Source organism: Brachybacterium sp. p3-SID957 (assembly GCF_025144775.1).
In the GTDB taxonomy this organism is placed as follows: domain Bacteria; phylum Actinomycetota; class Actinomycetes; order Actinomycetales; family Dermabacteraceae; genus Brachybacterium; species Brachybacterium epidermidis.
The window spans coordinates 1-56,756 of record NZ_JALXKT010000009.1 but is presented as its reverse complement, the minus strand read 5'-3'; the positions used below and the strand labels follow the sequence as shown (position 1 = coordinate 56,756).

Sequence of the window (56,756 nt, the reverse complement as noted above, 5' to 3'; positions counted from 1 at the left end):
ACTCCTGCGGGCCGTCCCCCTCGGCCACCCCGGTGAACAGGGTGGTGTACGGGTTCATGCGCTCACCGGTGGAGGAGCGCGGCAGCAGCTGCAGGAACACCTCGAGGTCCTGGAAGCTGGGCACGATCTTCTCGATCCCCACCACCGAGATCAGGGTGCGGGGCAGGGTCAGGCACATGCGGCCGTTGCCCTCGGACTCCACCACCACCAGGGTGCCGGTGTCGGCCACGGCGAAGTTCGCACCGGAGATCGCCACGGACTGCTCCATGTCCAGGAACCGCTCGCGCAGGAACCGACGGGCGGCACCGGCCAGGGCAGCCGGGTCGTCGGTGATCTCGGGGTCGATGTCCGGCATGGCCTGCAGGAAGATCTCGCGGATCTGGGCGCGGTTGCGGTGGATCGCGGGGACCAGGATATGGCTGGGGGCGTCCCCGGCCAGCTGCACGATCAGCTCGGCCAGGTCCGACTCGATCACGCGCACGCCTGCGTGGGCCAGCGTCTCGTTCAGGCCGATCTCCTGGGTGGCCATGGACTTCACCTTCAGCACGTCCTGGGCGCCGCGCTCGAGGGTGAGCCGGGTGACGATCTCCCCGGCCTCCTCGGCGTCACGGGCCCAGTGCACGGTGCCGCCGGCGGCGGTCACGGAAGCCTCCAGCTGCTCCAGCAGCTCGGGCAGGTGATCGGTGACGTGCCACTTCAGGGCGCTGCCGGCATCACGCAGCTTCTGCCAGTCCCGCATCTCCCGCACCACCGAGGCGCGCTTGGCCTGGATGGTGGCGGTGGCGTAGGTGAGGTTGCCCCGCAGCACCTCGTCCCCCAGGGCGTCCCGTGCGGCGGCGGGGAAGCCCCGGGTGCCGCGCAGGTGCGAGGAGGGGGAGGCGTGCTGGGGTCGCACGGACGGCATCCCGAGGTCGACGGTGTCCATGCGGCCCTCCCGGCTCATGAGGCCCTCCCCAGGATGGTCCCGGAGGGCACGAACGGCTCCTCGCGCGTGGAGGCGAGGATCTGCGCCAGGTGGATCGCGCGGGGAGCGGAGTCACCCGCGTGCTCCCGGTGCAGCTTCCCGCCGATGTTCATCAGGCACGAGGCGTCACCGGCCACCACGTACTCCGCGCCGGTGGCCACCACGTTGGCGGCCTTGTCGGTGACCATCGCATCGGAGGTGGCGTCGTTCTTGACCGAGAAGGTGCCGCCGAAGCCGCAGCAGGTGTCCGACTGCGGCAGGTTCACCACCTCGATGCCCTCCACGGCGCGCAGCAGGCGCAGCGGGCGCGGGCCCACCTTGAGGATCCGCATCGAGTGGCAGGTGGGGTGGTAGGTCACCGTGTGCGGGAAGTACGCGCCCACATCGGTCACCTTGAGCACGTCCACCAGCAGCTCCGAGAGCTCGTAGGTCTTGGCGGCCACGGCCGCGGCGCGCTCCTCCAGCTCCGCATCGCCCTCGTGGCGGGCCACCAGGGGGTGCTGCTCGCGCACGCAGCCGGCGCAGGAGCCCGAGGGCATCACGATCGCGTCCACCTCCTCCAGCTGCGACTCGAAGGTGTCCACGAAGCTGCGCACCACCGGTGCGGCCTCCTTGTAGTACCCGGTGTTGGTGTGCATCTGGCCGCAGCAGGTCTGGCGGCGGTCGAAGACCACCTCGTGCCCCAGCCGCTCCAGCAGCATCACGGTGGACCGGGCCACGTCCGGGGTCATCACGTCCACCAGACAGGTGGGTATCAGGGAGATGCGCATGCGGTTCCTCCTCAAGCTCTGGCCCCGGCGACGGGGCGTGGTCAGTGGCGCAGGCCGAGGGACTCGGCGGTGCGCTCGAGAGATTCGTGTGCGGCGCGGGGGTCATCGCTCAGGCGCGTGCCCCAGCTGGGCACCATCGAGGTGATGGTGCCGCGCCAGGAGTCCACCCGGTCCGGGAACATCCCGGTGAGCATGTCCAGCAGGATGGTGGTGGAGGTGGAGGCGCCGGGGGAGGCGCCCAGCATGCCGCCGATGGAGCCGTCCGCGGAGGTGATCATCTGGGTGCCGAACTGCAGCACGCCGTGCTTGTCCGCGTCGGGGGCGATCACCTGGACGCGCTGTCCGGCGATGACGGGCTCCCAGTCCTCCGGACGGGCCTGTGGCATGTACTCGCGCAGCGCCTCGAAGCGCTGGCGGCCGGTGGCGGCCAGCTGCGAGGCCAGGTAGGTCATCAGGTCCAGGTTCGGCGGGGCCACGGCGAGCATCTGGGTGACGTTGGAGGGCTTGACCGAGGCGAACAGGTCGGTGTAGCGGCCGGTCTTGAGGAATTTCGGGGACCAGCCTGCGTACGGGCCGAACATCAGGGAGCGCTGCCCCTCGATGAAGCGGGTGTCCAGGTGGGGCACGCTCATCGGCGGGGCGCCCACAGCGGCCTTGCCGTACACCTTCGCGTCGTGACGCTCGATCACATCGGGGTTGGTGCAGCGCAGCCACTGCCCGGAGATCGGGAAGCCGCCGAAGCCGCGGATCTCCTCGATCCCGGACTTCTGCAGCAGCGGCAGGGCCGCGCCTCCCGCGCCCACGAACACGAACGGGGCCCGGAACACCTTCACCTCGTTGCCGTCCACCGAGCGGGCCATCACACCCCAGTCCGAGCCCATGCGTCGCAGGTCCACGACCTCCCAGCCGGTGGCCACCGAGGTGCCCCTACCGGAGGCCATGGTCAGCAGCTGGCGGGTGAGGGTCCCGAAGTCCACGTCGGTGCCGTCGGGGGAGCGGGTCACCGCGATGGTCTCGGTGACCGGGCGGCCCTCGGAGACCAGCGGGGCCCACTCCGCCAGGCGGGAGTGCTCGGTGCTGAACTCCATCCGGTCGAACAGCGGGTTCACGGTCAGGGCCTGGTGGCGCCGGCGCAGGTAGTCCACGTTCTCGATGCCTCGCACGAAGCTCATGTGCGGCACCGAGCGGATGAAGGAGGCGGGATCGCCGATCCGGTCGTTCTCCACCAGGTAGGACCAGAACTGGCGAGAGACCTGGAACTGCTCGTTGATGTTGATCGCCTTGGCGGGGCTCACCGAGCCGTCCACGTCCTGCGGCGTGTAGTTCAGCTCGCACAGGGCGCTGTGGCCGGTGCCAGCGTTGTTCCAGCCGTCGGAGGACTCCTTGCCCACGCCGTCGAGCTTCTCGACCACCTGGATGCTCCAGTCCGGCTCGAGCTCGGTCAGCAGCGCGGCCAGGGTGGCGCTGGCGATACCGCCGCCGATCAGCACCGCATCGGTGCGGGTGACGCTCATCGTCAGGTCAGCCATGTCTCCCCTTGTCCTCGGTTCCTCGCCCGCTGTCGGGCGGTCGTCGTTGTCACAAAGCGTAGTCCTCGCGGCCGGGCCGTGCTTCAGCCGCCTGCCGCGGCGGAGGCGCGGTCGAGCTCGTCCAGCAGGCGCTCGCCGCGGCGACCCAGCAGCGACACCGCGATGTCCACGGCCGTTCCCGCCCCCAGCAGCAGGCCCACCGGCCACAGCGCCCAGCACAGCAGCACCCACACCAGCAGCAGCAGGCCCAGACCCACCGACCGCAACGGCAGGGCGCCCGGTATCAGGAGCGAGATCCGCCAGCTCACCAGCAGGTCCTGGCGGCGCACCCGGGGGACCGCGGCGAGTGCGGATGCACTCACGGTGGCCCAGAACAGGCTGATCACGGCCAGGCAGGCGAGGACCACCGTCATCGCCTGCCTGGCGGCACCCCCGCCCATGATGATCCACAGCATCATCAGGGCTCCGCCCTGCACCACCAGCAGCGGCAGCATGCGGGTGTTGGCACGCACGAACTGGGACCGGTAGGAGGCCCACATGGTGCGCCACACCCGTACACGGTCGCCCTCGCGGCCGGAGATATAGGCATCGGCCGCGGCGCAGCTGGCCGGGGCCACTCCCAGCACCACCAGACCCAGCAGCGTCAGCACCAGCCACGCCGCATTGACCCGCAGCACCAGGTAGACGCGCTCGAAGGCCTCGTTGAACCGGATCACCCAGACGGGGACGTGGGCGGGACCGCCCCCGTGGTCGGTGCGGCTCATCGGGCGGCCCCCGGGATCGCGGCCGACGGATGCGTCGCGCTCCGGGGTGACGTCGCGCTGCGCGGTGTCATGGTGCACACCGGGGGCGGGGCGGATCGCTCCTGTTTCCTGGCCATCGGATCACCGTACCTGCCTGCTCCGCGCTGGCCTCCGCATGTCGGCGCAGGAAGTCCACGGCATGGTCGCCCACGGCATCGGTGAAGTACCGCAGCTCGGTGGTCATCGTCCGGTTCTTCCGGGGAGGTGAGGGTCCTGGCCGGTGGTGCGGGTCAGGGACAGGCGGGCCACGCCGTGCTCCGGGGTCGGCAGCGGATGCATGGCCCCGTCGAGCTCCACGACGTAGTCGTCAGCGGAGGGGTCGCCGGAGGGCAGGTGCACTGCCAGCTCGACCCGCTGCGGGGTCCAGCCCAGGTCCACCACCGCGCCCCCGCGGGCTCCCAGCCCGCGGGCACGCCCGGTGGACCAGGCCGCGGGCAGCGCGGGCAGCAGGGACAGCTCGCGGTGGCCGTCCTGCACGCGGTGGGACTGCAGCAGCATCTCGCAGACCCCGGCGAGAGCGCCGAAGTTGCCGTCGATCTGGAACGGGGGGTGGGCGCACAGCAGGGAGGAGTACACGCCGCCGCTGATGCCGCCGGTGACCGGATCGGTGCCGTCGGCATCCACCCGGTGCAGGGCCCGCTGCAGGAAGCGGTGCCCCAGCTCGGCATCCTCCAGCCGGGCGGCAAGGCAGATCCGCCAGGCCAGCGACCAGCCCGTGGACTCGAAGCCGCGCTCCACCAGGCTGGAGCGGGCGGCCTGGCCGAGGGCAGGATCGCGACGCGGGTCCAGGCCCGTCCCCGGGTACACGCCGATCAGGTGGGACTGGTGGCGGTGGTGGGGATCGAGGTCAGTCAGCTCGTCGTCGGACCACTCGGCGATCAGGCCGGAGGGCAGCACGCGCTCGCCGGGCAGGCGGGACAGCGCCGCCTCGGCCAGCTCCAGCAGCTCCTCCTCGACCTCCGTGGTGCGGGAGATCTCCAGCAGGTCCGTCAGCAGCTGGCGGATGATCGCCAGGTCGCTGGTGGTGGACACGTGCACCTCGCCCGCGGTGCCGTCCGGCAGCACGAACTGGTTCTCCGGTGAAGTCGAGGGAGCGGTGCCGAGCGTTCCGTCGGGCAGCTCGATCAGCAGGTCCAGCACGAAGCGTGCGGCGCCCTCGGCCAGCGCTGCCGCGGGCGACGGGCCCTCGGGGGTGAAGCGCAGCAGGTCCACCAGGGTGCTGGTCAGCCAGGCCCCGCCGAGCGGCCAGAACGACCACTGCGGGCGGTCCTGGCCGTCGCCGACCGGGGCGGCGAAGCCCCAGCGGTCCGAGTTGTGGTGGGCGGTCCAACCGCGGGCGCCGTACACCTCGCGCGCCACGCGCTCACCCTGCCGGGACAGCAGCTCGAGCCACGTGCGCAGGACGGGCAGCACCTCGGGCAGCTGCCCGGGCCCGGAGGGCCAGTAGTTCATCTCCGTGTTGATGTTGATCGTGTAGTCGCTGAACCAGGGGGGAGCGGTCGACTCGTTCCAGATGCCCTGCAGGTTCAGCGGGGGACCCTCGCCCACTCCGCCGCTGATCAGCAGGTATCGGCCCATGTGGGCGAGCAGGGCCACCAGGTCCGGCCCGTCGGCGTGCTCGGGATCGGCTCGCAGATCGTCCAGGCGCTGCGCCGTGGTGGGCATGGCCGCCGGGGAGCGATCGCGGTACGGCGAGGGGGTGGGGCCGGACGGGGCGGCCAGGTCCAGGTCGACCCGCTCGTAGAGCTCGCGGTGCGCCTCCTCCGCCCGAGTGGCGAGCTCGGCATGGCCGAGGGGGGCGAGGCGGTGGAGATGATCCAGCACCTCCGCCTCCAGTGCAGCGGCATCGGGAACCCGCAGGGTGCCGTCGGCGGCGAACTGGGTGGCCGAGACCAGCCGCAGCTCGACCCAGGTGGCACCGTGCACCCGAATCGACGGGGCGGGAGCGGCGAGGTCCGCGCTGGCCGTCCCGTCGCTGCGCAGCTCGAGCGCCCAGCTCGCATGGACCGACTCGGTGAACGATCCGGGCGTGCGCACGGCGTCGTCCCCGCCTGCATCGGGATCCACGCTCGCACCCACCCGCAGCGCTTCCACCAGCACCACGGCACCGGGGTGGGAGGCGGTGCGTGCGGCCACGGACTGCTCGTGCGGGGAGGACACGCTGAGAGCCAGATCGGTGGGGGAGCCGAGCGCGCGCCGGTCCAGCAGCACGTCATCGGCCATGCTCACGCCGGTGACGGCACGCAGCTGCTCGGCGATGGTGATGGCCCAGCCGTTGCGCAGATCCAGCATCCGCGCCGAGGGAGCGGGCGGGGAGCCGCCCGTGGAGCGGTGGATCCGCAGGTCCAGGAACGGCTGGTACATCTGCGCGTTCCCGGACTGGGTGCGCCGGGTGGCGGCATCGGCGGCCTGCACGTCACCGCGCAGTGCGGCCTCGCGGGCCTCGAGCACCGCGGCGGCCGCCCCGGCGGGCAGGGAGCGCGGATCGGGCCTGCCCCGCCATACGCCGGCATCGTTGACCTGGAGCCGATCCTGCTGGGGATCGCCGAACACCATGGCCCCCAGGTGCCCGTTGCCGATGGGGTAGGCGTCGGTCCAGTCGCGTGCCGGTGTGCGGTCCAGCAGGTGATGGCGTGGATCAAGTCGCATGCACCCAAGACTACCGATGTCTGCTTCGGAATCGTCTGGCATCAGCCCAGTACGGGCGAATACGGCATGCCTGCGGCTCGCGAATTGACCCGACATCTGTGAGGATGGGGGCATGAGCCGCGACACCCCTGCCTCCACGAACGAGTCCCGCCCCGCCGGGCCCGCCGCCCCCGTCTCGCTGATCGCGCCCACACCCGAGCAGCTGGCCTGGCAGCAGGCCGGACTGGGCGTGTTCTTCCACGTCGGGGTGAACACCTTCGGTGGGGTCGAGTGGAGCGACGGCACCATCCCCGCCGCGGACTTCGCTCCCAGCGAGCTCGATGCCGATCAGTGGGTGCGCACCGCCAAGGATCTCGGGGCGGCCTACGTGGTGCTGACGGCCAAGCACCACGACGGGTTCTGCCTGTGGCCCACCGCCACCACCGACTACTCCGTGGCCTCCTCCCCGTTCCGTGACGGCCAGGGCGATGTGGTGCGCGAGGTGGCCGACGCCTGCCGCCGCCACGGGGTGGGCCTGGGCCTGTACCTGTCCCCCTGGGATCGCAACGCCCCCCAGTACGAGGACCCGCAGGCGTACGACGAGTTCTACCTGGCCCAGCTGCGTGAGCTGTGCACGAACTACGGCGAGCTGGTGGAGCTGTGGTTCGACGGGGCCGGGTCCGCGGGGCGCGAGTACGCCTGGGACCGCATCGGCGCCCTGATCGACGAGCTGCAGCCCGGGGCGATGGTGTTCAACATGGGGCCGGCCACCATCCGCTGGGTGGGCAACGAGGACGGCCTGGCCGCCGATCCCTGCTGGTACGTGACCAGCAGCGCGGACCTGAACAACTACGACGAGGACACCGTGAGCTTCGGGCAGGAACGCTACCTCCCGCCCGAGTGCGACGTGTCCATCCGCACCGGGTGGTTCTGGCACGCCGATCAGGAGCCCAAGTCCCTCGAGCACCTGCTGGCCATCCACGACCGCTCCATCGGCCTGGGGGCCAACCTGCTGCTGAACCTGCCGCCGGACCGGTGGGGACTGATCGACCAGAGGGACGTGGAGCGCTGCCGCGAGCTGCGCGACGCGCTCGATGCCCGCTTCGGCGACCCGCAGCAGGTCCCCCTGCGCGCCCGCTCCGAGGACGGCAGCATCTGGGAGGCGGCCACCGAGACCCCGCTCATGGTCCAGCACCTCGAACTGCGCGAGGACATCACCACTGGGCAGCGCGTGCACACCCATCGCGTGCTGGACGAGTCGGGCGCGGTGATCGCGCAGGGTGGCACGATCGGCGTGCGCCGCCTCCATCGGCTCGAGACACCGGTGGAGGTGAGCCGTCTGCGCATCGAGTGCACCGGCGAGCAGCCCCTCCTGAGTGCCCTGCACCTCCATGCCCCCTCCGAGGCCCCGGCGCCGCGCCTGCCGCTGGACTTCGAGGCCTCGCGGGAACGCCCCGACGCCTGAGCGGAGAGGGCCTCCGCGCGTGAGCCGGGAGGGCCTCCCCGGGTGAGCCGGGGGGCCTCCGCGCGTGAGCCGAAAAGGCCTCCACGCCTGAACCGGGAGGGCCTCGACGTGCGCTCTTCGGGCTTGGTGGAGCACCCGGCGCGGGTGAAGGTGAAGCAGGAGCCCCAGGGGCAGGGCAAAGGGGCCACGTTCTCGCGGCACAGGGACCGGGAGCCCTCGCGGTTGAGAGGCCCTGCCCACCCTGGTCGCCATGCGCGAGGAGGGGCTGGTGCGCGCCATCGGCGTCGGCTCCAAGGACAGTACGGTGCTCACCCGCGCCGTGCGTACCGGCCTGCTGGACCTGGTGATGGTCTCGGGGAGGTACACCCTGCTGGAGCAGCCTGCCGCCAGCGAGCTGCTCCCGGCCTGCCAGCACCATGACGTGGCCGTCGTGGCCGTCAGCGTGTTCAACTCCGGGATCCTGGCCAGGCCCGAACCGCCGGATGATGCCACCTACGAGTACGGCCAGGCACCCGTGGCCATGCTCGAGCGGGCCCGTGAGATCGCCGCGATCGCCGGTGATCACGGGGTCGAGCTGCCCGATCTCGCGATCCAGTTCCCCCTACTGCACCCGGCGATCCGGTCCGTGGTGCTGGGGATGCGAACCGCCGCCCAGGTGCGGTCGAACATCGAACGGATGAGCACCCCCGTCCCGCCCGAGGTGTGGGAGCAGATCGATGTCCGCTGAGGGGCCCGGAACGGGGACGCCGGCGCCCGGGCACCGCCCTGGGCGGGCGATCACCGATGCACACCTGCACCTGTGGGACCTCGAGGCGAGCGCCTACGCATGGACGCACCGGGCACCGGCCCTGCAGCGCACGGGAGCCTGGGAGCAGGTGGGCCCGGCGCTCGCCGCCCTGGGCGCCACCCGGGTGGTGCTGGTGCACGCCGACGACACCCCCGGGGACACCGCCCACATGCAGCGCACCGCAGAACGGATCGAGGCAGGCACCGCCCAGGTCCCGGCCATGCGCGCGGACGTGGTGGCCTGGCTCCCGCTGGAGAACCCCGCCCAGGTGGAGCACCTGCTGGGCGATGCAGCGTTCATGCAGCGCGTGGTGGGCGTGCGGCACCTGGTGCACGACGAACCCGATGCGGGGTTCCTGGAGCGCCCCGCCGTGGCGGACTCCCTGCACCTCGTCTCACGTGCGGGCCTGGCACTGGATGTCCCCGACGCGTTCGCGCGTCACATGGATCAGGTGGTGCGCCTGGCACATGCCCACCCGGAGCTGACCCTGGTGCTGGACCACCTCGGCAAGCCGCCACTGGGCGATGCACCCGCGATGGACCGCTGGCGCGCCGCGCTGGCGCGGATCGCCGCCTGCGAGCGCACGGTCGCCAAGGTCTCGGGCCTGGCCACCAGCGGGGACGGCGCACTCGAGCAGGCCGTGGACGTGGCACTGGAGCAGTTCGGCCCCGCGCGGCTGATGTTCGGCAGCGACTGGCCGATCGCCCCGACGCCCTTCGACCTGGGATCCGGCACCAGCGGACTGCTGGAGCGACTGGGGCAGGAGAGCGAGGCCGACCAGCGGCAGATCCTGCACGGCACCGCTGCCCGCGTGTACACCAGGGCAGGAGAGGCGCGGGGCTGACCCCTGATCTCAGACGACCGGCACCGGCGCAGACGAGTCGGTGTCGTCCCCGGCCCGCGCCCCACGGATCACCCAGGCCTCCACCCCGGCCACGTGAGCGGCCGCGTAGACCTTCGCCAGATCCGCCCTGCCCTCCCGCATGGCGCTGATGATCCGATGGTGCTCCTCCAGCGTGCGCCCCACCGAGGCCCCCTCGGTGAGACCGCGCCACAGCCGGGCCCGGGCGGTGGCACTGGCGAACCCGTCCAGCAGCGAGACCAGGTAGGCGTTGCCACAGCGGGAGTTGATGTGGTGGTGGAAGGCGATGTCGGCCTCCACCAGCTCGCCCACGGGGGAGTCCGGGCCCAGGGGCGCCATCAGCTCCTCCAGGTACTGGTAGTCCGCCTCCTCAAGGTGCGCGCATGCCTTCTCCACGGCGGTGGGCTCCAGCAGGCGGCGCACCTCCATGATGTGCAGCACCTCCGCGTCCTGGTGGAGGTCCAGCACGAAGCCGAGCGCCTCGATCAGCAGCTCGGGTTCGAGCGAGGTCACGTAGGTGCCGTCCCCCTGCCTGACGGAGAGGACCTGGATCACCGACAGCGCCTTGACGGCCTCCCGCAGGGAGTTGCGGCTCACCCCGATCCGCTCGGAGAGCTGCTTCTCCGGGGGGAGCCTGTCGCCGGGCTTCAGCTCACCGTCGATGATCATGTTCTTGATCGCCGAGATCGCCTTGTCGGTCACCGCCATCTGGCTCATGTCAACCTGCTCTCCTGGGTCGTGCACCGACTGCGGTGCTGCACATCGCGGGTGGTCATCGGGGATCCTCAGCGGGGACGGGCTCGAAGTCCCTGCATGCCGCCGTCCACCGCGACAGAGGTCCCGGTGGTGGAGGTGTTCAGGGGGGAGGCCAGGAACACCACGGTCTCGGCCACCTCCTCGGGGGTGACCATGCGCCCGGTGGGCTGGCGCGCGTCCAGCGCCTTGCGCTCGGCCACCGGATCCGGGAACTTCTGCAGCATGCGGTCCACGAACTCGGTGGTGACGGTGCCGGGGTTCACGCAGTTCACGCGGATCGCATCGCCCAGGTGATCGGTGGCCATCGCCATGGTCATCGCCTGCACGGCGCCCTTGGTCGCCGAGTACAGCACGCGCTCCTGCAGGCCCGCGGTGGCGGCGATCGAGGACATGTTCACGATCGAGGCGCATCCGGACCGGCGCAGGTGCGGCAGGGCGGCCGCGCTCACCCGCGCGATCGCGGTCACGTTGATGGACAGAACCCGTGCCCATTCCTCGTCGTCGTTCGCGGTCACGTCGCCCACCGCGCTGATGCCGGCGTTGTTGACGACCACGTCGATGCCGCCCAGCTGCTGCGCGCACTCCGCGACGGCCTGCTCCACCTGAGCACGGTCAGCGATGTCTGCCCTCACGCGCACGGAGCCCTCCGGTGCGCCGGAGGGATCGAGGTCGATCACGGCGACCTTTGCGCCCAGGGCCAGGAACCGCGCGCTGGTGGCGCGGCCGATGCCGGAGCCGCCACCGGTGACCACCACCGCGAGACCGCGGTAGGGATCGGTGAAGGAGGTGCTGTCGTCGGTCGGGGTGCGGGTCATATGCGGATCCTTCGTGCGGGTGGCCATTGGGGCGAGGAGAGCGGGGCGAGCAGTCAGGCGTCGCGGAAGGTCTGGCGCTGGGCTCCGAGCTGATCGATCTCCAGCTCCACCACGTCGCCGGACCGCAGATAGGGAGTGCCGGGCAGGCCCAGCGCCACGCCTGCCGGGGTGCCCGTGTTGATCACGTCCCCGGGGTAGAGGGTCATGAACTCGCTGAGGTAGCGCACCACCTCGGCCACCGGGAAGATCTGGTTCGCCGTGGTGCCGTCCTGGTGGCGCTTGCCGTTGACGCTCAGGCGCAGGCCCAGGTCCTGCACGTCCGCGATCTCATCGGCGGTGACCAGCCAGGGGCCCAGCGGGTTGAAGGTCTCGCAGTTCTTGCCCTTGTCCCAGGTGCCGCCCCGCTCGAGCTGGTACTCGCGCTCGGAGACGTCGTGGGAGAGCACGTAGCCGGCAACGGCCCTCATCGCCTCCTCCTCGCTGTCGGTGCGGCGCAGGGTCGAGCCGATCACCACACCGAGCTCCACCTCCCAGTCGGTCTTGCGCGAGCCGCGGGGGATCAGCACGTCGTCGTCGGGCCCCACCACGGTGTCCGCGGCCTTCATGAACACGATCGGCTCCGCAGGGATCTCCGCGTTCGTCTCCGCGGCGTGGTCGCGGTAGTTCAGGCCGATGCACAGGATCTTCCCGGGGGTCAGCGGGGCACCCCGGCGCTCGGCCCCCAGGGCGGTGAGCTCGGGCAGATCACCGGCGTCGAGGGCGGCGCGGGTGCGGGTGATGCCGTCGGCCTCGAGGAATGCGCGGTCCACCACGCGTGCCTCGCCGATCAGGGGGCGCAGGTCGAAGGTGCGATCACCGTCGATCACCGCGGCGTTCTCGCTGCCGTGCGGGCCGTATGCCAGGAACTTCACGTGGGTCCTCCCATGTCTGTGTGAGGGCGACGCTACCAGGAAACATCGGATGTATGGGAGGGGTTTGGTGAAGGTGTCGTCGCTGGGCCGGGATCCGTGCTGATTAAGGTTGCGCCCATGCGGGCCCGGGTCGGGCGGGCATGGGGAGCAAATCTGCTCGTGACCAGCACGAACGCCGCAGGCCCGCGGGCGCTGCGGTGTTCGAAGGCTCTGGCCACGTCGACCGGGTGCTGCGGGGGATCCGACGGTGGGAGGGGGGTCCCAACGCTCGGAGACTGGGTGGCCGGGAGCGCTCTGGGTGTTCACGATGGTCTTGCGGGACCGCAGCATCAGCAGCAGGCCCACCACGAACCCCGGTGAACAGGTCGTAGAGGTCCGCTGCGGTGCGCGAGCGCACGTCACCGGCGAGGTGCTCGGCCAGCAGGTCGAGCGTGAACGGCGCATGATCGGTGCGCAGCAGCGTCAATACGCCCTGGTCCGCGAACAGGGCACGGTTCTCGAGCGGGCGGGAGAGACCTGACACGGGTGCTCCATCCTCGTCACGATCGGTGTTTCCTGCGGCTGCGGAGTGCTGCGGCGGGACGCCGGGCCCAGCCTGCGGAGCAGGGCCGATGGATGGGTGAGGCTGGCGGCGCGTGCAGGTCGTGGGCCCCGTCGGATGCTCATCTTCTATAGAGACTTGCAATAAATAGCAGCATCAACTGTAGAATCTAAGCATGTATGTCTCGAGGTTCCTAGAGCGACCGATCACCCGAGCGATCGAGCAGTCGCCCGTCGTCATCGTCGAGGGCGCCCGCGCGGTCGGCAAGACGAGTCTCATGACCCATCTGAGAGATCAGGGGGTCCTGGCAGTCACGCCGTCACTCGTGGATGAGACAACCCTGCATGCGGCTCGCACCGACCCGGTGGGCTGGATCGGGTCATTGCCGCAGCCTTTCGCTGTCGATGAGGCCCAGCGCGCGCCTGACCTGCCCATGGCGATCAAGTCGATGCTCGATGCCGATCCCACGTCGGTCCGATGCGTGCTCACTGGGTCAGCATCGCTGGGACTCTCGGGACTGGACGGGTCGGACCCTCTGGCGCGACGGTCGGTGCGGTACACGCTTGAGCCGTTGAGCGAGGCCGAACTGCTGGAGGACACTACTGCCGGGGCATGGTCAGTAGTGGATGAACTGGTTCGCGGTGAGCCGGTCGGGAACTGGGGTGATCCTGTGGACGATCGCCGTTCCACCATGACGCAGGGCGGTCTCCCGTTCTACAGGCTCGGAACAGGTGCTCTGGGGCGTCCGACGGCCAGGCGCGTGCGGGACGACATGAGGGCGGTGCTGTCGGAGTCCGTGCTGCCGGATGAGCGCATGGACGAGAGGGTCGCGATGGAGGTGCTCCAGCGTCTCCTCCGCGAGCCGGCCGCGCTCGCGAACGTCTCCAAGATCGCCTCCGACGTGGGTGTCACCGCCCCGACGATCAACAGGTATCTCGACATCCTCGAGCGGCGGTTCCTCCTCACCGAGCTTCCCAATCTCACGCGGAGCCCGCGGCGGACGCCGCGTTCGACGGCCAAGCTGTATCCCGCCGACATCGCGTTGAGCGTGTTCGCATCCCCCGATGCGGTCCACGACCTCTCCGACCGGTTTCGCGGCGGTGTGTTCGAGGCGCTCGTGGCCCAGCAGCTGCGAGCGCATATGGGCTGGTCCGATCTCGGGGAAGAACTTCTGCACTGGCGCGAGAACGTGAGCGGCCGCACCGTCGAGGTGGATCTTGTGATCCGTGTGGCCGACGGATCCCTCCTCCCGATCGAGGTGAAGTCCGGGACGTCCGTCTCGGACAAGCAGCTCACCGGGATCCGTCGCTTCCGGGAGCAGCACCCGCGCAGCGCTGAGCGGGCATTCATCGTCTATGGCGGTGCGACAACGGTCCGTCTGGGCGAGTCGATCTGGGCGGTCCCGCTCGGCGCGCTGTGCGACCGGTCCGCCTGGGTGAGGTCGGGGCGTGACTCCCGCGGAGCTGACGGGAAGAAATTACACATGGACGAAAGGATGACCATGAACCAGGGCACTGTCCCCGAACTCCCCGAGGCGCGGGTGTTCATCAGCTATGCCCACGCCGATCAGAACGGGCGGTACACGGGGGATCTGCGCGGGTTCGCCCAGGACATCGTCGACACGATGGCCAACGTGCATGATCGCGCCGTCCAGACGTTCATCGACGTCGAACAAGGAACCTGGGGCGAGGATCTCTGGAGGCGACTCGAGGGCGAGGAATCCCTGGCCGACTTCATGATCCCGTTCATCACGCCTGCCTATCTGAGGCGCGACGGCTGCCGGCGCGAGTACCTACACTTCATGGCACAGCGGGACGCCGCCGCCGAGCGGTCGACTCTCCTGCCGCTCATCTGGCTCGAGCCGCGCGGGCTATTCGAGCCGGGCAGCGCGGACCCGATCAAGCAGGATCTGTTCGATCATCGAGGAGTCCGGGTAGGAGACGCGCATAATGCGGACCCCGACAGCGCCGCGTATCGGCGAGTGCTGAAGGAGGTCACCGACCGGCTGGCCGACGTGCTCGACGCCACCGCGAAGTCAGTACATGGAGAGACCGACGGCGCGGGCGAGGAGACTGGCGGGATCGTCGAAGATCAACCCGCTCTCGACGATCTCCTGGCCGCGATCGAACGGTCGACGCCCGAGCTCGTCGCCGACTTCGAAGCCTTCGTCGGGGACTTCGAGGAGTTCGGAAGGGCCATGCGGACTGCCATGGTGAAGCCGGCCGCTGCAGCGGTGACCCCTGTGCAGGCGCAAGCGTACTTCACGCGTGTGGCGAACGAGCTCGGGGGCAGGAGCGGGGCACTGCTGGGCAGTGCGAATGCCGCCTCGACGTCCTGGCGGGAGTACACCGCATTGCTGCACCGCGCGATAGGGGTGTCTGCGGAGCTGGATGCCGGGCTGCTGCCCGAGGAGCTGGTGGAGCCGCTGCGTGAACTGGCGGAGGAGATCCCTGCCTCCGATATCGCGGACTTGCAGAGCATTGCCTTGCAGATGGGGAGGATGTCGCGTTCGCTCCGTCCCGCTTCCGAGGCGCTGCTCGTCGCCGTGAGGACCTTCCGTGACCTAGCGGAGGGTGCTGACCTGGTGGAGGTGGCGTGGAGCCGTGTGAAGGAAGGGTAAGCTCACTGCCCTGCAGTCGACAGGGGAAGGTGTCGACTACGCCCTGTGCGGCGGGCCCGCATCCGCGTCTTCCCAGAGGTGCGGCCTGCTGAGCCCTTCTCCGTCCTCAAGCTGTTGATCGAGCTCGTCGAGCAGCTTCTGCTTCCGGATCGAACGGAACAGCGGGCGCCAGCAGCGCTCCCAGACCAGTTGATGCGCTGCAGGGTCAGGGCACATGATGAGCGCCAGCACCGGCAGGCGAGTCCGAAGGTCCTCGGTCGAGACGCCTGATGAGGTGACCAGGGCGTCGAGGACGCGTGCGACCACAGCTGTGACCGCGCTACGCAGGATGACGTCATCCAGGCGGGCCACCAGACCGCGGCGATCCGCTTCGGCACCTGGAACGAGGCTCTGAAGGCTGCAGGGATCGGCACGGACACGGGCGCACCGCGCAGCTCCTTCAGCGATGAGGACCTCTGGGCAGCTGTCCTCTCCGCCGTGCAGGCCCCGGACGGCGGCACCACCTTCCGAGCCGTCGAGGAATGGCTCGCCCGGCATCCTGCCGCTCCGTCCGGCGCACTCATCCGGCAGCGACTGTGCAGGCATCGCGGAGGCAGCTGGATCGAGGCCGTCAGCACGGTCCTCGCCGTACTCCACGATCCCGAGGGCTTCGACCCCGCCTGGGTCGAAGCGGTCGCCGCTCCGCGCGACTGGGAGCAACCGGCCGACGAGACCAACCCTCTCGATCACGAGCGCGCGGCGATCGATGCTCTGGGCCCGCGGATCACAACCGTCCGGTACACAGCCTGGGCCCGCATCGCGGGGTGCCCCACGATGGCGACTTTGCAGCGCAGGACCGGGAAGCTCTGGTCCGAACTGCTGACCGAGGCAGGCGGCACCCCCAACGCGTCGAAGATCAAGAACCGCAGCCGCGCCGAGGTGGGGGAGTACATGACTCGTTTCCTTGCCGAGCACCCCGGCGGCAGCACAGCCGACTACGGCACCTGGTCGCGAGAGAACGCGGCCCCGTCCCGCTCGACCGTCGTCGACCGCTTCGGTTCCTGGAGCGCTGCGGTCGACGCATGTCGGCACTGACGAAAGCTTCGCTTCACGCGCTGTGACGCTCATCGACTGTCCGCCCCTTGTGTCACGCTCGTCGTGAACCCCTGAACTGAGTGAGACAGCCACGTCGAAGACCACGGTCGAGCGGGCGTAAGAGCCGCCGGTGGGAGCGACGGAGGCCCCCCCGCGGCGGCCACCTCGAGCCCGACCTGCACGGTGAGCATCGCCTGCCCCTGCACGTGCCCGAGCAGGCGCGCACTTGTCGGCGCCGGAGTCAGCAGACTGCCGGGACCCCGTCGGTCGTCGTCGGCGCCTCGGCGGCGGCATGCGTTTGCTGGCGGCGGTGCACGGCGAAGGACCAGCCGGCGATGCCGAGCCCGGCGATCGCGAGGGCCACGCCCGTCCAGGCCGGGGCGAGCAGGCCCCAGCCGGCGGCGAGCACGGCCGCGCCCAGCGCCGCGCCGAGGGAGTTGCCGATGTTCAGCGCCGAGTGGTGCAGGGCTGCGGCGAGCGAGGGGGCATCCGGAGAGGCATCCAGCAGGAACAGCTGCAGCGAGGGACCCATGAGCTGCGAGGTGATCGCGAGGGCGAGCAGCAGGATCATCCCGGCGATCGCGTTCTCGGCCACGAGGGCGAAGACCGTGAGGCTCACCGTCATGCCGATCAGGCCGGCGAAGATCGTGCCGTAGAGGCTGCGGTCCGCGGCGCGCCCCGCGAGGACGTTCCCGATCGTCATGCCGACGCCGAACACGAACAGCGCCACCGGCACCGCCCGTTCGCCGAGTCCCATCACCCCGGGCACGATCTCGCCGATGTAGCTGTACACCGCGAACATGCCGCCGAACCCGATCGAGCCGATGCCGAGCGCGAACCACACCTGCGCGCGGTGCAGCGCCCGCAGCTCACCGCGGATCGAGCCGGTGACCCCGGCGCCCTCGGGCTCAGGCACCAGTCGCCAGATCGCGATCGTGCTAAGAGCGGCGACGACCACGACGATCACGTAGGCGGAGCGCCAGCCGACGACCTGCCCGAAGGCGGTGGAGGCGGGCACGCCCAGCATCGTCGCGATCGTCAGCCCCAGCATCACCAGCGAGACGGAGCGGGCGCGCCGTCCGGGCGGGGACAGGCGCGCCGCGACCAGCGAGGCGACGCCGAAGAACGCGCCGTGGGGGAGGCCCGCGACGAAGCGCGCGGGGGCCAGCGCAGAGAACGTCGGAGCCATGGCGGAGAGCAGATTGCCCAGCCCGATCAGCGCGATGAGCAGCACCAGCAGCTTCGCGCGCGGCATATTCTCCGCCGCGATCGTCACCAGCGGCGCGCCGATCACGACGCCCAGCGCGTACAGGGTGATGAGCATCCCGGCCTGCGGGGTGGAGACCTCGAGGTCCCGCGCGATCTGGGGCAGCAGACCCATCGAGGCGAACTCGGTGGTGCCGATCGCGAAGGCGCCGAGCGCCATCGCGAGGATCACCAGGCGCAGACGTCCAGGGGAGAGCGGCGTTTGGGGAGCGTGCGGCTGCGTCATCGGGGGACCTCCAGCGGCGGGACGGGCGGGGACTCGCTGCCGACGCTGGAAGCGGAGGGGGACCCGTCGATCGTAAGGGCCGGGGAGGGGCAGGGGCCAGGGCGGGGTTAGGGATGGAACGGGGCCGGGCAGAATTGCTCCATGGCACGCACGACCACGTCCTGAATCCCGACGGGGAGCACATCCTCGTCTCCTGCATGGACTGGCCCGGACGGTCGGTCCATCGCGTTCGTGGACTATCCCGTGGACGGGCTGCACGGCTGAGAGGGGGCTCGGCCTGCTCCGGCCGCTGCTGTGCAGACTCCCCGGACCTCTCGCCGTGCCTCCCGGTACCCTGCTCGGTGCCGGTCGCAGCCGTCCGGCCCGCACTCCGTCCCCATGCTGCGAGTCCATCGTGAACGGGGCGCCCGCCGCGCGGCGAACGCCCCGTCCTGGACGGCGTGCGGGCCGGGCAGGCCCGGAGCGGGCTCAGCGCTGCGAGGCCTCCGCGATGCGGCCGGTGTTCTGGGCCGTGCGCACGGTCGCGACCGTGAACTCGAGCCCGAGACGCATCGCGATCAGCGCGATCACCGAGGGGATCCAGCCGAACAGGATCGAGACGATCAGCGGGAACGCATTGAATCCGCCCTCACCGTAGAAGCTGTTCATGCTGCCCCAGGCGAGTCCGAGGAAGATGCCGTTGACGATGCTCATCAGCCACATCAGCGCCGCGACGACGAACGCGATGACGTAGAGGAACGACGAGAACTTCACGGTGATGAAGTGCTCGAACTTGAAGTCGAACAGCGCCTTGAAGAAGCCCGCCTCGCCGAGGCGGCCGTCCCCGGAGGCGCCCCCGCCGACGGGGTGCGGCGCCGCCGCGGGGCTCTGCGCGGAGCCCCAGGCCTGCTCCTGGGCGCCCGGCTGCGGGGCCGACGGCGCGCTCTGCGCGCCCCAGGCGTCCTGCTCACCGGACGCCGCGGCGGACTGCTGGCCGTAGGGGTCCGACGACGGGGCGGCGTAGGGGTCGGCCCCCTGCCCGGTCCCGCCCGCGGAGGGCGCCGGGTCCTGCGCGCCGTATTCGCTGCTCGTCGGCTCAGGCGCGGAGCCCTGTCCGTGCTGCGGATCCAGCGGGTTGCTGCCCTCGGGCGGCTGCGACATGGTGCGACTCCTTCTGCGAGATCTGATGGACGAGGAGGCGCTCGGCGGCGACCCCGCGCCTCCGTTCCCACCCCGACGCTCACCGTAGCCCGCGGGCGACGGCGATGGGGAGGCATCTGCGGAGCGGAGCCGGCCCTGGCGCTCCGGCCGGAGGATGATCGCGGCCCCCGCCGAATGGCACCGCGAGCGGATGGGAAGCTCGGCGGGCCGACCGCACCATGCAGGTCATCACCGACGGGGCCCCGCAGCTCGGCCGCGCCCTACAGCAGCTGCTCAGCCCAAAGACCGCAGGCTCCGCCGCGGTCAGCTCCGTCGCCGCACTGCTCAGCGTGCCGCCGTCGCCCGCTCGATGATCTCCCGCATCCGCGCCGCGGCCCCCTCCTCGTCGCCGGCGCCGATCGCGGCCACGACCTCCTGATGCAGGCCGAGATCGTGCCGATCGGGCGCCTGCTCGCCCCGCTCCACGGTCGCCCGGTGGCGCAGGCCCTCCTCGATCACGGCGCGCAGCCGCCCGAGCATCGCGTTGCCGGACAGGGCGAGGACCTCGGCGTGGAAGGCCCGGTCCGCGGCCAGGAAGGCTCCGGACTCGGGCCCGTCGGCCACCTCGACCATCGCCTCTGCGGCGGCGGCGAGTGCGTGGGTGCTCCCGCCCCCGCTGCGGATCTCACGGGCCGCGGCCGCTGCCGCCGCGGGCTCGACCGCATGGCGCAGGGAGCGCAGCTCCGCAAGCTGCCGCGCGTGGTCCGGGCCCTCGAGGCGCCAGCGGATCACCCGCGGGTCCAGCAGGTCCCACTCGCTGATCGGGAGGATGCGCAGGCCGACCCGTCGGCCGGCGCTCAGCATCCCGAGTCCGGCCAGCACGCGCGTGACCTCGCGGACCACGCTGCGGGAGGCGCCGGTGCGGGCGATGAACCCCTCGATCGTGTCCGCGGCGCCGGCCTCCAGCTCGCCGCCGACGATCGCGGCGCCGAGCTGGTCAAGCGCCTGCTCGAAGGCGCTCGCCCCGGCGGTCATGCCTGCGAGACGGGGGAGACGACCAGCTCGTCGATGCGCACGTGCGCGGGGGAGTCGAGCACGAAGCAGGCGGTGCGGGCGATGTCCTCCGCGGTGAGCATCCGTGCGCGGGCCCCGGCGTCCGGCACGGAGGGGCGCTGATCGAGGAAGTCGGTCGCGACATCGCCCGGGCACAGATGACACGCCCGCACCCCGTGCGCGGCCTCCTGCTGGTTCAGGGTGCGCACCAGGGAGCCGAGCGCCGTCTTACTCGCCGAGTAGGCGACCCCCGCACCGGGCTGGAAGGACCAGCCCGCATAGGAGGAGATCACCACGACCTGCCCGCCGCGCTCGCGCAGGTGGGGGAGGGCGGCATCGATCGTGGTCGCGACCGCGGTGAGGTTCGTGGCGAGGATCGCGTCGAACTCCGTCAGGTCCTGATCGTCCCAGCGCCGCTTCGGCGCGTTGAGGCCGGCGGCGAGCGCGAGCGCGTCGATCCCGCCGAGGCGTTCGGAGATCCGCTCGGAGACGCCCCGCACGGCCTCGCGGTCCTGGACGTCCAGCGGTGCGACCAGTGCGCTGCCGCCCTCCTCGCGGATCTCGGACGCGAGCTGCTCGAGCACCTCGTCCCGCCTGCCGCTCAGAGCGACCGTCCAGCCCGAGCGCGCGGCCCGCAGCGCCGTCGCGCGCCCCATGCCGCTGCCTGCGCCGGTGATCCACACCGTGCGAGGACCGGCCGCGCCCGCGCCGTGCGGCGACTCGTCCTGCGCGCCTCGTCCGCTCGCCGTCGTCCCGTCCGTCGTCATCTCGCTCCTCCTCGGGCGTCCTCGCCATCAGGTCCTCTGCGGCGACCTCCCGGCCCCACGGGCCGACGTCACCCAATAGTATGACTATTTAGCGCGGCCGACGGGCCGCACACCGAGCGCGGCACGGGAGCCGCAGGAGAGTACAGGGCGATGGAGCTGGATCTGCGGGACAGGGTGGTCGTGGTGACCGGGGCGGCGCGCGGGATCGGCGCGGCCATCGCCGCACGCTTCGCCGAGGAGAGCTCGCGCGTGGTTGCGCTCGACCTCGCCTTCCCGGACGAGGCGGCGGAGGGTGCGCCGACCGTGGACCAGGTGGTCTGCGACGTCGCCGACCCCGACTCCGTGCACCGCGCGGTCGAGGCCGTCGTGGAGCGCCACGGCACGATCGACGTGCTCGTGAACAACGCCGGGATCGTTGCGGACTCGACCGTGGTCGAGACCGACTGGGCCACCTGGCAGAAGTGCTTCGACGTGAACACCGGCGGCACCTTCCTGATGTGCCGGGAGGTCGCCCCGCACATGCAGAGGGCCGGGCGCGGGCGGATCCTCAACGCCGCGTCGTTCGCCGCGATCGTGCCGAGCGTGGGCAGCGCCGCCTATGCCGCCTCGAAGGCCGCCGTGGTGCAGCTGACCCGCGTGCTCGCCTCCGAGCTCGGCCCCCACGACATCACCGTCAACGCCTACGCCCCCGGCATGGTCCCCACCGCCATGAACGGCTTCGCCGACATGCCCGCCGAGCGGCAGGACCGCCTGCTGGACACCCTCTCGCTGCGTCGCTGGGAAAGCCCGGACGATGTCGCCGACCTGCTGATCTTCCTCGCCAGCGACCAGGCCTCGTACATCACCGGGACGCTCGTGGACGTCTCCGGAGGGAAGCTCGCCACGCAGATCCCGGCGGTGGCACACGGGAGGTGAGGACGGAGGCTTCAGGCCGCCGAGGTCGGGACCAGGACAGTGACCCCGGCATCCTCGAGAGCAGCTGTGAGTGCCGCCGGAGGCGCGGCGTCCGTGATCAGGTAGTCCGCGCCGGAGAGGGGAGCGACCTCGGCGAACAGGCGCTTGTCGAACTTCGAGGAGTCCACCATCAGGGCCACCTTGTCCGCCCGCTCCATCATCGAGGCCATCATCTGCGCCTCCCCGGGGTCGCCGGTCGAGAACCCGCGATCCACGGAGATCGCGCCGACGCTGATCAGCGCTATGTCAGCAGCGATGGAGATCGGCGTCCCGCTGGGGGAGAGGCCGAGGGTGAGAGCGCCGATCGTGGCCTGGGAGCCGATCCTCACCCGTCCGCCCAGGAGATAGAGCTCCCGCAGGCAGGCCGGGTCGATCACCGAGGGCAGCAGCACGTTGTTCGTGGCGATGGTGAGATCACGGAGGGCGGAGAGTCCGCGTGCGACAGCGAGTCCTGTCGACCCCGCGTTGATGATGATCGATGAGCTGTCGGAGATGAGACCGACGGCGAGCGAGGCGATCTCCTCCTTGGCGGCGTTCTGGACGCCCTGCCGGACATTCACCGTGAGCTCCGGCCACGCCGTGGTCGACTTGCTCATCGCGCCCCCTCGAGTGCGGACCACCTTTCCTTCCGCGCTCAGGGCGTCCAGGTCTCGACGGATCGTGTCGACGGAGACGCCGAAGCGCGAGGCGAGCTCGGTGACCGTGACGTGTCCCGAGCTCGCGACGATCGCCTCGAGCTCCGACTTCCTGCCTGCAGGCAGCATTGCAGTTTCCCTTCGTCCGTCGGGTGCGGCTTCGCCGTGGTGGGCGTCTCCCCGATCTTGGTGACACCACCTGACCACGTACGTGCGATCAATGTGGACGCAACCAGTGACTGCGTGCGCGCAACTTCGTGCACGATACCGCATCACCGCGGGGAGATCTGCGTTCTAGTGCGGTGGTCATTGCGCCATACGGCGAGAAGGGCTAGTCAGTTCGCCCGCAGGCCGCCATTGACAAGTGATCTGGCGCACCTCTACGCTCCTCGGCATGCACGCAGAAGCCTGCATAAGCCAGCAAAGAAGCGCAGTAAGACGCAACTGGGAGGTTGTCATGAGCAAGGGTGCTCTGAATCGCCGCACTGTCCTCGCGGGCATGGGTGCTGTCTCTGCCGCGGGAGCCCTCGCAGCATGCGGAGGCGGCTCCGGAACGGGCGGCGGATCGGGCGGCGACGGGAAGCTCGAGTTCCAGCAGTGGTGGGAGCCGGAGCTCCCGGAAGGCTTCCTCCGAGAGCTGATGGACGAGTTCGAGGCCGCCAACGACGGAATCACCGTGGAGCTGCTCTCCGGTCCGTACGCCGCGACCAAAGAGCAGCTCATCGCCGGTGCGGCATCCCGGACCATGCCCGACGTGATGGGTCTGGACGGTGCATGGGTGCACGACCTGGCCACCCAGAACGCCCTCGCCGATCTGGACCAGCTCATGAGCGACGCCTCCTACGACGACGGGGAGCTGGCCGCGAAGGTGGAGGTCGACGGCGCGACTCGCATGATCCCGGTCGCGAACTTCGCCTACATGCTCTTCATGAACCTGAAGGCACTCAACGCCGCGGGCATCGATGCACCCCCGGCGACCCGCGAGGACTTCCTGGCTGCAGCGAAGGCCGCGGTCGACGCAGATCCGAACGTCGCCGGATGGGCGCTGCCGCTCTCCCTCGAGGCCCCGAACGGAGTGCAGAACGACGTCATGTCCTGGCTCTGGGCCGACGGGCAGTCGATGCTCTCCGACGGGGCGCCCGCCCTCGAGAGCGACGCGGTCGCGAGCGTCCTGGACTTCATCGTCGACCTCAACGACCAGGGCCTCATCGCCTCGGGCTCCTCGACCATGAAGGAGCAGGACAAGGTGGAGGAGTTCAGCTCCGGACGCGTCGCGATGATCGTCGACACCGTCGCTCACGTGAACATGTTCCGCACGAACTCCCCGGACCTCGAGTTCCAGGTCGCCGCGATGCCCTCTGCGACGGGTGAGGTCGACGCCCCTGGCGTGACCTACGGCAGCTGGGGAATCGGGGTCGCGGAGGCATCCGAGAACAAGGAGGCCGCCTGGAAGCTGGTCCAGTTCCTGATGAGCGAGGACGTCAACGCCCGCATGGCCACCGCCGCCAACGCCTTCCCGGGCAACTCCGTCGCCGTCCCGGACGGCGTCGAGGACGACGAGGTCACCAAGACCGCGTTCGAGGTCTGGCAGGCCGGAACGCCCGTCAACGAGTTCGTCGGCCTGCCTGTCGCGGAGCAGCTGATGCGCGACTTCGCCGAGCAGCTGCAGAAGACGCTCGAGGGCTCTCAGGACGTCGCCCAGGCGCTCACCGCCGCACAGGAGGCGTGGTCGGCGGAGCTGTGAGCGGGTTCGCCCCTCTCGCCGCCAACGACCTCGAAGGAGATCCCATGACCGCCTCCACCGCCCTCGAGCCGAAGCTCGAGGGGCCGCGCCTACATCGTGGGCGCGGCCGCCGTCACGGCCTGCAGGGATCACCCCTGCGACCTTATGCCTTCCTGTCGCCGACGCTCATCGTGATGCTGGTGCTGATGGCCGTGCCGATCGGCATGGTCATCTGGTACTCCTTCCAGGACTCGGCCGTCACCGTCCCCTCCTCGGAGTTCGTGGGGCTGGAGAAGTACCGCCAGGTGCTCGGTGACGGGACCTTCTGGAAGGCCACCAGGAACACGGCGCTCTTCGCGGGGATCAGCGTGATCGCCCACTTCGTCATCGGGATCGCCTTCGCGATGCTGTTGAACTCCGAGGTGCTGAGCCCCGTGGTGCGCGCGGTGTTCCGGACGATCTTCATCCTCCCGTGGCTGTTCACCGTGGCGGTCGTCGCAGTGCTGTGGCGCATGCTGCTGAACCCCAACGGCATCGTGAACTACCTGATCACCACGTTCGGGATCAGCGGGAGCGGGGTCGAATGGCTCTCCGATTCCAGCACTGCACTGCCCGTCATCACCTTCATCAACATCTGGTGCGGCTATCCGTTCTTCATGGTGAGCCTGCTCGCGGGACTCCAGGGGATCCCCAAGGACCTGTACGAGGCGGCCAGGGTCGACGGGGCGAACGTGGTGCAGCAGTTCTTCAACGTCACGCTCCCGCAGCTCCGGCCGATCATCCTCAGCATGGCGATCCTCGACTTCATCTGGACGACTCAGCAGTTCGCGCTGATCTGGATGACCACCGGAGGTGGGCCGGTCGATGCCACCGAGATGCTCAGCACCTACACGTACAAGCTCGCGTTCTCGAACTACGACTTCAGCGCCGCATCCGCCAGCGCAGTCGTCGTCCTGCTGCTCTCGATGATCCTCGCGATCCTGTACGTCCGGCAGCAGAGGGCGCGTGATTGACATGACCGCACTCGAAGAGAGGACAACGGCGCCGATGTCACACGCCATGAGCTCCCCTGCCCCTGCGGCGGTCACGCCGCTCCGTCCCCGGACCCGGCGCGGAGAAGCGCCGCGCAAGGTGGGCATCCACCTCGCGCTCCTGGTGTGCGCTCTGTTCCCGGCGCTTCCGATCGTCTGGATGCTCTCCACGTCGTTCAAGCCGAACGGCCAGGTCTTCGCCTGGCCGCCGAAGCTGATCACCGCGGACTTCACGTTCGACTCTTATCTCGCGATCTTCGCCGATGGCGAGAAGCTGCGGTTCTTCCTGAACAGCTACATCGTCGCCGGCGCCGTCACGGTGCTCACCCTGCTGGCCTCAGTGCTCGCAGCGTACGCGCTCAGCAGGTACGAGTTCCCGCTGAAGCGGGCGCTGAACGTCGTGATCATCTCGGTGCAGGCGGTCCCTCCGATCACCCTCCTGATCCCGTACTTCGGCCTCGTGGTAACGCTCGGCCTCTATGACACCTATGCGGGCCTGATCCTCACGTACATGGTGTTCACGCTGCCCTATGCGATCATCATGATGACCGGGTACTTCAACACCCTGCCCAAGGAGCTCGACGAGGCCGTCATGGTCGACGGTGCCGGGCCGCTCACGATCCTCTTCCGGATCCTCCTGCCGATCTCCGTTCCTGGGCTGGTCTCCGTCGGCGTGTACACCTTCATGATCGCGTGGAACGAATACCTGTTCGCGCTCACTCTCACGCGGACGAACGAGATGCGCACGGTGCCGATCGGCATCCAGCTGCTCATGGGCCAACACTCCTACGACTGGAGCCAGATCATGGCCATGAGCATTCTCGGCTCCATTCCGATCCTCGTTCTCTTCACCTTCTTCCAGCGGTACTTCCTCAGTGGCATGTCCGCCGGGGCAGTGAAGGCCTGACCCCTCAACTCCCTGGTGACTGCACCAGGGCCCGATGAAAGGACCGAGCGAATGCTCATCACCGGAAATGACCTGCTCTCCGTCGCGAACGAGAACTCGTTCGCCGTCCCGGCGTTCAACATCAGCGACTGGGCGATGATGCGGGGGATCATCGAGATCAGCGAGGAGACCGACAGCCCGCTCATCATCGCGATCCATCCCGACGAGCTGGCGCACGTCGGCGAGGACTTCATGCCCGCCGTCGTCCAGGCCGCCCGACGCGCCTCGGTGCCGGTCGCGATCCACTTCGACCACGGCACCACCTACGAGCAGATGCTGATCGCGGTGCGCACCGGCTTCACCTCGGTGATGCTCGACGCGTCGATGCACGAGTACGAGGACAACGTCGCCCGGACCCAGCAGGCCGTCGCCGTCGCCCACCCCCTCGGGCTCTCGGTGGAGGCCGAGCTCGGCACCATCGGCAAGACCGACGACGAGGCCGAAGCAGGCACCGAAGACATCATTTACACCGATCCCGAGGCCGCGAAGGACTTCGTGGCGAAAACCGGGGTGGACAGCCTCGCTGTCGCCATCGGCACCCGCCACGGCATCTACCCCTCCCACCTCGAGCCCGAGCTGAAGCTCGACCTGCTCAAGGAGATCAAGGCCGCCGTCCCGCTCCCGCTGGTCCTCCACGGCGGATCGAACAACCCCGACGACGAGATCGCCGAGTCCGTGAAGCTCGGCGTCAACAAGATCAACATCTCCAGCGACATCAAGGTCGCCTACCACCAGAAGATGCGCGAGGTGCTCCAGGACGGTGGGCTTCGTGAGCCCAACACCATCCAGCCGGCCTGCATCGAAGCCATGAAGGAGACGGCGGCTCACAAGATCCGCCTCTTCGCGGCCGATGGGAAGGCCGCTCTGTATCCCCGACTGACCGACCTGCGCTGAGAGCAGGAGGGGACGCTGATGACGACATCGATCGTGCTGGGCCTCGGGGGCTGCCTCGACAGCGAGCTCGTGCTCGATCCGGACGTGCTGCAGGACCTGATCGATCACCAGGACCTGGGGACTGCCGAGATCACGCAGCCCGACCGGATCACGACGGAGCGTGAGCTGCTCATCAGCGTCCTCGCCTACCTCCGGGACGGGGTGGGGGGAGAGCGATACATCGAGTCGACCCGGGCACTCCTCGCCTTCGAGACCCGGTTCTCGCGGGAGCTCGCACTCGGCGGCACGAACGTCCGGGCCGGGCGGGTCCTCGCGAAGCTCGGGCACGACAACATCCTGCACGTCCCGGGTCGTGACCCGGAGTTCGAGAGCCTGCTGGTCGACGGATCCGAGGTGCCCCCGACTACGCCACCCGCGACCTACGTGCCCCACCTGATCGTGCAGTACCCGCGGGGGCTCAGACTGCGACTCCGGGACGGAGCCATCGAATCTCCCCACCCGAATCGCCTCATCTTCGTGAATGATCCGGTCAGCGAGCTGACTCCGCTGCATCCTCAGCTCGAGGACTGGCTGGGCGAGGACGGCGTGCTGACGCTGTCCGGCCTGAACTCCATCCGCGACGAGCAGATCCTCGAGGAGCGGCTGACGACGCTCAAGGGAGTGCTGGACTCCGCTCCCACCGGGCTGCGCGTGCTCTACGAGGATGCGGACTACCATGTCCCGGCGTTCCGACGACGTGTCTGGGCGGAACTCGCCGTCCGCGCCTCGGTGGTCGGGATGAACGAAGACGAGCTCGCCTCCTTCACAGGCCGCCCGGTCGACATCACCGACCCCGGACAGATCGCCTCGGCGCTGCACGCCGTGCTCGACGAACTGCCCGGTGGAACGGTCATCGTCCACTCCAAGTACTGGGCGCTCGCCGCCGGGCTGCAGGCTGCCGAGCTCGAACAGGCTCTCGAGGTCGGCATCGCCGCCGCCGGAGCTCGCTTCGTCCACGGCGACAGCGCCGATTCCTCCTCCCTCGAGAGGGTCAGGGAGATGCCGGAGAGCACCGAGGGCGTCGATCTCGCTGCCGAGCTCCCCGCGTTCCTCCGCTGTCCCGTCGTCATCGTCCCGGCACGGGAGCTGACCTCTGCACACCCCACCACCATCGGCCTCGGCGACACGTTCCTCGGCGGCCTGATCGCCGGGATCGTCGACACCGGTGCCGTTCTCGACTCGACCGAAATGGAGCATTCATGAGACCCGTCCCCCTCGCTCGGAACCAGCCCCCGGGACGCTTCTATCGCGGCGGGGAGCAGATCGCGCGATTCCGTGGCCAGCCCATGCAGGACCGATTCAGCCCCGAGGACTGGGTCGCGTCAGTCACGGAGGTCACCGGCGAGGCCGGGGTGGGGCTGACGGCGCTGCCGGACGGCCGCCTCCTCCGAGACGCCGTCGACGAGGAGCCGGAGGCATGGCTCGGTGCCGCGCATGTCGCAGAGTTCGGCACGAGCACCGAGGTGCTCACCAAGCTCCTCGACGCCGGCGAGCGGCTCCCGGTGCACATCCATCCCAGTCGCGAGTTCGCCGCCCAGCACCTGCGGAGCTCCCACGGGAAGGCCGAGGCATGGATCTACCTCACCGACGGCGACGCCCATATCGGGTTCCTGCCCGATGTCACCGAAGAGGAGATCCTTCCGCTGCTCGCAGCGGGAGAGTCGGCGCCCGTGCTCGAGAGGATGCACAGGATCGACGTGCGGGCCGGGGACGTCGTGTTCTGTCCGCCGGGGATCCCGCACGCGATCGGCGGCGGCGCGTTCATGGTCGAGGTGCAGGAACCCGCTGATCTGTCGATCTTCCTGGAGTGGAAGGATTTCCCGCTCCCGGGAGGCGCCGCGGGGCATCTCGGGCTCGATGAGGCGACGGCTGCGAGTGCGGTGATCGCCGGTGTGGGACGGACGGAGGTGGACTCCTTCGTGACGGCGACGGGCCAGGACTGCGGAGACCTGCTCAAGGGCGTCGAGGCTCCCTTCCGTGCGCATCGCCTGCACGGAGGGGATGAGCTCGACGCGGGATTCGCCGTCCTCGTCACCGTCGGCGGCTCCGGGGAGCTCCTCGGTCGGGACGACGAGAGCTTCGCCCTCGAGCAGGGGACGACCTCGGTGGTTCCCTTCGCGTGGGGGCCGTCACGGCTGGAGGGGGAGGGGCTCGAGGTGATCGTGGCGAGACCGCCGAAGGCATCCAGCTGACCTGCCTCCACTGAGGGGTGCAGCTGCACATCCGATGCAGTGTCGAGGGCAGTCGTCAGGGAATACGCGGGCACCCGCAGGAGGTGCGCCGGCGGAGCGACGTGCCGATCACACGGTGCTCGAAGGGGCTCGTAGCACCCTCGAGCCGCCGGATGAGGAGATCCACGGCCTCGTTGCCCATGCGTGCGACGTCCTGGGCGACCGCTGTGATGCCCGGTTCGAACAGGTCCGCCCATTCGAAGTCGTCGTAGGCGGCGAATGCGATGTCCCCCGGGATGGAGAGTCCTGCTGTGTTCACGGCTCGCAGAGTGCCGATCGTCATCGCATTGTTCAGCGAGACGATCGCGGAGGGGGCATCTTCCCCTGCGAGCAGGCGCGCCACGGACTCCTGCGCCGCGGCGGTCTGTGATTCCCCGGAGATGATCAGATCGGGAAGAACCGGCAACCCGTGGTGCTCGAGCGCCTCGCGATAGCCGGACACGCGCGCATCGCTGGTATCGAGCCCGCCGAGTCCGGCGACCGCAGCGATGCGCTCGTGGCCGTGCTCGATCAGGTGCTCCGTCAGCTCCCGTACGGAGTCGGTGTTCTCGGGGACCAGCTGGTCGCAGGGGATGTCGAGGGAGCGGTCGATGAGCACGAGCGGCTTCTGCGCGTCCGCGATCCGGGCGGCCGCCACGCCGTCGAATCCCGGTGAGGGGGCGATGATGAAGCCGTCGACGGCCCTGTCCAGGAGCGATTCCACCACGCGGCGCTCCATCGCCTCCTCGTCGTGGCTGTCTCCGAGCACGAGCATGTACCCCGCATCGCTCGCCCGACGCTCGATCGCGTGCAGGAGCGGTCCGAAGTATGTGTTGGTGAGACCCGAGATAACGAGCCCGAGGGTCCGAGAACTTCCGCCCGCGAGCATTCGGGCCGCATGGTTCCGTCGGTAGCCCAGCTCTTCGACGGCGCGTTCGACGCGTGCTCTCGTCTCAGGATTCACTCGACGGGTCTCGTTGAGGACGTGGGAGACCGTGGTCGTCGAGACGCCTGCGCGCTGCGCGACCTCGGAGATGGTGACCATCGCTGTGCCTCCTCGCCCTTGCCCAGGCTCACAGTAACAGCGAGGTCACAGCCTCCCAAGCGCTTGCGCAAGCGCTTGCGTCGGGCGTACTGTGATTGCGGACACAATGGTCCTCGGACGAGATCAAGGGAGTTCTCAGATGAACGGCACATTTGCGACCTGGGCTAGGAAGCCGCTGGCAGTTCTCGCGGCCGGGGCCCTGATGTTCGGCGCCGCCGGCTGCGGCGGGAGCGGCGACGCGACAGGTGGCGGCGCGGGCGGGGACGGCGAGGTGAAGATCGGGCTGGTCACGAAGACGGACTCCAACCCGTTCTTCGTGAAGATCCGTGAGTCCGCGCAGGCCACCGCCGACGAGCACGGCGCCGAGCTGATCGCGCTCGCCGGAGAGTTCGACGGCGACAACGAGGGCCAGGTGGCCGCGATCGAGAACCTCGTCAGCCAGGGGGTCCAGGGCATCCTGATCACTCCCAACTCCTCCTCCGGCATCCTGTCGGCCATCGAGCAGGCGAGAGCGCAGGGCGTCGTCGTGATCGCCCTCGACACCGCCACCGAGCCCGAGGACGCCGTCGACGCGACCTATGCGACCGACAACTTCGCCGCCGGCGTCGCGCAGGGATCGTGGGTCAAGGCCAGCCTCGGCGACGAGGCGCCCAAGGTGCTCATGCTCGACGGGACCCCCGGCGGCACCGTGGACACCTTCCGGCACGACGGCTTCCTCGAGGGCATGGGGCTGACGGAGGAGTCCCCCGAGGTGCTGGGCATGGAGGACACCAACGGCGACCAGACCAAGGCGCAGACAGCGATGGAGAACCTTCTCCAGCGCGCACCCGACGCGAATGCGCTGTACACGATCAACGAGCCCGCAGCGGCCGGCGGCTACGCGGCGATCGAGTCAGCAGGGCTGCAGGACCAGATCGTGATCGGCTCGATCGACGGGTCGTGCACCGGCGTCGAGAACGTCAAGAACGGAACCATCGGCGCGACCGTGATGCAGTTCCCGACCAAGATGGCGGAGCAAGGTGTCGATGCTGTTGTGGCCTATGCCGAGGACGGCACCAAGCCGAGCGGATTCAACGACACCGGATCCATGCTCATCACGGACAGGCCCGTCGACGGCATCGAGTCCCAGGACACCGCCTGGGGTGCCGAGAACTGCTGGGGCTGACCCGACGAAACGTCGAGCGGGCCGCTTCCCGCACGGTGGCGGCCCGCTCCGGGGAACGGAGCACACATCGCCATGACCACTCCTGCACAGCCGGCGCGGACGGACGTCGGGGCGCGAGCTCGGGACCTCGCCGTCCGTGCGCTCCACGCGCCCCTCTTCGGCGCGACCGTGGCGCTCATCGTCGCGATCGTGATCTTCAGCCTGCTCTCGCCGCGCTTCCTCACGGCGGTGAACTTCTCGCTGATCCTCCAGCAGTCGGTGGTGATCGGCATCCTCGCCGTCGCACAGACCCTGATCATCCTCACGGCAGGCATCGACCTGTCCATCGGCGCCATCGCCGTGCTCGGCACGATCATGCTGGCCCAGGCCGCAGGCGCCGGCGGGCCGCTCTTCGCGCTGCTCGTGACGCTGCTCGTCTGCGTGGTGCTCTCCTCGCTGAACGGTGCGCTGGTGACCGTCCTCCGCCTGCCGCCGTTCATCGTCACGCTCGGTGCCTTCACCGCAGTCGTCGCGGCGACCCGGCTGTTCGCCGGATCCCAGACCTTCCCGGTGAGCGACCCGCTGCTGCGGCTGCTCGGCACCACCTTCTCCATCGGCGGATTCGTGACGACCTACGGCGTGGTCGTGATGCTGCTCGTCTACGTGGTGATCGGGTACGCGCTGACCCAGACGGCCTGGGGCAAGCACGTCTATGCGGTGGGCGGGAGCCCGACGGCCGCCCGGCTCTCCGGCGTGAAGACCGACAGGACGGTCTTCTCGGTCTACGTGCTCGCCGGCATCATCGCGATAATCGCGGCCTGGGCCGCGATCGGCCGGATCCCGAACGCGGACCCGAACGCCTACCAGAACGCCAACCTCGAGACGATCACCGCCGTGGTCATCGGCGGCACCAGCCTCTTCGGTGGACGAGGCGGAGTGCTCGGGACATTGATCGGGACGCTGATCGTCGGCGTCCTCCGCAACGGACTCACCCTCGCAGGGGTCGACAGCCTCTACCAGAACGTCGCGACCGGCGTGCTTGTGATCGTCGCCGTGGCCGTCGACCAGTTCATGCGCCGACGCAACTCACGATAGGGAGGCACTGTGAACGCCCAGGCACGCACGGAATCCCTCGCCCTGCAGGCGAGAGGGCTCGTCAAACGGTACGGAAGCGTCACCGCCATCGACGGCGCGGACTTCGACCTGCGCCAGGGGGAGGTGCTGGCGGTGATCGGGGATAACGGGGCCGGGAAGTCCACGCTTATCAAGGCCCTCGCCGGGGCGGTAATCCCCGATGACGGTGAGATCAGGATGAGGGGGGAGCCGGTCGAGTTCCGCAACACCGGTGATGCTCGCGCAGCCGGTATCGAGACCGTCTACCAGGACCTCGCGGTGATCCCCGCGCTCGACATCGCCTCGAACCTGTTCCTGGGCAGGGAGATCCGCCGGAAGGGCATCATGGGGGCCGTGTTCCGCCGGCTCGACATGCCCGCGATGCGTGCGGAGGCGTCGAAACATCTCGGGGATCTGAAGATCGGGCTGAAATCTGTCACGCAGTCGGTCGAGACCCTCTCCGGAGGGCAGCGACAGGGAGTCGCGGTCTCTCGAGCGGCAGCATTCGGCCGCGGAGTGATCATCATGGACGAGCCCACGGCGGCACTCGGAGTACGCGAGTCGGGACAGGTCATCGAGCTGATCCGCTCCATCCGGGATCGAGGGATACCGGTCGTGCTCATCAGCCACGACATGCCCCACGTGTTCGATGTCGCCGACCGGATCCACGTGCACCGGCTCGGGCGCCGCGCCGCCGTCGTCGATCCGACCCAGCGCTCGATGTCCGAGGTGGTGGCTCTGATGACCGGTGCCGAGAAGCCCACCGACCTCGAGGCGGCAGGCGGTGAATGAAGCCCGGCCGCGCGGACTCTTCGCGGGACTGGCGACGCTGGACGTCATCCACAGGGTCTCGACCCGACCCGGGCCGGACGAGAAGGTCACCGCCGAGGCCCAGTTCGTCGCGGCCGGCGGACCTGCTGCGAATGCGGCCGTCGCCTTCGCCGCCCTCGGCGGGAAGGCGGTCCTGGCCACTGCGCTGGGGCGCGGGACCATCGCGGAGACGATCCGCTCCGAACTGCGGGGATCCGGAGTCGAGGTCATCGATCTGGCCCCCGATCTCGAGGACGCCGCGCCGGTGTCGGCGGTGACGGTGCTGTCGACGACGGGGGAGAGATCGGTGATCGGTGGCGATGCTGCGGGGCTGACGGCACCTCGGCCGACGGATTCTCATCTGCGCGAGCTGCTCTGTGATGCGAAGGTGGTGCTGCTGGACGGCCATCATCCCGAGATCGCGCGCGCGGTTCTCGGCAGTGCGAGGGACCGGGAGATTCCGACGGTGCTCGACGCGGGTCGGTGGAAGCCGATCATGGACGTGCTGGTCGGCGAGGTGGGAGAGGTGATCGCCTCAGCAGCCTTCCGGACACCTGGTGCCGCCGACTCGGCGGAGACGGCCCATGAGGTGCTGCGCCGTGGGAGCACAGTCGCCGCAGCGACTGACGGCCCGGGCCCGGTGCGGTGGTGGACGCGGTCGAGGAGCGGAGCCGTCGCAGTGCCGTCGGTCGGCGCCCGGGACACCCTCGGGGCTGGAGACGTCTTCCACGGTGCGTATGCCTTCGCTCTCGCGTCGGATCTCGGTCTGGAGGAGAGGCTCCGCTACGCCGGCGAGGTCGCCGCGCTCCGTACCTCTATGGTGGGCCCGCGCAGCTGGCTCCGGGCGATCGCCGACGTCCCCGTGCGGCGTGAGGCGTCCAAGTGAACGGGAGCGGCGATCTCATGACGATGACGCTCGAGCAGCTCGTCGAGCGGGCGAGGGCTCTCGCCGCGCGGGCTCCCAGATCCGTCCTGGGCATCACCGGCGCGCCAGGAGCGGGGAAGTCCACTCTCGCCGAGGAGCTCGCCGAGGCGCTGGGTGCGGAGACGGCCGTGCTCGTGCCGATGGACGGCTTCCACCTCGCGCAGAGCGTCCTCGAGGACCTTGATCGAGTTGAGACGAAGGGGGCTCCCGACACCTTCGACGCCTGGGGGTACGCAGCTCTTCTCCACCGCCTTCGTGCCCAGGGTGCCGGCTCTGAAGAGGTCGTCTATGCACCGACCTTCCGCCGGGACCTGGAAGAGCCGGTCGGCTCAGCGATTCCGGTGCGAGGCTCGACGCCGCTCGTCATCACCGAGGGGAACTACCTCCTGCTCGATGGCCCGGAGTGGGAGCGGGCCCGGGAAGCGGTTGACGAGATCTGGTTCCTCGCCCCTCCGGAGGAACAGCGACTCCGCTGGCTGATCGCGCGACATGAGCGATTCGGGCGGTCGCCTGCGGAAGCGAGAGAGAGGTCCCTCGGCACCGACCAGCGTAACGCGACCCTGATCTCGGCGACATCGACGCGTGCTGACCTCATGGTGCGGGTAGCTGGGCCGCCGGCGCGGAACGGCAGTCGAGGAACCTCGCGCCGAGGACCGCGCACCCCCGCGCGGTGACAGCGCCGTCGTGGCCGCGGCGCGATCCGGCGACAGGTTCAAAGGGCGCTGCAACCAGCGAGCGGAAGAGAGGGCGACTCAGCCGTAGGGCGACCAGGGACGCGGTGTCAGGGTCGCCAGGGTGAGGTCGCGAGGAGCCGGGCGACGACCTTCGTCGACTGCCGACCGACAGAGGTCGCGTCGCGGCGCCGGACCGTGGACTTCCGGGCGCGGCAGGCGTGTGGTGGAGGACATGGACATCGTCGACCTCACCGCTCCCGCCCCGCCGCTTCTCCTGACCCTGCCCGCGCCGCGACCCTGCCGCCGGCTCCCGTGATCCGGTACTCCCGCGTCCCGTGGCGGCGGATCGGCCTGTTCATGCTGATCTCCTACGGCCTGTTCGCGCTGGCCGCGGCTCCGTTCTGGTTCCTGCCCGGAGGCATTGAGCATCCGGCGTTCACCCTCGTCATCGCCATCGGCATGTGGTCCCCGGCCGTCGCCTCGTTGATCATGGCCAAGGGCGTCGAGCGCGTCTCCTGGCGCACCCGCGTCGGCCTGCGGTTTCGCGGACGCGGGGCGCGGATCCTCGCCTGGATGCCGCTCGGGCTCGTACTGGTCGTCGCGATCCTGCTGCTCAGCGAGCTGGTCGCCGCCGTGCGCGGCGCCCCGATGGACCTCACCGGTCGCACCTGGCTCGAGACCGGCATGACCCAGGTCGCCGAGCAGACCGGGCAGGAGATCCCGGCGATCGCCCTCGTGCTGATCACCGTCGCCACCGTGTTCGCCGGACTGCTCGTGACGACGCTCGCGACCCTCGGCGAGGAGATCGGCTGGCGCGGCTGGCTGTGGCCTGCGCTGACCCCGCTCGGCCGGATCCCCGCCGCGCTCGTCGGCGGCATCATCTGGTCGCTGTGGCACCTGCCCGTCGTGCTCATCGGCTACAACTACCCCGGCGCGAACCGTGTGGCGGCGGTGGCGATGTTCCTGCTTCCCTGCATCGCGATGACGCTGCTGTTCGGCGCCCTCACCGACCGCGCCGGCGGCAGCCCGCTGCCCGCAGCGCTCGCGCACGCCGGGATCAACACCCTCTCCGGCGTGCTCCTCGGGGTCGCCGCCACCACCCAGACCATGGCGCACTACTCGCACTTCCTCGACGGTCCCCTCGGGATCGCCGGCGTGCGCCTCATGGCCGTGGCCGGGGGACTGCTCCTCCTCGGCCGGCGCGAGCCCGCGCTGCCGCATCTGGACCTGCTCGGCGACGGACGCGTCCGGCAGGCGAGCTCGGCCGACGGGTGAGCACGCCGCGGCGTGCCCTTCACCGCCCCTGCCGCCGGTACTCCCGCGGCGTCATCCCGCACGCTGAGCTCACGTGCTCGTAGAAGCTGGACAGGGACCCGAACCCGGCCTCCTCGGCGATCGCGGTGACGCGCAGCGAGGTGGTCAGCAGCAGGCGCTGCGCCTCGGCGACCCGGCACATGGTCACGTACTGCCCGAGCGTGACGCCGACGGTGCGGCGGAACACCGTCATCGCATGCGAGGGCGTGAGGTGCACGGCCCCGGCGACGTCGGCCATGCGCAGCGCGGAGCGGTGATGGTCGCGCACGAACTGCGCCATGGCGCTGACCTGCCGGAGCCGCTCGGCCGGGACGGAGCCGGGCCCGTCGGCCGGGATCGCCGGGGTCGCGCGGGAGGAGGCGCGCAGCACGCGCCTCACCGCGGCCTGGATCTCGAGCAGCGCGATCTCCAGCCCGTCGGCGCCGGCGGAGTCATCGACGGCGTCCCCACCGGCGGTCCCGACGGAGGGGTCGTCCGGCGCGTCGGCCGTTCCGTCCTCGGAAGGGTCACCCCGCCCGTCGGCCGATAACGTGTCCGGAGGCACGCCGACCTCGCTGCCCTCGATCTCCCGCGCCCACTGCTCGGCCATGTGCGCGATCCGGCGGGCGAGCTCGAGGGCGTGGGTGATCAGCGGCTGCGCGCCGAGCAGAGGAGCGGTCTGCGACTCCGGCAGCCCCCAGGACAGGAACTGCGCGAAGGGCACGTGCAGCCAGCACATGTCACCCGTGCGCGAGTCGACCAGGCCGTGCGGCTGCGCCGCCCAGAACACCGCGATCTCGCCCTCGACGATCGTCAGGCTCTGCCCGCCGAAGAGGTAGTGCAGCCGGCCGTCCAGGACGAGGTTGATCTCCACGTCGTCGTGGCGATGCATCGAGAGCATCGCCGGCGGGGCCCCGCGCCGCACCCACAGCCCCGGCGGCCGCTCCTCGACCCGCTCGTCGATCCATCCCTCGCTCATGCGCCCACCGTAGCCGCGCCATGACCTCGGCCGCCGAAGGATCCTGGAACTTCCGCCGAGGATCCCGGGAGACCTCCGATGACGTGCGCCCCTAGCGTGTCCGTATGACGACGACGCATCTCAAGAACCCCAAGATCACCCTCATCGGCGCCGGCGGCTTCGTGTTCCCCTTCCGGCTGCTCAGCGACATCCTCTCCTTCCCCGCGCTGCGGGAGTCGACCCTGACGCTGATGGACGTGAACCCCGACAAGCTGGGCCCGGTCGCGGCCGCGACCCCCGAGCTCGTCGCCCACCACGGCTTCGGCGCCACGGTGGAGGAGACCACCGACCGACGTGCGGCGCTGGACGGCGCCGACATCGTGATCATCACTTTTCAGGTGGGCGGCGTGGATTCCTACCGCCACGACGTCGAGATCCCGCGGAAGTACGGCATCGACCAGACCGTCGGCTACACCGTCGGCCCCGGCGGCGTGTTCCGCTTCCTGCGCTCGGTCGCCTCCTACGACGAGATCGCGGCCGACGCCCTCGAGGTCTGCCCCGACGCGACCTTCATCAACTACGCCAACCCCATGGCGATGGCCACCGCGTACCTGAGCGCCAAGGGACTGCGCACGGTGGGCCTCTGCCACAGCGTCCAGGGCACCACCCGCATGCTCGCCCGCACCCTCGAGATCCCCTACGACGAGGTCTCCTACCGCTGCGCCGGCATCAACCACCAGGCCTGGATCCTTGAGTTCATGCACTGCCAGGAGGACCTCTACCCGCGGCTGCGCGAGGTGATGGCGGCGAAGCACCAGCGCGGCCGCGGTGCGGCGGACCTGGCGGGCGACGACGGCGACCACTCCGAGGCCGCGGAGGCCGCCAGCACCTACGAGGGCGGCAACGAGCAGGTCCGCACCGCGATCATGAACGCCTTCGGCCTTTTCCAGACCGAGTCCAGCCACCACGCCTCCGAGTACCTGCCCTACTTCCGCAAGACCCCCGAGCTGGTGAGCGAGTACATCCCCGAGCGCTGGGACTACTACGAGATCTGCGCCGCCCACGACGACCAGGGCGACATCGATGCCCAGCTCGAGCGGCTGAAGGGCGAGCTCGCTCCGAGCGTCGAGTACGGCGCGAGCATCGTGAACTCGATCGTCACCGGCACGCCCAGCGTAATCCACGGCAACGTCCCCAACCGCGGCGCGCTCATCCAGAACCTCCCGGCCGACGCCTGCGTCGAGGTGCCTTGCCTGGTCGACGCCCGCGGCGTGCAGCCCACCGCGATCGGGGAGCTGCCCCCGCAGCTCGCCGCCCTGAACCGCACCAACGTCAACGTGCATACCCTCGCCGTGCGCGCGGCGCTCGAGGGCGACCTCGAGAACGTCTTCCACGCCGTGGCGCTCGATCCGCTGACCGCTGCGCTGCTCACCCTCGAGGACGCCCGCGCGATGACCGAGGAGCTGCTGGCCGCGCATGCGGAGAGGCTCCCGGAGCGGCTGCGCGAGGGCTGAGAAGTCTCAGTGATGAATGATCAAACTATGCATGAACTATCGAAGGGAGTGCTCGGCTCAGCGAGGCTCGTGTCCCCTCGCCGTTCTAGTTTTAGGAGTGGCTGTCTCTCCCGGGCGGGAATACATGCCAGGTGAATACGGACCAGTTCGGCGTGTCCTTCTGGCCGGGCGTTGCGGGGCGGGTAGAGATTTTTGGTGGAACGCTCGGAACTTTCTCGGAAAGCCTAGCCAGTTTTGAAGGGTTCAGGAGCCCGTGCTGACCTCCGGTGGTGGTCAGGGAGAAGTGCGATGCGCTGTCCCTAGGAGGGGCGTGCAGGAGGCGCTGGCCCTTCGCTCCATGGGCGGAGAAGAGCCCCTTCTGTAGGAGGTTTCTTACGGAGCTCTTTGGGCCTGCGAGAACAAAGTAGCAGGCAGTCGGAGTTTCACTGCTGGCTACGAGGCTAAGTCGGCAGAGGTCGCTGAGGATGTTCTCTTCGCGGCAATGACTGGATGTGGACCATTTTGCCTCTATCGCAACCCGGGTCTCGCGGGCTTCGAGCCCAGCCTTCGTTCTATCTGCGCCGGATGCCTTGCTGGTGATGGCAAAGTCGAGCTCCCGCTTTCGTCCAGAGGTGATGTTGGGGTCCTGAAGTGCTGGCGCTGCATAATTGGGCTCTAGCGTCCATCTGTGATGATCGATATTCGAGGCGAGGATTTCGTTCAGTGTGCCGTGAAGGTAGTGCTCTCCAAAGGAGTGTCCTCGCTCATTCGCGAAGTCAAACTCAAGTTTGCCGTGGATTCCGTCGGAGAGTTTCCTGGCTAGTGCTCGTGGGTTGACCGGGAGGCTCATGCCTGTATTTAATCACTTTGTGCATCGCTTGTCCTGTGTTTTTAATGACTTGCAAGATCGTGCTGCCGGAAGTTACTTCGGGTGACTCAGATCTGAGCACGGAAGGAGGTAGTCGGAGGGTGTCGTCGTCGCCACGGCAACTCAAAGGATCATTGAGTGGTTGACGGGACTCGCGTGCTCTCCCACCTTCACCATCGCACCAGCTCCCGCCCCGCCGCCGCCAGCACCGCCTCCGTCAGCCCCTCGAGCAGCGTCGACGGGGTCCTCGCCACCTGCCAGTACAGCGCCGAGGTGACGGGCTCGCCGCCGAGCGCCACCAGGTCCCCGCTCGCCAGCAGCGGCTCGGCCTGCATGGTCAGCAGCATCCCCCAGCCGAGCCCGGCGACGACCGCGTCGGCGAGCTCGTGTGTGGAGGGGACGAGATGCCGCGGGGCGAGGGCGGGATCCACTCCCTGTCGGCGCAGCCAGGCGGACTGCAGGTCGTCGTGCGGGTCGTAGTCGATCCGGGGCGCGCGGGCGAGCACCCCCGCGTCGACGTCTCCCATCGGCCCGGCCCAGCGATCCCGCCAGGCGGGCGAGGCGACCGCGACGTAGACGATGTGCCCCAGCGGCAGGCAGCGGTATCCCGGCGGTGCCGCCGGGGACGAGGTCACGGCCGCGAGGGCGGCGCCGGTGGTGAGCAGCCGCGCGGTCTCGTCCTGGTCCTCGCGCTGCAGCTCCAGCTGCGCGTCGTGCTCGCGGGCGAAGTCGGCCAGGGCCGGCAGGAACCAGGTGGCCAGGGAGTCGGAGTTCACGGCGATGCCGAGGCGCGGCAGCTCGCCCTGCGCGTCGAGCCCGAGCGCCGCGCTCGCCTCCTGCTCGAGCAGCGCCTGTCCCCGCGCGAAGCGCACCACCACCTCTCCGGGCGCGGTGAGCCGCACCGGTTTCGCGCGCACCAGGAGCCGCTGGCCCAGCTGCTGCTCGAGCAGCCTCAGCCGCTGGCTCACGGCCGACGCGGTCATGTGCAGGCGTCGCGCTGCGGCTTCGAGGGTGCCCTGCTCGGCGACGATCCGGAGCGTCTCGGCGAGGGAGGGGTCGACGCGCATGCCCGGATCTTAGATGAAGCCGTGCTTCAGGCGGTGAAGGAATCCTCGCTGGTGCTTCACTCCCGCTGTGCCTACCGTCGAACAGGTGACTATCGCACTGCACGGCCTCCTCGCCGGCCTCACTCTCATCATCGCCATCGGCTCCCAGAACGTGTTCGTGCTGCGCCAGGGGATCCGCCGCGAGCACGTGGGCGCGGTGGTCGCCGTGTGCATCGCCTCTGACGTCGTGCTGATCAGCGCGGGCGCCGGCGGGCTCGGCGCGCTGGTGCGGGCGATGCCCGAGGTGGTGGAGGTCGCGCGCTGGGCCGGGGTCGCTTTCCTGCTCGGCTATGCCGCGCTCGCCGCTCGTCGGGCGCTGCGCGGCGGGGAGGCGCTCACGGCCGATGGGACCGCGCGGCCGGCTCGCCCCCGCGGCACCGGCCGCGCCGCTGCGGTGACCACGGCGCTGGCGCTGACCTGGCTGAACCCCCACGTCTACCTCGACACCGTGCTGCTGCTGGGCTCGATCGCCTCCACCCACGGCGCGCAGGCCTGGCAGTTCGTGCTCGGGGCGCTGATCGGCAGCACGCTGTGGTTCACCGCGCTCGGGTTCGGGGCGCGCTATCTGGGGCGATTCCTCTCCAGCCCGCGCTACTGGCAGGTGTTGGACGGGGTTGTCGCGGTGACGATGGTGGCCGTCGCAGGAATGCTCGCCGTGGGGTGAGACGGAACGGGGCGCCATCATTCTCGAGGCGAGACGTCGGAGGAGGGATCCCCGGCCGAGACGGACCCGCCCGCGGGACGACCCCGCGGCCACTTGATCCGGCCTACGACGTGGTCGATGGCCGCCATGCGAAGAACGGCCGTGAGCTGGTCGAGGTGAGCCCGGGAGCACGGACCCGCCGAAGGGAGCGAGTGATGAGACGGCCGCTGCCGTTCCTGGACAAGACCGCGCCCGAGGCCTGGGACCTGCTCGGCGAGGTGCGCCGCGCCGTCGCGGAGCAGAACGAGGCCGCCGGGATCGCGACGACGACGCTCGAGCGCGGCGCGCTCGCCGCGACCGTCGAGCAGGGCAAGCGGATCGTGCCCGTCTGTCCGTGCGTCGCGCGCTGGGTCCGCGGCCACGACGACTTCGCGGACTCCGTGGACCGGGTGAAGTCCGTGCACCTCGAGGCCGTGCGCGCCGCGAACGTCGAGGCCGACGGCACGACACCCTGAGCTGAGCAGCCGTCCGCGCCTCTCACCGCCCGAGAAGGCCGCTGTCATCGGACCCGCCCAGCATGCGACGCTGGGAGATGACTACGCTGTCGAGGGGGTCGCGACGGCCCCGAGCATCGCAGCGTGCTCGGAGCACCAGACGTGAAGGAGCAGCCGGATATGCGCACACCGAGGAACCAGCGATCGGCCGAGGCCGTCGAGGCCTTCACCCGGATCATGGGGCGCAAGCACGTGCTCACCTCGGCGCGTGCCACCGCGCCGTTCACCACGGGTGACCGCTTCGGCGCCGGTGAGGTGCTCGCCGTGCTGCGGCCCGGCTCGCTGGTGGACATGTGGCGGGCACTGCAGGTGTGCGTGGACCACGATCTGATCGTCATCACGCAGGCCGCGAACACGGGGCTCACCGGCGGCTCCGGCCCCGGCGACCAGGACTACGACCGCGACATCGTCATCCTCTCCACGCTGCGGATCGACGGGATCCACCTCATCAACGATGCCCGCGAGGCGATCAGCCTGGCCGGCGCCACCCTGTTCTCGCTCGAGGAGAAGCTCGCCGCGCACGACCGTGAGCCTCACTCGGTGATCGGCTCGAGCTCCATCGGCGCGACCGTCGTCGGCGGCATCGCGAATAACTCCGGCGGCTCCCAGATGCGCAAGGGCCCCGCCTACACGGAACAGGCGATCTTCGCCCGCGTCGATGAGGACGGCCGGATCCACCTGGTGAACCACCTCGGGATCGATCTCGGCACCGACCCCACGCACATCCTCGACCGGCTCGAGCGCGGGGACTGGGACGCCGCCGACGTCACCCCGCCGCCGCCCGACTCCACCGGCACCGACTACGCGGACCACGTGCGACAGCTGGCCGACACCCCGGCCCGCTTCAACGCCGACCCGACCTTCCTCCACGAGGCCTCCGGCAGCGCCGGCAAGATCATGGTGTTCGCCGTGCGCACCCGCACCTTCCCGCTCGAGAAGGACAAGGCCACCTTCTACATCGGCACCGACCGCCCCTCCGATCTCGAGGCGCTGCGCCGTGAGTTCCTCGCCGCCGACGGCCCGCTGCCGATCTCGGGCGAGTACATGAGCGCGCATGCCTTCGACCTCGCGACCGAGTACGGCAAGGACACCTACGTCTCGCTCAAGCACGCCGGCTCCCGCACGCTGGTGCGCATGTTCGCGCTGAAGGGCTGGGCCAACGGCGTGTTCGCGAAGCTGCCCGGCTTCGGGCCCTCCACCGCCGATGCGATTTCCCAGAAGCTCTTCTCCCTGGTGCCGGAGAAGATCCCGTCCCGGCTCACCGACTACCGCGACCGCTTCGACCATCACCTGCTGCTGGTGGTCAGCGGCAGCGAGCGCGCGGCGACCTCCCAGCTGCTCCGCGAGTTCTTCGCCGGCCCCGAGCACGAGGGCGACTTCTTCGAGTGCGACGCCGACGAGGCCCAGAGCGCGACCCTGATCCGCTTCGGCGTCGCCAGCGCCGCGAGCCGCTACTACGTCATGCACCGCGCCGAGGCCTCGGCGATGGTCACCTTCGATGTGGCCCTGCGCCGGGACGAGGAGGACTGGCTGGAGCGCCTGCCCGAGGAGATCGCGGACCAGCTGCTCGAGAGCGCCTACTTCGGCCACTTCTTCTGCCACGTCCTGCACCAGGATCATGTGGCGAAGAAGGGCGTGGACCCGGTCGCGTTGAAGAAGCGGATGACGCAGCTGCTGGTGGACCGCGGCGCTGCGGTCCCCGCCGAGCACAACTTCGGCCGGATCTACCCGGCCCCCGAGCAGCTGGTCGCCCACTACCGTGAGCTCGACCCGCTGAACATGTTCAACGCCGGGGTGGGGGAGACGTCGGCGAAGAAGAGGTGGGGGTGAGAGGCGCGGCCGGACTGGCCGCACCCCTCCCTCCTCTCATCGCGCGGCGATCTCCTCGAGCTGAGCCACCCACGCGTCGATGCGCTCGGGGTCGGCCCAGCTGATCTCGAGCGAGTTGCGGGCCAGCTGCACGACCTCCTCGCGGCTGAGCTCCTGGGCGATGGCCAGCGCCTCGAGGTTGTCACCCACGTACCCGCCGAAGTAGGCGGGATCGTCCGAGGCGACCGAGACCTTAAGCCCCTGACGCAGGAGGTCGGTGATCTCCTGAGACTTCATCTGCTCGGTGACGAAGGAGTTCGACAGCGGGCAGCAGGTGAACCCGATCCCGCGCTCCTTCGCCTCGGCGACCAGGGAGCCGTCCTCGAGGATGTTCGTCCCATGATCAATGCGCTCCACGCCGATCTGATGGAGCACTGTGGCGATATTGGCGATCGACTGCTCCTGGTCGATGTCGCAGTGCATGGTCAGGCGGTAGCCGGCCTGCTTCGCGGCGGCGAAGACCGCGGCGAACTTCTCGGGCGGGTTGCCGCGCTCATCGGAGTCCAGCCCCACCCCGAGGATCCGGTCGCGATAGGGCAGCGAGGCCGCGAGCGTCTCCTCGGCAGACTCGACGCTGTGATCACGCAGGAAGCACATGATCAGCGCGGCCTCCACGCCGAGGCCCCGCGCCTCCTGCACAGCCGACCAGAGCCCGTCGATCACGGAGGAGAAGGGCACGCCGCGGCTGGTGTGGGCCTGCGGGTCGAAGAAGATCTCCGCGCGCACCACTCCGTCGGCGGCGGCGCGTTCGAAGTAGGCCATGGCCAGGTCGTGGAAGTCCTGCTCAGTGACCAGCACCTCCATGGCCGGGTAGTAGACGGCCAGGAAGCTGGTGAGATCGGTGAAGTCATAGGTGGCACGCACCTGCTCCACTGTGCTCTGCCCGATGTCCACACCGTTGCGGCGGGCCAGCGCGAGCTTCAGCTCCGGCTCGAGGGTGCCCTCGATGTGCAGGTGGAGCTCCGCCTTCGGCAGGGAATCGATGAACGGGCGATCGTAGCTGGGCATGACGGGGCGGTCTCCTCGAGGTCACCGGGCAGGACTCGGCCAGGATAGAAGGCTCGCTGCACTTCAGTGCGGTGCGATCACGGCGGCACGGGTCGATCCGTCGATCGGTCAGGCCCGTCCCAGGACGTCTGCATCGTCGAGGCGAGGGGCGCGAGCCCGCGCTGTGACGCTCACCCGTCCGACCGCGAGAACCGGTTGGTCATGCGGTCGCTCGCCGTGAACAGCACCTGGCCGAGCAGCGCATCGGTCTCCTTGCGGATCCGCTCGGCGATCCGGGTGTTCGCTGCGGTGAGCAGGGCCGGCACCTCGCCCGCCGTACCGGCCGCGGCGGCCTCCCCGTCGGCCGTGTGGACGGCGCTGCGGCCGAGCGCGAGGGTGCGCTGCTGGTAGCGCTCGATGAGCGGGATCACCTGGTGGAAGTGCGGATCGGCCAGCGCCGCGATCATGCGCGAGGTCCAGTAGAAGCTGTCGGTGCTCACCTGCTCGCCGGTCGTGGCGAGATAGGCGGGGGCCTCCTCGACGTTCGTGAACATCGGAATCAGCGTCGTGAACGGAAGCGAGGCGTAGGCGATCCACTGCACGGCTCGGTGCGACTCCGGCAGGCCCGGGCGTATCTGGAGGATCGCGAGCGCGTTGTGGCGGTTGATGCCGATGGGGCGGAAGGCGCGGCGCTCCGCGTCGGTGCCGCGCGGCGAGTAGGGGTCGAAGACGGTGCCCTGGTAGTGGGAGGAGAGCACATCCTTGACGTCCTCGATCGTGAGGAGCCGCTCGGGCCGCCGGCTCCAGGGGAGGTCGTCGGAGTCGGGGCTCGCGCCGGGGCGCCCTCCGTCCCAGTCCTCGGCGTGCGGGCTGAGGGTGCGCTGCATGTACCAGGCGCGGGGCGTGTTGTAGAGGTGGTCGTGCTCGGTGTGGGAGCCGAAGGCCTCGCGGGGGTTGAACACGTCCGCGCACTGCCCGTCCTCGCGCAGGGTGAGGTCGAGGTGGTGTTCGCGCAGGAATGCGCGCAGGTCGGGGCTGGCGAGGTGGTCGCGGCCGGGGCCCTCGGCGTCCTCGAGATCGAAGGAGTCGATGCCGAGCTGGTTCGGCATCGTCACGTAGTGGTCCTCGGGCACGCGCCGCGCGATCCAGTGGTGCCCGCCCACGGTCTCCAGCCACCAGATGTCCTCGGCGTCGCTGAACGCGATCCCGTTCATCTCGTAGGTGCCGTGCTCCGTCAGCAGCGCCCCGAGCCGCTCGACGCCCTCGCGGGCCGAGCGGATGTAGGGCAGCACGAGGGTCACGAAGTCCTCCTCGCCGAAGCCACCCGGGGTCTCTCCGTCGCGCTCGACCAGCGGATCCGCGGCGAGCACGCGCGGGTTGGAGGTGATCGTCTCGGTCGCGCTCATCGCGACGTTCGCCGCGTTGATCCCGGCGCAGCCCCAGATCCCCTCATCCGGCAGGGCGTTCGGGATCGCGGTGTAGCGCAGCGGGTTCTCGGGCAGCTCGATCGTGCGCCCGCCGAGAACGGAGGTGTAGCTGCGCGGCTGGTCCTCGGGACGCACCACCACGGCGCGCTTCGGATCGAAGCTGCCGGCCGAGGAGTCCTCGGTGCGGGCGACCAGCGGGGAGCCGTCGGCGCTCGCACGGCGGCCGACGAGGAGGGTGGTGCAGGGCATGAGCGGGTGACTCCTGGGGCGCGGGGACGGTGTGCGTTCCCCACCGTAGACCTGTTCCCGACATCGGACGGGGCGGTGCGGCGCTCAGCGCCCCGTGCGCCGCACCGCCACGTGCACCTCAGGGTTCTCGCCTTGTCCGACCACCACGAGGAACGCCACGCTGCCTTCGACGCCCTCGGTCAACCTGTCGCCCTGTTTCTGTACGCCGGTGCCGAGCCGCTCGACCGCCGTGGCCATGTCGTCCTTGTAGGCCTCGGATTGGATTCCGCTGTCGAAGTTCTCGGCGATCCAGGCCTCGACCTCCTCGCTCGGACCGGAGAAGGTGACGACCTTGCTCCACTCCTCGCCATCCTCCAGCATTCCGTCCGTCACGGCCGTCTCCAATGTCGGTGCGCTGAATCCGGCGGCGGAGAGGATCTCGTCGGCGCCCATCGGGGTGTTCTCCTTCGAAACGGGGCCGCAGGAGCTCAGGAGGGCACCTGCAGCAGTGACGGCGGTGAGGTGCAGGAAGCGGCGCCGGCTCACGGGACGCTTCCCTCGGTGTGCTGGGAGGAGGACTCGCCGAGGAGGTTGTACTCGCGTGCTATGCCGGCACGGTGCATCGCCGCAAGGCTCTCATCGGTGACCGTGAACGGGCCGATCTGGGTCGACTTGCCGCCGTCCCAGTTGTATCGATCGCGGAAGTTGACCTGCGTGTCGACCTCGTAGCGCCATTCCGAATGTTCAGCGTCCGGAGGGTAGGCAGTGACTGTGCCGGTCTGGTTGTAGGTGAAGCTCCCGGAGGCGTAGTACCAGTCACCGTCCGCTGTATGGTCGCCCCACGGGGTGCTCAAGGGGTAGGTCACCGGTCCCGTCACGCCGTCGGCCCGGGCTTGCGCGACCGCATCATGCCCCGCCTGGTGGCGCGCCTCCTCCGCCTTCTGCGCGAACGCCGGCTGATCGGCGATCAGGTCGTCCACGTCGGCGTCGTAGTCCTCGCCGGTGTTGTCGAGGAAGTGGTCCAGATGCTCGGCGGCGTTGGGCCAGTCCTCGCGCTTCAGATCCGCTCCCTCGCGGGCAAGCGAATGCACTGAGTGGTCGACAGGGCCGGCGAACTCGGAGTTGTGCTCGCCGGCACCGTCTGCGGGTGGGGTCCACGCCGGCGGCTCGGGAGAGTCGGCGTCAGTGCCCGGCACGCCTTCTCCGAGCCCGTTCTCGCCCTTCGGAGTCTCGGCAGGACCGGGCGTCTCGTACTGAGCATTCGGGTTCTCTTCGTCCGGGTCATAGGACTCATCGCCGTCGTTGCGCGGGGTGTTCTCACGTCCCTCTCCCCGGCGACCGCTGCGCTCATCCCCGCGGTTGTCCCAGTAGCCGAGGGCGTTCGACGACATCAGGCCGTCTGTTTGGAGCGCGTCAAGTACCCCGGTGGAGGTTGCGATCGCGGCAGCAGCGGCCGTGGAGATCGATGCTGCCCCGATACCGTCCGGAGCAGACGCCTGATCCTGCTGATCCGCCTCATCGGCGAGGAGCGCCGACCGTTCGCGGAGCGAGGAGGAGAGCTCGTCCACCGACGGGCGCACCGTCGCGGAGTAGTGGGTGCGGAAGGAGTCCGCGTCGGGTCCTGACCAGTGCGAGCGGTTCAGGACGATGCCGTCCAGCGCGATGAACAGCTCTTCGAGACCGAGCGCGTGCGTCGAGAACAAGGTCCCCGTCTCTCGCAGCTGGTCCGTCGGGGCGCCCCAGAAAGGTGCCATAGTTCGTCGCCTCCGGCCTGTGGCTGTCGAATACAGGCCCACGATAGGAGGACAAGGCGGGGCTGCGCGATGGGGAGGTCTCCCCATCCCGGCATCTCATGCCGGCATCGAAGGTGCCGTGGTCAAGTCCCGTGATCTCGAGGCGCACCGAGCGGCGGCGGAGCGGTGGTCGGCCGAGCTCAAGGCGGCGCGGACGAGCTGATCGGTGCCGACTGCGGCGATCAGCCCGCGTCCGACGAGCTCCGCTGCAGCAGCACGTCGTCCAACAGGTCGTCGGAGTGGAACTTCGCGAAGTTCGACGGGCCGCGTCGCATGAGCCCGAGCGCCATGGAGCGGGCGGCGGCGAGGACCGTCGGCATCTCGTACAGCTCTCCCATCGCACCGAGCGGCACGTAGATCGATACAGCGTCCGGGTACGACCGGTACGACGTCTCGGAGATGTAGAGCTCCCGGCGGTCGGCCCGCGAGAGCTTCTTCTTGTCGACATTCAGCCACGACTGCGTCGCGCCGTCGTCGCTGAAATGGTTCATGTACAGCAGCTCCACGTTGTGCGCATTGACCGTGAAAAGCCGCCTACGCTCCTTCGTCCGCGCCGTCCCGGGCATCGCGGAGACGCCCCAGTACAGGCCGCCGGTCGTCGAGGGCCAGGGGATGACGGCGTGGATGTACGTGGCGAGGTCGGAGAGTACCTCGGGATAGTGATCGAGCGCGGCGAGCTGCTCGAACTTCGGCCGGGTGTGCTGCCGACGCTCGGCCGCGAGCGTCCGGGCATCCAGCGGATAGGCGGGTTGGGCGCCCGAGAGCCACTCCGCCTGCTCCTGCACGTCGACAACGAGGTCGAGCTCCGCATCGCCGCCGGGCATGTTGGTGAACGCCCGGTTCCGCACGACGAACGACCGCTCCGCGTCGGTGATCATCGTGCGCTCGAGGGTGTTCAGCTCCTCCGGTGCGCATTCGATGAAGGAGACGGCGATAATGTCGTCCCAGCGCCGGCGGTGCGCGGCGAGCCGCGAGGCCAGGTCGACGGTCTGCCCGACGTAGCGCTCACCGGCGGCGAACTCCAGGGTATAGATCCCGCAGAGCTTCCGGTCGAGGCCGAAGTACACGCTGGGTGCGACGGCATTGTCGACTTCCCAGCGGCGCTGGCGGCGGGCGGTGTTCACTCTGTTTGCTCCGAGGTTGAAGAGTTCGATGGGATACCACGCAGGGCCCGCTAGGTTCTTGCCGCGACGTGGTCGCTATGCCGACATTGTCGCCAAGACCGCGTTCCGAAGGCGGACATCGTCTACCGGGAGCCCGTCCAGCACATCGGAAAGGCTCACGTCTGTCTGCGTGAGGAGGGAGATCCCACCTGTGCTCTTGTCCTGCAGTGTGACGAACACTTTCGAGAAGTCAGGGTTGTCGATCTTCCGCGGCACTCGCTCCTGCTCGACCACCGCGGTCGGACCGAACTCCAGAAAGACGGTCGGCGCATCGTCGCCACGTTGGAGCTCGACACACCACTCCCATTGCCCGACGAAACGGGTGACGACCTTCTCGATCGGCCCAGAGGTGAGGCACTTATTGACCTGCTCGGCAAGCACTGCAGTCCCGTACTCGCGCAGACGGCGCTTCACCGCAGCTAACAGGGCTCGGCTCTCTTCGAGTTGACGCTTGGCTTGGGCGGCGATGAGATCACCGAAATCCTCCGCGACGCGGTCGCGAGGGCGATGGCCATACCGCGCGGACTCACCCGTCTCGCACATAGCGGTGAGGAAGGCGAGAGTGTCCTCTGTGTTCATTGATGCAGGCCCCTCCACGAAGTGTTCGAACAGCTGACGGATAAAGAAGTACTGGTCAGGATGACTTCTCGTCCAGTTCCTGTCGGCGGTGACGCGAGCTCTGACAGCGGTCAGCAGCTCGGTATAGGTGATGACGACGGCCTGCTCCCAGCCGTCTCCCTGAAGGTGTGGTTCATGGCGCTGGCAGAGCAGCACCACCACGGCGTCTCGACCTCCTGTTGCGCCGAGTGCAAGGTAGCGGTGATAACTGTGGCCATGGCCGTCGGACGTGCCGTAGTTCTCGACGACGACCGCCGCACCCGGAGAGGACAGCAGGATGTCGGCGATATCAGCGGATTCGGGGTTCGGGAGGCCCTCATGTCCTGGGGTGACCACCTCCTGGGCGACCCCGTAGCCGAACCTCGGAAGATGGTCCTCGGCGGGGAGATGCTCATTGATGAGGTCGAGGAACAGTCCCTGCATCGCATTCCCGAGCTCGTGGGTTCCCTCGGGATCGAGCAGCCACGCGAAGACGTTCGAAAGCTGCTTCTCGTGGGTGCCATGGTGCATTACGCGGAACACGTTGAACTGCTCGGCAAGGCTTCGCGAGAGGGATGGCACCAATGCGGTCACCAGTTCGGGGGCGATGGTAGGGAGTTCAACTATCGACGGAACTGGTTGGTCGAGGGGAGACATGGTGAATCCTTTCCTAGCCGAGGCTCACGCCGCCCGAAGTCGCGCGACCCACGCCGTCGCTCGTCCGTCGAGGATCGCCGCGTGCAGCGCTGCGTCGTCGAAGAGATCCTCGGCCTGGAGCGTGAGCTGGATGGCCGCAAGCACCGACTCGACCGAGGAAGTCGTAAGAACGTCTGCAGTGAGGTCGCCGAGCCGCTTGCTACCGAGCGCGGCCTTGGCGTCTGCGACGGCGAACGGCGTCGCCGCGATGCGGAACTCTTGGCGCAGCTCGGCGGTGCTGTCGAGAGTGGCCGCGGTACCGGCCAGTTCGCCGAATCGGGGCCCGAACTTGAGCAGGGGCGCGTAGGGCGAATCGACGGCGTCTTCACTGCTGTTCTCAGAGCCGGTCCCCGCTCCGTCATCTCCCTTCGCTGGGCGCAGGCGGAACACGAGATCCTCCGGATCCAGATCGAGCTTCAGGAAGAGCTGCCGCAATCCACGAATCTTGGCGTTGGTCGACGAGGCGATGAGCACGGCGAGGCCAGGCTCGACACGAACCCATCCCGGCGCCGTCTCGTCCACATGTGCGTCCTCGGTGGAGAGCATGGGGTTGTCCTCGGCCGCAGCGATCACGCGGCTGCGGTGCTCACGCGCGATCGCGCCGACGATGCCGGGGAGCGCCTCGGCCCACGTGCCCACCGTCGCCGTCACGTCTCCGTACTCGTAGGCCACGATGCTGCGGTTCCGGAAGGAGCCCTCGGCGCCCATCGGCACCTCGGGGAGAACGACCGCGGGAGGTGCGAAGTCGGTCTCCGCATAGGGCCAGTGAGCCACGGCATCGTCTGCCAGACGCCGTGTGCGTTCCTCGATCTGCTCGGGCCCCCAGGTCGTCTGCTCCTTGATGTAGGCGTTCAAGCGGTACGGTGACTCGGCGAGCCCGTTCTCAGCCTGGAGTTTCGTCGTGAACGAGGAGTTGGAGTACGAGCTGTTGTAGGCGGTGACCGTGAGGTTGCCGAGGCGGTTGAGCCACGTGGCGTGGTCCTCCTCGGCGTTCTCCCCGAGCTCGTCACGCCAGGCGGCGGTGAGAGTCTGAGGCATGATGTGCTCGATCGACAGGTCACCGCTCTCGAGCCGCGATGCGATGTCGCGGGTGTCCTTGGAGGAGAGGTTCTCCAGGCTGTCGAAGAAATAGGTGCGGTTGTCACTGCGGAGCCGGTAGAGGTTCCGGGTCAGCAGCTCCTCGCGGAACTCCTCATCGTCCGGGAATCGTCCTGACGAGTCGTCTCGTCGGCGCAGCAGGTAAATCAGGATTTCCGAATACGGTTGGGCATCGGTCCGCTGCCGCAGCAGGTCGGAGTATGCGGTCGCGAAGATCTTGTTGAGCGCATTCGCCCACATGCCGCACACCGTTCGGCGCAGGAGATAGGACTCGAGGATCTCGATGATCCGGATCATGTCGGTGAGCGGCACCTTGTCCTCCTTGTGGTCACGCAGGACCGACATGAGGAACGGCAGGATGACGTCGCTGTGGAGCGGCTGGTACCTCTTCAGCGCCCTGTCGAGCGCAGGGGTCCCCGTCGACGCGTGGGTGATCTGTCGGGCGAGCTCCGAGTACTCCCGCATCTCCTCGAGAATCTCGTGCACTGGACGGGAGGAAGAGCGCGCGAATCGCTTGAAGGCCTCGTAGACCTCGTCCTGGTTGGGAGTCTTGGAGGTGACGGTCACGAGGTACCAGCGGATGAACCAGTCGGACTTGAACTCGACGTTCTTCTCCATGGGATTCCACTGGCGCTCGTAGAGCTGGTTCTGCGTCGAGGTCGGTAGGTCCATCAGCACGAAGTTGCGGATCTTGTCCGCTTCTGCGAGGGCGAGTCCGGTGGAGTTCAGGGTCTCGAAGATCCGCTGGGGCTCGTCGTGGTCCTCGAGGTCCAGGTGCATCACCTCGAGTCGCTGGATCGCGGTCCAGATCTGATCGGCGGAGAGACCTGTCGCCGCGAGCCGCTTGCGGAAGTAGTGGTAGTTCGCGGTGACGTTGGAGGTCTCGAGCAGGTGCTTCGGGCCTTCGAACAGTCGGACGTACGCCTCGGCATCGTCCTTGACCGGCTTGAGCTTGACCTTCGGTCGAGAGCCGTCACCACCGCCGTCGAGCCGGAGGTAGTTGTTCTCCAGCTTGCCGGGGAGCTCTGCATCCTCCAGTGCGATCTCGCGAAGGCGCGCGGCGTGGACGAGAGCGAGAATCAGCAGGCTGATGGTGGTGAGGCGCTGCTGGCCGTCGATCACCACCCACGTGAAGGAATCCTCGTTGCGGCCGACGATCGCGCCGAAGAAGTGCTTCCGTCGGTTCTCGGTGATGATCTCCTCGAGATCGTCGACGAGGCGCTCGCATTGGGCCTCTGCCCAGTCGTAGTTGCGCTGGTAGACGGGGATGACGAGCCGCTTGCTCTGGCCGTCGAAGGCCTTCCAGACCGCCACCATGTTGCCTTGCATCAGGAAGAGTCCTCTCTTCGGGGGATAGGTGAATTGCCAGGGCGCTCGATCACGAGCGACGGCCCAAGCTTGGGAGCCCTCCGGAGACGGGGACACCGTACCCGCGGAGCAGATGATCCCGGGGTGCCAGCGGAAGGCCCTCCGTCGCTCGGGTGGACTGCTTCTTCGCCTCGTCGGCGGCGAGCTGATCCGCCTTCTCCAATTCTCGGCGCCCCTCAGGGGCGAGGCTCGCGCCGGACATCGCCGACCCGCGCGATGCAGATGCCCGCTTCCTACGGCGCTTCTTCGAGCCTGCGGAGGATGGCTTCCGGGGAAGCGGTGTCATCTGCATCTTCTCGACCCCGTTGATGATCTGGTGAGCTCGATCCCCCGCTGGTCCTGCGACGGAAGAGGGGAATGCCCCCTTGTGTATGGCGCTGAGCGCGGCCCGGGCGGCCGCGATCAGGCGCTGACGCTCGACGGCATTCATCAACCGGGCCTCCGCGAGCACGGTCTTCGGCGGGCGGCGGAGAAGGGCTGGCAGGCCCGCGGTTCCAGGGAGGGCATCTGCCGGGGGCGAGGGTCGCGACGGTGCCAGCGCCTTCTGCTGGGCCGGAGCGGGCACCGTGGCCCGAATGCTCGAGGTCGCCGACGACTGTTGATGAGGTGGGAGGGTGCGCTTCGGTGGCGTCGCCCTAGGAGTAGCCGGCACGGGAGCCGACCTCGTCGGGACCTTCCGGGCGGGTGCCGAGGAACGACGATGAGTCGGTTCTATCGCTTCATGTGAGCGCTGTGTCTTCGCAGCCTTCGTCGACGCCGGCCGCGGCGCGACCTTCACTGTCTCGCGCCGCGGCGCAACGGCCGGGACGGACGGTGCCCGCCCATGCAGCGTGTCCTGCAGTGCCATGGCATCGCGCGCAGCATCGGCGTCGGAGACATCGCCGACCACACCTCGATCGGCGCGTTGCACGTACTCGGCGCTGTATGCCTGCAACGCCTGCAGGAGGTCGGCATCGATGGACTCCGCGGTGCCCCGGCGCATCGATCCCATGGAGCTGGTCCTCTCTCGTGAGCCTCGTCGTTGAGTATGTCGGCAGTATCTGACAGTCGACCTGCCATAGCGACAACCTTGCTCAATCAGCGACGAACCTTCTCCGTGGATGCTGAGGGCAGGTGCTCGCCGATGTGCCCGACGTACAGATTTCCGTCTTTGGAGACTTGATCGAGGTAGTGGATCCGCAACCGCTTGTCGTAAGTCCAGGTATGCGGCTTGAAATGCGCCCACATGTACGCGGCCCCACTCTTGTCCACTGACTCGGGCACCGGGAGGAGTCGCTCCTTCTTGTACCTCGAGTTCTCCTTCGTGGCGCCTGTCTCGCCGCGGGAGTGTTTGTTCGGAGGGACATGGAACTGGTCTACCGGGGCAGACTCGCAGTACTCGTGAACGTCCCCGTCCCAGGCCCCGGACCTTGTGGCGTCTCGGTACGCGACCAGGGTGCCGAGGGCGTCCCACGCTGCGATCAGCGCGGAGCCGTCAGCATCGATTGTCTCGAGCTGGGCGATCTTCTTCTTGGGGGCCGTGAGGATGATGCCTCGCGTCTGGAGCTCTTTGTTCTCTGCGAGATGCTCCCACGTCGCGGGGCACTGGCCGAGCGGGTTCTGGGGAGCGCCCTGATCGACGAAGGCATAGGCCGCCTCCGGGTCACTCTGCAGAACTTTCGAGCGCAGGTATTCCATCTCCCGCAGAACCCTGCTGTGATCGTTTTCGAGCTGGCGTAGCCGCTTTTGCGCTTCCGCCTTCTCCGATCGCTCCTCCAGGAGCTCTTCGTCCAATGTTTCCGCCCTCAACTGTAGAGCGTCATTGGACTCGATCAGGGCGTCGATCGCGCTCTGCTCTGGGACGTCACGTGTCGCCAGATCGAGCAGTTGATTGAGGCTCTCGTCGGTGAGATCGTCCAGCATGAGGCTCTCCTGCACCTCGTGCAGCCTCAGTGTCGCTCTGTCGGCCGCGGCCTGGGCGATCGCGAGCTCTTGCCGCAGGCATTCGACCTCGTGCGACGGCGCCGATGGCTCTGCGGCGGACTCGACCGGCGGAGGTGCGACGTCCGCGGGCGGCGCCTCGGGTAGGGGCTGTGCGCTGTGGCGTTCCTGGCGAAGCTGGGCCAGGTGTTCGCGGCGCTCGGTGAATGGTCGGGACGGGGGAGTTGCGGCATCTCGCAGCTTGCCGGCCGCGATGCGATCGAAGGCTCGGGCCCAGTCCCGGGCTTCTGCGGGGAGGAACGCCGGCTGCGATGCCGCGTGCTGTCGTACGAAGCGTTCGATCGTTTTCGCGACAGCCTTGTCGTCGCCGGCCAGGCTTTCGTGGCTGAGCCAGCGGGAGGTCGCCGCTGTCACGGGGTCGTCGAGGTCCGCCCCGACTGGGTACGTTCGAAGGGTGCCCGAGGGAACCGCCAGCGTGCCGTGCCGTCGTCTGAACTCGCCCGCAGCCGGCGGTGCCAGGGAGGCGACATGGGCGATGCCGACGGTTTTCCTCGTCCACTGGTTCAGCAGGTCGTTCCAGCGATCGAAGGACACGCCATCGAGAGGAGCAGCGACGATCACCGGAAGTCGGCGTTCTGGTGACCCGATCAGCGCCTCGAGCTCATCGAGGCCGTCGGCGGGGGTGTAGGTTGCCTGGGATCGGAGCGGAGTGACGTCGGCGAAATCGACGACGTCAAGGATGAGGTCGGCCACGCGAGGCTTCTCGACCAGGGCATAGCGATCCGTGGAGGTGCCCGTGAGCTGGAGCCACCCACCGTGAGAGTTCTCCATGGCCAGGACGGTGATGATGTAGGTGGCTCTGCTGTTGGTGTTCCGGACCCGTAGCCGTGTACCCCGCTGGCGACCCGCGACGCGATGAAGCACCTGGGCCCGCTTCGAGCCGTCGGGGCTGCGCACGTCGCCGTCGGTGGTGAGGTCGAGATCCAGTCCGAGCGATGAACCTCGCAGCCAGCTCGCGGCTTGATCGAGTGCTCGCGCCATCCACCCCGGCGGCTCCTCTGTGGTCCAGAACGACTCGTAATCGAGGTGGGGTGACCGCGGTCGATCGATGGGTTCCGGGCGCGGGGCTGACGCGATCGTCGCGGGACTTGCCATCAGCGGGTCCTTCCTTCGTCGGCTCGTGTCGGCCACGGTAGTGCCGCGGTGCGACAGACGAGTGCGGTTCTACTGAAGCGCCCTGGGTTCCGTTCCGAGCCCCAGCAAGGAGAATCGGAGCATGCCCAAGAAGTTCAGTCCTGAGCTGTGTGACCGTGCCGTGCGCATGGTCTACGACCGTCAGGCCCGCGAGGGAGGTCCCCGAGCAGCATCGATCCGCGCCGTCGCACCCTAGCTCGGCGTCGGCACCGAGACTCTGCGCATCTGGTGCAACCGTTATGGCCCCACCGAACCAGCCGGCCCAGAAAGATCGCTCGAGGAGGAGAACCGCAGGCTCCGGCGCGAACTAGCTGTAGTTGGTCATGATGGGCTGACCCCGTTTCGTAGGTCCAGTCGTTATGAGAGTCGTCCTGTTGCCCGCGGTCGCGGGCAGGGAGACTA

General features: G+C 69.0%; 50 protein-coding genes and 1 pseudogene (1 of these 51 running past the window's edge). 24 read left to right on the top strand and 27 right to left on the bottom strand.

Going from position 1 to position 56,756, the window contains the following annotated elements:
* The 6 genes from M3B01_RS03455 to M3B01_RS03430 all read right to left on the bottom strand — a co-directional run.
* A protein-coding gene (locus M3B01_RS03455) for a lactate utilization protein B (RefSeq protein WP_259789448.1) crosses the window boundary here: on the bottom strand, positions 1–925 show its 5' portion. Its footprint begins 689 nt before the window's first position; only the first 925 of its 1,614 coding nucleotides appear in the window; the start codon lies at positions 923–925; the stop codon falls past the left edge of the window.
* A 14-nt stretch (positions 926–939) separates the two neighbouring features.
* The gene (locus M3B01_RS03450) at positions 940–1,734 is read right to left on the bottom strand and encodes a (Fe-S)-binding protein (protein WP_259789447.1); all 795 of its coding nucleotides are present in this window, start codon (positions 1,732–1,734) and stop codon (positions 940–942) included.
* A 41-nt stretch (positions 1,735–1,775) separates the two neighbouring features.
* On the bottom strand, positions 1,776–3,263 hold the full coding sequence (locus tag M3B01_RS03445) for a malate:quinone oxidoreductase (RefSeq protein ID WP_259789446.1): 1,488 nt from the start codon (positions 3,261–3,263) through the stop codon (positions 1,776–1,778).
* 83 nt (positions 3,264–3,346) lie between these two features.
* On the bottom strand, positions 3,347–4,027 hold the full coding sequence (locus M3B01_RS03440) for a DUF624 domain-containing protein (RefSeq protein ID WP_259789444.1): 681 nt from the start codon (positions 4,025–4,027) through the stop codon (positions 3,347–3,349).
* Between the two features lie 67 nt (positions 4,028–4,094).
* A complete protein-coding gene (locus M3B01_RS03435; RefSeq protein WP_259789442.1) occupies positions 4,095–4,250 on the bottom strand; it encodes a hypothetical protein in 156 nt (51 codons plus the stop codon).
* Positions 4,247–6,715 (bottom strand): glycoside hydrolase family 95 protein, encoded by a 2,469-nt coding sequence (locus tag M3B01_RS03430; RefSeq protein WP_259789441.1) that lies wholly within the window; start codon positions 6,713–6,715, stop codon positions 4,247–4,249. Before M3B01_RS03430 ends, M3B01_RS03435 begins: the two co-directional genes overlap by 4 nt.
* Before the next feature lie 112 nt (positions 6,716–6,827).
* On the opposite strand from M3B01_RS03430, the gene M3B01_RS03425 reads away from it, so the two are divergent.
* The 3 genes from M3B01_RS03425 (at position 6,828) to M3B01_RS03415 (ending at position 9,790) form a co-directional block, all read left to right on the top strand.
* Positions 6,828–8,159, top strand: a complete 1,332-nt coding sequence (locus tag M3B01_RS03425; RefSeq protein ID WP_259789440.1) for an alpha-L-fucosidase — start codon at positions 6,828–6,830, stop codon at positions 8,157–8,159.
* A 250-nt stretch (positions 8,160–8,409) separates the two neighbouring features.
* A complete protein-coding gene (locus M3B01_RS03420; protein ID WP_259789438.1) occupies positions 8,410–8,886 on the top strand; it encodes an aldo/keto reductase in 477 nt (158 codons plus the stop codon).
* Positions 8,876–9,790 (top strand): amidohydrolase, encoded by a 915-nt coding sequence (locus M3B01_RS03415; protein WP_259789436.1) that lies wholly within the window; start codon positions 8,876–8,878, stop codon positions 9,788–9,790. The genes M3B01_RS03420 and M3B01_RS03415 overlap by 11 nt, the downstream gene beginning before the upstream one ends.
* A 9-nt stretch (positions 9,791–9,799) precedes the next feature.
* Here the strand turns inward: M3B01_RS03415 and M3B01_RS03410 are convergent, their stop codons facing one another.
* The 3 genes from M3B01_RS03410 to M3B01_RS03400 all read right to left on the bottom strand — a co-directional run bounded on the left by M3B01_RS03410 (position 9,800) and on the right by M3B01_RS03400 (position 12,290).
* Entirely contained in the window at positions 9,800–10,516 is a 717-nt protein-coding gene (locus tag M3B01_RS03410) for a FadR/GntR family transcriptional regulator (RefSeq protein WP_259789476.1), read from the bottom strand.
* Positions 10,517–10,593: 77 nt separating this feature from the next.
* The gene (locus M3B01_RS03405; protein WP_259789434.1) at positions 10,594–11,379 is read right to left on the bottom strand and encodes an SDR family NAD(P)-dependent oxidoreductase; all 786 of its coding nucleotides are present in this window, start codon (positions 11,377–11,379) and stop codon (positions 10,594–10,596) included.
* A 53-nt stretch (positions 11,380–11,432) separates the two neighbouring features.
* On the bottom strand, positions 11,433–12,290 hold the full coding sequence (locus M3B01_RS03400; RefSeq protein ID WP_259789433.1) for a fumarylacetoacetate hydrolase family protein: 858 nt from the start codon (positions 12,288–12,290) through the stop codon (positions 11,433–11,435).
* Between the two features lie 298 nt (positions 12,291–12,588).
* Here M3B01_RS03400 and M3B01_RS03395 point away from each other — a divergent pair, with 298 nt between their 5' ends.
* The 3 genes and pseudogenes from M3B01_RS03395 (at position 12,589) to M3B01_RS03390 (ending at position 15,451) form a co-directional block, all read left to right on the top strand.
* Entirely contained in the window at positions 12,589–12,810 is a 222-nt protein-coding gene (locus tag M3B01_RS03395; RefSeq protein WP_259789431.1) for a hypothetical protein, read from the top strand.
* Positions 12,811–13,006: 196 nt separating this feature from the next.
* Positions 13,007–13,411 (top strand): annotated as a pseudogene (locus M3B01_RS14685) (AAA family ATPase); the annotation flags it as partial.
* 252 nt (positions 13,412–13,663) lie between these two features.
* Entirely contained in the window at positions 13,664–15,451 is a 1,788-nt protein-coding gene (locus M3B01_RS03390; RefSeq protein WP_259789430.1) for a DUF4143 domain-containing protein, read from the top strand.
* Positions 15,452–15,487: 36 nt separating this feature from the next.
* On the opposite strand, the gene M3B01_RS03385 is transcribed toward M3B01_RS03390, so the two are convergent.
* Positions 15,488–15,802 carry a hypothetical protein gene (locus M3B01_RS03385; RefSeq protein ID WP_193866035.1) on the bottom strand — a complete coding sequence of 105 codons (315 nt, stop codon included), beginning with the start codon at positions 15,800–15,802 and terminating at the stop codon, positions 15,488–15,490.
* Positions 15,803–15,928: 126 nt separating this feature from the next.
* Between M3B01_RS03385 and M3B01_RS03380 the strand changes: the two genes are divergently transcribed.
* Positions 15,929–16,525: a hypothetical protein gene (locus M3B01_RS03380; protein WP_259789428.1), complete on the top strand. Its 597-nt coding sequence runs from the start codon at positions 15,929–15,931 to the stop codon at positions 16,523–16,525.
* Positions 16,526–16,766: 241 nt separating this feature from the next.
* Here the strand turns inward: M3B01_RS03380 and M3B01_RS03375 are convergent, their stop codons facing one another.
* The 4 genes from M3B01_RS03375 to M3B01_RS03360 all read right to left on the bottom strand — a co-directional run bounded on the left by M3B01_RS03375 (position 16,767) and on the right by M3B01_RS03360 (position 20,956).
* Positions 16,767–18,017 (bottom strand): MFS transporter, encoded by a 1,251-nt coding sequence (locus M3B01_RS03375; protein ID WP_259789426.1) that lies wholly within the window; start codon positions 18,015–18,017, stop codon positions 16,767–16,769.
* A 468-nt stretch (positions 18,018–18,485) separates the two neighbouring features.
* Complete coding sequence (locus M3B01_RS03370; RefSeq protein ID WP_259789425.1) at positions 18,486–19,157, bottom strand: DUF4282 domain-containing protein; 672 nt, start codon at positions 19,155–19,157, stop codon at positions 18,486–18,488.
* Positions 19,158–19,481: 324 nt separating this feature from the next.
* A complete protein-coding gene (locus M3B01_RS03365; RefSeq protein WP_259789424.1) occupies positions 19,482–20,171 on the bottom strand; it encodes a FadR/GntR family transcriptional regulator in 690 nt (229 codons plus the stop codon).
* Entirely contained in the window at positions 20,168–20,956 is a 789-nt protein-coding gene (locus M3B01_RS03360; protein ID WP_259789423.1) for an SDR family oxidoreductase, read from the bottom strand. Before M3B01_RS03360 ends, M3B01_RS03365 begins: the two co-directional genes overlap by 4 nt.
* Positions 20,957–21,106: 150 nt before the next feature.
* Here M3B01_RS03360 and M3B01_RS03355 point away from each other — a divergent pair, with 150 nt between their 5' ends.
* Positions 21,107–21,871 carry an SDR family NAD(P)-dependent oxidoreductase gene (locus M3B01_RS03355; RefSeq protein ID WP_259789421.1) on the top strand — a complete coding sequence of 255 codons (765 nt, stop codon included), beginning with the start codon at positions 21,107–21,109 and terminating at the stop codon, positions 21,869–21,871.
* 11 nt (positions 21,872–21,882) lie between these two features.
* Here the strand turns inward: M3B01_RS03355 and M3B01_RS03350 are convergent, their stop codons facing one another.
* Positions 21,883–22,674 carry a DeoR/GlpR family DNA-binding transcription regulator gene (locus M3B01_RS03350; RefSeq protein WP_259789419.1) on the bottom strand — a complete coding sequence of 264 codons (792 nt, stop codon included), beginning with the start codon at positions 22,672–22,674 and terminating at the stop codon, positions 21,883–21,885.
* Positions 22,675–23,002: 328 nt separating this feature from the next.
* Between M3B01_RS03350 and M3B01_RS03345 the strand changes: the two genes are divergently transcribed.
* From M3B01_RS03345 to M3B01_RS03320, 6 genes are read left to right on the top strand one after another with little or no spacing between them, the layout of a single operon-like run.
* Positions 23,003–24,289: a sugar ABC transporter substrate-binding protein gene (locus M3B01_RS03345; RefSeq protein ID WP_259789418.1), complete on the top strand. Its 1,287-nt coding sequence runs from the start codon at positions 23,003–23,005 to the stop codon at positions 24,287–24,289.
* A 44-nt stretch (positions 24,290–24,333) separates the two neighbouring features.
* The gene (locus tag M3B01_RS03340; protein WP_259789417.1) at positions 24,334–25,281 is read left to right on the top strand and encodes a carbohydrate ABC transporter permease; all 948 of its coding nucleotides are present in this window, start codon (positions 24,334–24,336) and stop codon (positions 25,279–25,281) included.
* Positions 25,282–25,327: 46 nt separating this feature from the next.
* A complete protein-coding gene (locus M3B01_RS03335) occupies positions 25,328–26,206 on the top strand; it encodes a carbohydrate ABC transporter permease (protein WP_259789416.1) in 879 nt (292 codons plus the stop codon).
* A gap of 51 nt (positions 26,207–26,257) precedes the next feature.
* A complete protein-coding gene (locus tag M3B01_RS03330) occupies positions 26,258–27,139 on the top strand; it encodes a ketose-bisphosphate aldolase (RefSeq protein WP_259789415.1) in 882 nt (293 codons plus the stop codon).
* 18 nt (positions 27,140–27,157) lie between these two features.
* Positions 27,158–28,381: an ADP-dependent glucokinase/phosphofructokinase gene (locus M3B01_RS03325; RefSeq protein ID WP_259789413.1), complete on the top strand. Its 1,224-nt coding sequence runs from the start codon at positions 27,158–27,160 to the stop codon at positions 28,379–28,381.
* Positions 28,378–29,370 (top strand): class I mannose-6-phosphate isomerase, encoded by a 993-nt coding sequence (locus M3B01_RS03320; RefSeq protein WP_259789411.1) that lies wholly within the window; start codon positions 28,378–28,380, stop codon positions 29,368–29,370. The genes M3B01_RS03325 and M3B01_RS03320 overlap by 4 nt, the downstream gene beginning before the upstream one ends.
* Positions 29,371–29,425: 55 nt before the next feature.
* On the opposite strand, the gene M3B01_RS03315 is transcribed toward M3B01_RS03320, so the two are convergent.
* Entirely contained in the window at positions 29,426–30,433 is a 1,008-nt protein-coding gene (locus M3B01_RS03315; RefSeq protein ID WP_259789409.1) for a LacI family DNA-binding transcriptional regulator, read from the bottom strand.
* A gap of 139 nt (positions 30,434–30,572) precedes the next feature.
* On the opposite strand from M3B01_RS03315, the gene M3B01_RS03310 reads away from it, so the two are divergent.
* The 6 genes from M3B01_RS03310 to M3B01_RS03285 all read left to right on the top strand — a co-directional run bounded on the left by M3B01_RS03310 (position 30,573) and on the right by M3B01_RS03285 (position 36,374).
* Positions 30,573–31,598, top strand: coding sequence for a substrate-binding domain-containing protein (locus M3B01_RS03310; protein ID WP_259789408.1), 1,026 nt, complete (start codon positions 30,573–30,575; stop codon positions 31,596–31,598).
* A gap of 72 nt (positions 31,599–31,670) precedes the next feature.
* Positions 31,671–32,672 (top strand): ABC transporter permease, encoded by a 1,002-nt coding sequence (locus tag M3B01_RS03305; RefSeq protein WP_259789406.1) that lies wholly within the window; start codon positions 31,671–31,673, stop codon positions 32,670–32,672.
* Between the two features lie 9 nt (positions 32,673–32,681).
* Complete coding sequence (locus tag M3B01_RS03300) at positions 32,682–33,482, top strand: ATP-binding cassette domain-containing protein (RefSeq protein WP_259789404.1); 801 nt, start codon at positions 32,682–32,684, stop codon at positions 33,480–33,482.
* On the top strand, positions 33,475–34,386 hold the full coding sequence (locus tag M3B01_RS03295) for a PfkB family carbohydrate kinase (protein WP_259789402.1): 912 nt from the start codon (positions 33,475–33,477) through the stop codon (positions 34,384–34,386). The genes M3B01_RS03300 and M3B01_RS03295 overlap by 8 nt, the downstream gene beginning before the upstream one ends.
* Positions 34,387–34,403: 17 nt before the next feature.
* Positions 34,404–35,099: a nucleoside/nucleotide kinase family protein gene (locus tag M3B01_RS03290; protein WP_259789401.1), complete on the top strand. Its 696-nt coding sequence runs from the start codon at positions 34,404–34,406 to the stop codon at positions 35,097–35,099.
* Between the two features lie 312 nt (positions 35,100–35,411).
* A complete protein-coding gene (locus M3B01_RS03285) occupies positions 35,412–36,374 on the top strand; it encodes a CPBP family intramembrane glutamic endopeptidase (protein ID WP_259789400.1) in 963 nt (320 codons plus the stop codon).
* A 19-nt stretch (positions 36,375–36,393) separates the two neighbouring features.
* Here the strand turns inward: M3B01_RS03285 and M3B01_RS03280 are convergent, their stop codons facing one another.
* Complete coding sequence (locus tag M3B01_RS03280) at positions 36,394–37,371, bottom strand: helix-turn-helix domain-containing protein (RefSeq protein ID WP_259789398.1); 978 nt, start codon at positions 37,369–37,371, stop codon at positions 36,394–36,396.
* Positions 37,372–37,475: 104 nt separating this feature from the next.
* Here M3B01_RS03280 and melA point away from each other — a divergent pair, with 104 nt between their 5' ends.
* Positions 37,476–38,864, top strand: coding sequence for an alpha-galactosidase (gene melA, locus M3B01_RS03275; RefSeq protein ID WP_259789396.1), 1,389 nt, complete (start codon positions 37,476–37,478; stop codon positions 38,862–38,864).
* Between the two features lie 91 nt (positions 38,865–38,955).
* On the opposite strand, the gene M3B01_RS03270 is transcribed toward melA, so the two are convergent.
* Both M3B01_RS03270 and M3B01_RS03265 read right to left on the bottom strand, forming a co-directional pair.
* Positions 38,956–39,693: a hypothetical protein gene (locus M3B01_RS03270; protein WP_259789394.1), complete on the bottom strand. Its 738-nt coding sequence runs from the start codon at positions 39,691–39,693 to the stop codon at positions 38,956–38,958.
* Between the two features lie 188 nt (positions 39,694–39,881).
* Complete coding sequence (locus tag M3B01_RS03265; protein ID WP_259789393.1) at positions 39,882–40,778, bottom strand: ArgP/LysG family DNA-binding transcriptional regulator; 897 nt, start codon at positions 40,776–40,778, stop codon at positions 39,882–39,884.
* 85 nt (positions 40,779–40,863) lie between these two features.
* On the opposite strand from M3B01_RS03265, the gene M3B01_RS03260 reads away from it, so the two are divergent.
* The 3 genes from M3B01_RS03260 to dld all read left to right on the top strand — a co-directional run bounded on the left by M3B01_RS03260 (position 40,864) and on the right by dld (position 43,844).
* Positions 40,864–41,481, top strand: a complete 618-nt coding sequence (locus M3B01_RS03260) for a LysE/ArgO family amino acid transporter (protein WP_259789392.1) — start codon at positions 40,864–40,866, stop codon at positions 41,479–41,481.
* Between the two features lie 194 nt (positions 41,482–41,675).
* The gene (locus tag M3B01_RS03255) at positions 41,676–41,975 is read left to right on the top strand and encodes an N-acetyltransferase (protein ID WP_259789391.1); all 300 of its coding nucleotides are present in this window, start codon (positions 41,676–41,678) and stop codon (positions 41,973–41,975) included.
* A 159-nt stretch (positions 41,976–42,134) separates the two neighbouring features.
* Entirely contained in the window at positions 42,135–43,844 is a 1,710-nt protein-coding gene (dld, locus tag M3B01_RS03250) for a D-lactate dehydrogenase (protein ID WP_259789389.1), read from the top strand.
* Positions 43,845–43,880: 36 nt separating this feature from the next.
* On the opposite strand, the gene add is transcribed toward dld, so the two are convergent.
* The 8 genes from add to M3B01_RS03210 form a co-directional block, all read right to left on the bottom strand.
* Positions 43,881–44,891, bottom strand: coding sequence for an adenosine deaminase (gene add / locus M3B01_RS03245; protein WP_259789387.1), 1,011 nt, complete (start codon positions 44,889–44,891; stop codon positions 43,881–43,883).
* 170 nt (positions 44,892–45,061) lie between these two features.
* A complete protein-coding gene (locus tag M3B01_RS03240; protein WP_259789385.1) occupies positions 45,062–46,546 on the bottom strand; it encodes a C69 family dipeptidase in 1,485 nt (494 codons plus the stop codon).
* An 84-nt stretch (positions 46,547–46,630) separates the two neighbouring features.
* Positions 46,631–46,978, bottom strand: coding sequence for a hypothetical protein (locus tag M3B01_RS03235; protein WP_259789382.1), 348 nt, complete (start codon positions 46,976–46,978; stop codon positions 46,631–46,633).
* An 89-nt stretch (positions 46,979–47,067) separates the two neighbouring features.
* Positions 47,068–48,279 carry a hypothetical protein gene (locus tag M3B01_RS03230; RefSeq protein WP_259789381.1) on the bottom strand — a complete coding sequence of 404 codons (1,212 nt, stop codon included), beginning with the start codon at positions 48,277–48,279 and terminating at the stop codon, positions 47,068–47,070.
* Positions 48,280–48,500: 221 nt separating this feature from the next.
* Positions 48,501–49,442 carry a GIY-YIG nuclease family protein gene (locus M3B01_RS03225; RefSeq protein ID WP_259789380.1) on the bottom strand — a complete coding sequence of 314 codons (942 nt, stop codon included), beginning with the start codon at positions 49,440–49,442 and terminating at the stop codon, positions 48,501–48,503.
* A 75-nt stretch (positions 49,443–49,517) separates the two neighbouring features.
* Positions 49,518–50,735 (bottom strand): PD-(D/E)XK nuclease family protein, encoded by a 1,218-nt coding sequence (locus M3B01_RS03220; protein ID WP_259789379.1) that lies wholly within the window; start codon positions 50,733–50,735, stop codon positions 49,518–49,520.
* 24 nt (positions 50,736–50,759) lie between these two features.
* A complete protein-coding gene (locus tag M3B01_RS03215) occupies positions 50,760–53,201 on the bottom strand; it encodes a DUF262 domain-containing protein (protein ID WP_259789378.1) in 2,442 nt (813 codons plus the stop codon).
* A 1,116-nt stretch (positions 53,202–54,317) separates the two neighbouring features.
* Positions 54,318–56,201, bottom strand: coding sequence for a hypothetical protein (locus tag M3B01_RS03210; protein ID WP_259789377.1), 1,884 nt, complete (start codon positions 56,199–56,201; stop codon positions 54,318–54,320).
* Between the last annotated feature and the right edge of the window lie 555 nt (positions 56,202–56,756).

Coding starts and splice junctions, on each gene's coding strand:
- M3B01_RS03450 (WP_259789447.1), bottom strand. CDS start 1,734: ATGCGCATCTCCCTGATACCCACCTGTCTGGTGGACGTGATGACCCCG.
- M3B01_RS03445 (WP_259789446.1), bottom strand. CDS start 3,263: ATGGCTGACCTGACGATGAGCGTCACCCGCACCGATGCGGTGCTGATC.
- M3B01_RS03440 (WP_259789444.1), bottom strand. CDS start 4,027: ATGAGCCGCACCGACCACGGGGGCGGTCCCGCCCACGTCCCCGTCTGG.
- M3B01_RS03435 (WP_259789442.1), bottom strand. CDS start 4,250: ATGACCACCGAGCTGCGGTACTTCACCGATGCCGTGGGCGACCATGCC.
- M3B01_RS03430 (WP_259789441.1), bottom strand. CDS start 6,715: ATGCGACTTGATCCACGCCATCACCTGCTGGACCGCACACCGGCACGC.
- M3B01_RS03425 (WP_259789440.1), top strand. CDS start 6,828: ATGAGCCGCGACACCCCTGCCTCCACGAACGAGTCCCGCCCCGCCGGG.
- M3B01_RS03420 (WP_259789438.1), top strand. CDS start 8,410: ATGCGCGAGGAGGGGCTGGTGCGCGCCATCGGCGTCGGCTCCAAGGAC.
- M3B01_RS03415 (WP_259789436.1), top strand. CDS start 8,876: ATGTCCGCTGAGGGGCCCGGAACGGGGACGCCGGCGCCCGGGCACCGC.
- M3B01_RS03410 (WP_259789476.1), bottom strand. CDS start 10,516: ATGGCGGTGACCGACAAGGCGATCTCGGCGATCAAGAACATGATCATC.
- M3B01_RS03405 (WP_259789434.1), bottom strand. CDS start 11,379: ATGACCCGCACCCCGACCGACGACAGCACCTCCTTCACCGATCCCTAC.
- M3B01_RS03390 (WP_259789430.1), top strand. CDS start 13,664: ATGGAGGTGCTCCAGCGTCTCCTCCGCGAGCCGGCCGCGCTCGCGAAC.
- M3B01_RS03375 (WP_259789426.1), bottom strand. CDS start 18,017: ATGACGCAGCCGCACGCTCCCCAAACGCCGCTCTCCCCTGGACGTCTG.
- M3B01_RS03370 (WP_259789425.1), bottom strand. CDS start 19,157: ATGTCGCAGCCGCCCGAGGGCAGCAACCCGCTGGATCCGCAGCACGGA.
- M3B01_RS03365 (WP_259789424.1), bottom strand. CDS start 20,171: ATGACCGCCGGGGCGAGCGCCTTCGAGCAGGCGCTTGACCAGCTCGGC.
- M3B01_RS03360 (WP_259789423.1), bottom strand. CDS start 20,956: ATGACGACGGACGGGACGACGGCGAGCGGACGAGGCGCGCAGGACGAG.
- M3B01_RS03355 (WP_259789421.1), top strand. CDS start 21,107: ATGGAGCTGGATCTGCGGGACAGGGTGGTCGTGGTGACCGGGGCGGCG.
- M3B01_RS03350 (WP_259789419.1), bottom strand. CDS start 22,674: ATGCTGCCTGCAGGCAGGAAGTCGGAGCTCGAGGCGATCGTCGCGAGC.
- M3B01_RS03345 (WP_259789418.1), top strand. CDS start 23,003: ATGAGCAAGGGTGCTCTGAATCGCCGCACTGTCCTCGCGGGCATGGGT.
- M3B01_RS03340 (WP_259789417.1), top strand. CDS start 24,334: ATGACCGCCTCCACCGCCCTCGAGCCGAAGCTCGAGGGGCCGCGCCTA.
- M3B01_RS03335 (WP_259789416.1), top strand. CDS start 25,328: ATGAGCTCCCCTGCCCCTGCGGCGGTCACGCCGCTCCGTCCCCGGACC.
- M3B01_RS03330 (WP_259789415.1), top strand. CDS start 26,258: ATGCTCATCACCGGAAATGACCTGCTCTCCGTCGCGAACGAGAACTCG.
- M3B01_RS03325 (WP_259789413.1), top strand. CDS start 27,158: ATGACGACATCGATCGTGCTGGGCCTCGGGGGCTGCCTCGACAGCGAG.
- M3B01_RS03320 (WP_259789411.1), top strand. CDS start 28,378: ATGAGACCCGTCCCCCTCGCTCGGAACCAGCCCCCGGGACGCTTCTAT.
- M3B01_RS03315 (WP_259789409.1), bottom strand. CDS start 30,433: ATGGTCACCATCTCCGAGGTCGCGCAGCGCGCAGGCGTCTCGACGACC.
- M3B01_RS03310 (WP_259789408.1), top strand. CDS start 30,573: ATGAACGGCACATTTGCGACCTGGGCTAGGAAGCCGCTGGCAGTTCTC.
- M3B01_RS03305 (WP_259789406.1), top strand. CDS start 31,671: ATGACCACTCCTGCACAGCCGGCGCGGACGGACGTCGGGGCGCGAGCT.
- M3B01_RS03290 (WP_259789401.1), top strand. CDS start 34,404: ATGACGATGACGCTCGAGCAGCTCGTCGAGCGGGCGAGGGCTCTCGCC.
- M3B01_RS03280 (WP_259789398.1), bottom strand. CDS start 37,371: ATGAGCGAGGGATGGATCGACGAGCGGGTCGAGGAGCGGCCGCCGGGG.
- melA (WP_259789396.1), top strand. CDS start 37,476: ATGACGACGACGCATCTCAAGAACCCCAAGATCACCCTCATCGGCGCC.
- M3B01_RS03270 (WP_259789394.1), bottom strand. CDS start 39,693: ATGAGCCTCCCGGTCAACCCACGAGCACTAGCCAGGAAACTCTCCGAC.
- M3B01_RS03265 (WP_259789393.1), bottom strand. CDS start 40,778: ATGCGCGTCGACCCCTCCCTCGCCGAGACGCTCCGGATCGTCGCCGAG.
- M3B01_RS03255 (WP_259789391.1), top strand. CDS start 41,676: ATGAGACGGCCGCTGCCGTTCCTGGACAAGACCGCGCCCGAGGCCTGG.
- dld (WP_259789389.1), top strand. CDS start 42,135: ATGCGCACACCGAGGAACCAGCGATCGGCCGAGGCCGTCGAGGCCTTC.
- add (WP_259789387.1), bottom strand. CDS start 44,891: ATGCCCAGCTACGATCGCCCGTTCATCGATTCCCTGCCGAAGGCGGAG.
- M3B01_RS03240 (WP_259789385.1), bottom strand. CDS start 46,546: ATGCCCTGCACCACCCTCCTCGTCGGCCGCCGTGCGAGCGCCGACGGC.
- M3B01_RS03235 (WP_259789382.1), bottom strand. CDS start 46,978: ATGGGCGCCGACGAGATCCTCTCCGCCGCCGGATTCAGCGCACCGACA.
- M3B01_RS03230 (WP_259789381.1), bottom strand. CDS start 48,279: ATGGCACCTTTCTGGGGCGCCCCGACGGACCAGCTGCGAGAGACGGGG.
- M3B01_RS03220 (WP_259789379.1), bottom strand. CDS start 50,735: ATGTCTCCCCTCGACCAACCAGTTCCGTCGATAGTTGAACTCCCTACC.
- M3B01_RS03215 (WP_259789378.1), bottom strand. CDS start 53,201: ATGCAAGGCAACATGGTGGCGGTCTGGAAGGCCTTCGACGGCCAGAGC.
- M3B01_RS03210 (WP_259789377.1), bottom strand. CDS start 56,201: ATGGCGCGAGCACTCGATCAAGCCGCGAGCTGGCTGCGAGGTTCATCG.